General features: G+C 66.3%; 36 protein-coding genes and 3 tRNA genes. 18 read left to right on the top strand and 21 right to left on the bottom strand.

From position 1 onward, the window contains the following. Positions 1–80 precede the first annotated feature (80 nt). The 3 genes from VHL31_RS18710 to VHL31_RS18700 are packed head-to-tail and all read right to left on the bottom strand — an operon-like array spanning position 81 to position 1959. Positions 81–878: an HpcH/HpaI aldolase family protein gene (locus VHL31_RS18710; protein ID WP_329662759.1), complete on the bottom strand. Its 798-nt coding sequence runs from the start codon at positions 876–878 to the stop codon at positions 81–83. Further along, a complete protein-coding gene (locus tag VHL31_RS18705; protein WP_329662758.1) occupies positions 875–1201 on the bottom strand; it encodes a putative quinol monooxygenase in 327 nt (108 codons plus the stop codon). The genes VHL31_RS18710 and VHL31_RS18705 overlap by 4 nt, the downstream gene beginning before the upstream one ends. Beyond that, positions 1198–1959, bottom strand: coding sequence for an FCD domain-containing protein (locus tag VHL31_RS18700; protein ID WP_329662757.1), 762 nt, complete (start codon positions 1957–1959; stop codon positions 1198–1200). The genes VHL31_RS18705 and VHL31_RS18700 overlap by 4 nt, the downstream gene beginning before the upstream one ends. Positions 1960–2127: 168 nt before the next feature. Between VHL31_RS18700 and VHL31_RS18695 the strand changes: the two genes are divergently transcribed. Continuing rightward, positions 2128–3477 (top strand): NtaA/DmoA family FMN-dependent monooxygenase, encoded by a 1350-nt coding sequence (locus VHL31_RS18695; RefSeq protein WP_329662756.1) that lies wholly within the window; start codon positions 2128–2130, stop codon positions 3475–3477. On the opposite strand, the gene VHL31_RS18690 is transcribed toward VHL31_RS18695, so the two are convergent. The 6 genes from VHL31_RS18690 to VHL31_RS18665 all read right to left on the bottom strand — a co-directional run bounded on the left by VHL31_RS18690 (position 3474) and on the right by VHL31_RS18665 (position 10209). Further along, positions 3474–5009 carry a cryptochrome/photolyase family protein gene (locus VHL31_RS18690; protein ID WP_329662755.1) on the bottom strand — a complete coding sequence of 512 codons (1536 nt, stop codon included), beginning with the start codon at positions 5007–5009 and terminating at the stop codon, positions 3474–3476. The genes VHL31_RS18695 and VHL31_RS18690 overlap by 4 nt on opposite strands. 75 nt (positions 5010–5084) lie before the next feature. Continuing rightward, positions 5085–5405, bottom strand: a complete 321-nt coding sequence (locus tag VHL31_RS18685; RefSeq protein WP_329662754.1) for an MliC family protein — start codon at positions 5403–5405, stop codon at positions 5085–5087. Continuing rightward, on the bottom strand, positions 5402–6322 hold the full coding sequence (locus tag VHL31_RS18680; protein ID WP_329662753.1) for an SMP-30/gluconolactonase/LRE family protein: 921 nt from the start codon (positions 6320–6322) through the stop codon (positions 5402–5404). The genes VHL31_RS18685 and VHL31_RS18680 overlap by 4 nt, the downstream gene beginning before the upstream one ends. A gap of 105 nt (positions 6323–6427) precedes the next feature. Then, on the bottom strand, positions 6428–8035 hold the full coding sequence (locus VHL31_RS18675) for a sulfatase-like hydrolase/transferase (RefSeq protein ID WP_329662752.1): 1608 nt from the start codon (positions 8033–8035) through the stop codon (positions 6428–6430). A gap of 311 nt (positions 8036–8346) precedes the next feature. Further along, a complete protein-coding gene (locus VHL31_RS18670) occupies positions 8347–9369 on the bottom strand; it encodes a Gfo/Idh/MocA family oxidoreductase (RefSeq protein WP_329662751.1) in 1023 nt (340 codons plus the stop codon). Positions 9370–9381: 12 nt separating this feature from the next. Further along, positions 9382–10209 carry a phosphogluconate dehydrogenase C-terminal domain-containing protein gene (locus VHL31_RS18665; protein WP_329662750.1) on the bottom strand — a complete coding sequence of 276 codons (828 nt, stop codon included), beginning with the start codon at positions 10207–10209 and terminating at the stop codon, positions 9382–9384. Positions 10210–10417: 208 nt separating this feature from the next. On the opposite strand from VHL31_RS18665, the gene VHL31_RS18660 reads away from it, so the two are divergent. The 4 genes from VHL31_RS18660 to VHL31_RS18645 all read left to right on the top strand — a co-directional run bounded on the left by VHL31_RS18660 (position 10418) and on the right by VHL31_RS18645 (position 15217). Beyond that, entirely contained in the window at positions 10418–11902 is a 1485-nt protein-coding gene (locus VHL31_RS18660) for an amino acid permease (protein WP_329662749.1), read from the top strand. Between the two features lie 62 nt (positions 11903–11964). Beyond that, positions 11965–12759, top strand: a complete 795-nt coding sequence (locus VHL31_RS18655; protein ID WP_329662748.1) for a 2-keto-4-pentenoate hydratase — start codon at positions 11965–11967, stop codon at positions 12757–12759. 32 nt (positions 12760–12791) lie between these two features. Beyond that, on the top strand, positions 12792–14009 hold the full coding sequence (locus VHL31_RS18650; protein WP_329662747.1) for an MFS transporter: 1218 nt from the start codon (positions 12792–12794) through the stop codon (positions 14007–14009). An 86-nt stretch (positions 14010–14095) separates the two neighbouring features. Further along, positions 14096–15217 carry a TRAP transporter substrate-binding protein gene (locus VHL31_RS18645; protein ID WP_329662746.1) on the top strand — a complete coding sequence of 374 codons (1122 nt, stop codon included), beginning with the start codon at positions 14096–14098 and terminating at the stop codon, positions 15215–15217. A 68-nt stretch (positions 15218–15285) separates the two neighbouring features. On the opposite strand, the gene VHL31_RS18640 is transcribed toward VHL31_RS18645, so the two are convergent. Further along, complete coding sequence (locus tag VHL31_RS18640; protein ID WP_329662745.1) at positions 15286–17055, bottom strand: TRAP transporter large permease subunit; 1770 nt, start codon at positions 17053–17055, stop codon at positions 15286–15288. A gap of 27 nt (positions 17056–17082) precedes the next feature. After that, complete coding sequence (locus VHL31_RS18635; protein WP_329662760.1) at positions 17083–17643, bottom strand: TRAP transporter small permease subunit; 561 nt, start codon at positions 17641–17643, stop codon at positions 17083–17085. Positions 17644–17789: 146 nt separating this feature from the next. Here VHL31_RS18635 and VHL31_RS18630 point away from each other — a divergent pair, with 146 nt between their 5' ends. After that, positions 17790–18176 (top strand): hypothetical protein, encoded by a 387-nt coding sequence (locus VHL31_RS18630; protein WP_329662744.1) that lies wholly within the window; start codon positions 17790–17792, stop codon positions 18174–18176. Positions 18177–18194: 18 nt separating this feature from the next. Here VHL31_RS18630 and VHL31_RS18625 read toward each other — a convergent pair whose 3' ends face one another. Next, positions 18195–19139, bottom strand: coding sequence for a 2-hydroxyacid dehydrogenase (locus VHL31_RS18625; protein WP_329662743.1), 945 nt, complete (start codon positions 19137–19139; stop codon positions 18195–18197). 122 nt (positions 19140–19261) lie between these two features. Here VHL31_RS18625 and VHL31_RS18620 point away from each other — a divergent pair, with 122 nt between their 5' ends. Together VHL31_RS18620 and VHL31_RS18615 are read left to right on the top strand one after the other, a co-directional pair. Then, positions 19262–20857, top strand: a complete 1596-nt coding sequence (locus tag VHL31_RS18620) for an NAD(P)/FAD-dependent oxidoreductase (RefSeq protein ID WP_329662742.1) — start codon at positions 19262–19264, stop codon at positions 20855–20857. A 33-nt stretch (positions 20858–20890) separates the two neighbouring features. Next, a complete protein-coding gene (locus tag VHL31_RS18615) occupies positions 20891–22378 on the top strand; it encodes an AAA family ATPase (RefSeq protein WP_329662741.1) in 1488 nt (495 codons plus the stop codon). Here VHL31_RS18615 and VHL31_RS18610 read toward each other — a convergent pair. The 3 genes from VHL31_RS18610 to VHL31_RS18600 form a co-directional block, all read right to left on the bottom strand. Further along, positions 22362–22652: an ETC complex I subunit gene (locus tag VHL31_RS18610; RefSeq protein ID WP_329662740.1), complete on the bottom strand. Its 291-nt coding sequence runs from the start codon at positions 22650–22652 to the stop codon at positions 22362–22364. The two genes, VHL31_RS18615 and VHL31_RS18610, sit on opposite strands and share 17 nt — an antisense overlap. 64 nt (positions 22653–22716) lie before the next feature. After that, complete coding sequence (locus tag VHL31_RS18605; protein WP_329662739.1) at positions 22717–23328, bottom strand: NUDIX domain-containing protein; 612 nt, start codon at positions 23326–23328, stop codon at positions 22717–22719. After that, positions 23325–24917 carry a DEAD/DEAH box helicase gene (locus VHL31_RS18600; RefSeq protein WP_329662738.1) on the bottom strand — a complete coding sequence of 531 codons (1593 nt, stop codon included), beginning with the start codon at positions 24915–24917 and terminating at the stop codon, positions 23325–23327. The genes VHL31_RS18605 and VHL31_RS18600 overlap by 4 nt, the downstream gene beginning before the upstream one ends. 158 nt (positions 24918–25075) lie before the next feature. Between VHL31_RS18600 and VHL31_RS18595 the strand changes: the two genes are divergently transcribed. Beyond that, positions 25076–25765, top strand: coding sequence for an alpha/beta fold hydrolase (locus tag VHL31_RS18595; protein ID WP_329662737.1), 690 nt, complete (start codon positions 25076–25078; stop codon positions 25763–25765). Between the two features lie 130 nt (positions 25766–25895). Here VHL31_RS18595 and parE read toward each other — a convergent pair whose 3' ends face one another. From parE to VHL31_RS18575, 4 genes are all read right to left on the bottom strand, one after another. Continuing rightward, positions 25896–27866: a DNA topoisomerase IV subunit B gene (gene parE / locus VHL31_RS18590; RefSeq protein WP_329662736.1), complete on the bottom strand. Its 1971-nt coding sequence runs from the start codon at positions 27864–27866 to the stop codon at positions 25896–25898. A 112-nt stretch (positions 27867–27978) separates the two neighbouring features. Then, a complete protein-coding gene (locus VHL31_RS18585; RefSeq protein ID WP_329662735.1) occupies positions 27979–29385 on the bottom strand; it encodes a glutamine synthetase beta-grasp domain-containing protein in 1407 nt (468 codons plus the stop codon). Positions 29386–29515: 130 nt separating this feature from the next. Continuing rightward, positions 29516–30943: a type I glutamate--ammonia ligase gene (gene glnA, locus VHL31_RS18580; protein WP_329662734.1), complete on the bottom strand. Its 1428-nt coding sequence runs from the start codon at positions 30941–30943 to the stop codon at positions 29516–29518. 462 nt (positions 30944–31405) lie between these two features. Then, entirely contained in the window at positions 31406–32452 is a 1047-nt protein-coding gene (locus VHL31_RS18575) for a glutamine synthetase beta-grasp domain-containing protein (protein WP_329662733.1), read from the bottom strand. A gap of 400 nt (positions 32453–32852) precedes the next feature. Here VHL31_RS18575 and VHL31_RS18570 point away from each other — a divergent pair, with 400 nt between their 5' ends. Further along, entirely contained in the window at positions 32853–33059 is a 207-nt protein-coding gene (locus VHL31_RS18570) for a DUF2735 domain-containing protein (RefSeq protein WP_329662732.1), read from the top strand. Between the two features lie 300 nt (positions 33060–33359). On the opposite strand, the gene VHL31_RS18565 is transcribed toward VHL31_RS18570, so the two are convergent. After that, entirely contained in the window at positions 33360–33698 is a 339-nt protein-coding gene (locus VHL31_RS18565) for a P-II family nitrogen regulator (RefSeq protein WP_159710069.1), read from the bottom strand. 263 nt (positions 33699–33961) lie between these two features. Here VHL31_RS18565 and VHL31_RS18560 point away from each other — a divergent pair. The 7 genes from VHL31_RS18560 (at position 33962) to VHL31_RS18530 (ending at position 40561) form a co-directional block, all read left to right on the top strand. Then, a tRNA-His gene (locus VHL31_RS18560) sits at positions 33962–34037 on the top strand. A 180-nt stretch (positions 34038–34217) separates the two neighbouring features. Next, positions 34218–35483, top strand: a complete 1266-nt coding sequence (locus VHL31_RS18555) for an imelysin family protein (protein WP_329662731.1) — start codon at positions 34218–34220, stop codon at positions 35481–35483. A gap of 28 nt (positions 35484–35511) precedes the next feature. Then, positions 35512–36942, top strand: coding sequence for a multicopper oxidase family protein (locus tag VHL31_RS18550; RefSeq protein WP_329662730.1), 1431 nt, complete (start codon positions 35512–35514; stop codon positions 36940–36942). A 13-nt stretch (positions 36943–36955) separates the two neighbouring features. Then, a complete protein-coding gene (locus VHL31_RS18545; RefSeq protein WP_329662729.1) occupies positions 36956–38065 on the top strand; it encodes a di-heme oxidoredictase family protein in 1110 nt (369 codons plus the stop codon). Positions 38066–38069: 4 nt separating this feature from the next. Next, positions 38070–39035, top strand: a complete 966-nt coding sequence (locus VHL31_RS18540; protein ID WP_329662728.1) for an imelysin family protein — start codon at positions 38070–38072, stop codon at positions 39033–39035. Position 39036: 1 nt separating this feature from the next. Next, the gene (locus VHL31_RS18535) at positions 39037–40155 is read left to right on the top strand and encodes a DUF1513 domain-containing protein (protein WP_329662727.1); all 1119 of its coding nucleotides are present in this window, start codon (positions 39037–39039) and stop codon (positions 40153–40155) included. Between the two features lie 64 nt (positions 40156–40219). After that, complete coding sequence (locus VHL31_RS18530) at positions 40220–40561, top strand: winged helix-turn-helix domain-containing protein (RefSeq protein ID WP_329662726.1); 342 nt, start codon at positions 40220–40222, stop codon at positions 40559–40561. 8 nt (positions 40562–40569) lie between these two features. Here VHL31_RS18530 and VHL31_RS18525 read toward each other — a convergent pair. Continuing rightward, positions 40570–40644, bottom strand: a tRNA-Gly gene (locus VHL31_RS18525). A gap of 136 nt (positions 40645–40780) precedes the next feature. On the opposite strand from VHL31_RS18525, the gene VHL31_RS18520 reads away from it, so the two are divergent. After that, positions 40781–40856, top strand: a tRNA-Lys gene (locus VHL31_RS18520). Positions 40857–40920: the final 64 nt, after the last annotated feature.

The following is a 40920-nucleotide window of genomic DNA, read 5'->3' as shown; positions in this document are numbered from 1 at the left end:
CAGGTCGAAGTCGGGGTAGGTGGGCGCGCCGTCCGGCTTCCTGAAGTCCGACGACAACGCGACCCTGAACTTGCCTGCCATCACTTGCCTCCCTTGGTCGCCTCGGCGCACCCCGCCCGCAGCCCGTCGATGCCGGCCTTCAATGCCGCCTGGTAGGTCCAGACATCGCCGGAATAGCAGAGGAAGTCGAAGCCCTTGCCGCGATACTCCACCCCCGTCGCCACGTCCGGCACGAGCCGCCCCAGCCGCTTGCCGTGCTTGCGGCAGGCCTGTGCCACCGTCTCGATCGCATCCAGGAATGTCTTGGACTGGAACTGGCCGGGCTCGCCCAGCGAACAGGACAGGTCGAAATGGCCGACCCACAGGCAGTCGATCCCGTCCGTGCCGGCAATCGCATCGGCGTTGGCGACACCTTCCTTGGTCTCGATCTGCGCGAACACAGCCGAGCGCTCGTTCTGCGCCGCCAGCTTCGCCAGCACCTCGCCGCCCTTGTAGGCATCGTGCGCGATGCCGAGTGCTACGCCGCGGTTGCCCTTGGGCACATACTTCACGCTGTCGACGATGAAGCGTGCCTCCTCCGGCGTGGACACCATCGGCAGCATGATGCCCTCCGCCCCCATGTCGAGCGCGCGGGCGATGTGCTGGTACTCGCGCGACGGCACCCGGACGATAGTAGGCAGTCTGGCCGCCTCGAAATAGCGGATCGCCGCCTTGACGGTCTCGAAGCCGAAGCCGGAATGCTCGCAGTCGAACAGGACGAAATCGCAGCCGGCATTCTTCAGGATGTGGCCGATGCCTGGCGTGGCGAACTCGACGATGAAGTGGCCGAACTTGGGCTCGGTCGATCCGGACATCTCACGCAGGGAAGGTCCGCTCATCGGGCGGCCCCGCCTGCCGGCTTGGCGTTCTCCTTGAGGTCCAGGAGGTGCACGGTCGAACTGGCGATCAAGGGTCCCGATCCTTCCTTGAAGGTGAGGTAGTGCGGCGTGGTGACGTGGTAGTCGAACGCGGCACGGTCGTCGTAGATCTCGTAGAGGACGATGCGCTCCGGATCCTCGGGCGTCGTTGCGATGTCGAAGCGTCGGCAGCCCGGCTCGTCCGTCACCGAGGCATGGGCATTGGCGGCGATCAGCGGTTCGAAGGCGGCAGCGCTTCCGGGTTTGAGCCGGAACTCCACCAGCACCACCAGCCCGTCGCTCATCTCTTCTTTCCCTTCTTGTCGGTGTGCCAGTAGAGGTCCGCGACCTCGGCCAGGTGGTCCGCCATGGCACGCGCCGCCGCGTCCTCGTCATGGGCCGCCACGGCCTGGTAGATCCGCTCATGCGCCGCATAGGCGACCTCGAAGGCACGCTTGCTCGTGAGCGTCACGCGCCGCTGCTCGGTCAGCCAGCCTACCAGCGCGTCGTGAAGCGCGGTGAAGATCGGGTTCCGCGGGATCTCCGCCAGGAGGAAGTGAAAGGCTACATCGGTGCGTGCGAAGGCGACCGGGTCCCCCAGCTGCGCCCGGTTGTCGTCCAGCGCCGCCTTGAGCGCCTGGATCTGCGCCGGTGTCGCCAGCTCCGCCGCTTGCCGCGCGATCGCCGTCTCGAACAGCGCCCGGGCACCTTGGAAGTGCCGGACGTTCTCCGGGTCGGCCAGCATGCGGCGTACCGGCAGCGTCATCTGCGCCACCACGTCGGCGGCATTGGGCGAGGCGACCCGTGCCCGCTCGCCATTGCGCCGCTCGATCAGCCCGCGCTGCTGCAACGACAGGAGCGCCTCGCGCACCGCCGGGCGCCCGACGCCATAGCGCGACATCAGCTCCCGCTCGGACGGCAGGCTCTCGCCCGGCGCCACGGCACCCGCCGTGATCGCCGCCTCGATCCGGGCGGCCACCTCCTCGTGCAGCCGCCGCGTCCGGATCGGCGATCCGTGCAGTGTCTCGTCCTCGCGCGTAGTGTCGGCGACCGGCCCGCTCACCACGTTCTACCTCCCTTGAGGCCAGCTTCGGCTCCCTTCGGGGTCATGCCGGCTCGGCCTCTTCGTTGGTATGATTGTGAGCCTGTCATACCAGCATCGTCAACCTCTTGACGATGCGGCCCGGGAAGGTTCGGGTGCGCCCCGTACCCAGACGAGGAGAGCGCCCCCATGGCGAAGCGCATGAATCTCGGCTTCGACGTGTCCTACATCGCCATGGACGGCCGCTGGCGGATGCCCGGCTCCTGGCCGGGCGGGCTGAGCTTTCCCGACGTGGAGATGTACGAGGACATCGCAAGGCTTTGCGAGCGCGGCTGCTTCGACATGGTGTTCTCCGGGGAGGGCACCGGCATTCCCAGCACCTGGAAGGACTCGATCGACACGGCGGTCGAGTGGGGCATGACATTTCCCCGCCAGGACCTGAACCCGCTCATGGTCGCGATGTCCCGGGTCACCAAGCATGTCGGCTACGGCATCACCTATGCGTCGACCTTCATGCATCCCTACTACATCGCGCGGCTCATGAACTCGCTCGACCACATCACGAACGGCCGCATGGCGCTGAACGTGGTCACCTCCACCCGGCTGGCCGACGCCCAGAATTTCGGCTTCGACCAGTTGATGGAGCACGGCGCCCGCTACGACCGGATGGACGAGTTCATCGACGTCTGCCTCAAGCTCTGGGACAGCGTCGCCCCCGATGCGATGATCTGGGACCGGGAAACCGGCCGTGTCGCCGATCCCACGAAGGTCCGCCCGATCGACCATGTCGGCCGCTTCTTCAAGGTAAAGGGTCCCCTCAACACGCCGCCCTCGCCACAAGGACGCCCGGTGCTGGTCCAGGCCGGCGGCTCGCCGCGCGGGCTCAAGACCGCTGCCGGCTTCGTCGATATCGCGTTTGGCGAGAACATGGCCGTTCATGCCCAGGTGAAGCAGCGCGCCGCCCTGGACGACGCCCTCCGCGCGCACGGCCGCGATCCCGGAACGGTCGGCATCATGTGGCAAAAGCCGCTCGTGGTCGCCGAGACGGGTGCCGAGGCCAGGCGCCGCAGGGAAGGGCTCCTGACCATGTTCCCGCCCGAAGGCGTGGGCGTCTACCTTTCCCACAATTCCGGCTTCGACTTCTCCAAGATCCCAGAGCGCTTCACGCTGAAGGAACTGAACGACCAGATCGCGGCGACCCAGGCGACACCAGCCGGCCCCGTCGCCATCATGTCCCACAAATATGGCGCCACCACCGAGATGACCCGCGACGAGTTCTTCCGCGAGGCCATGCGCTATGCCAGCCATTACGACCTGACCTTCGCCGGCGACGGCAAGGAGGTCGCCGACCACCTGGAGGAAGTCTTCGAGGCCACCGGCAGCCGCGGCGGCTTCATGATCGGCCACCCGATCTCCATGCCAGGGGACCTCCAGGACATGGTCGCCTACCTGATCCCCGAGCTGCAGCGCCGCGGCCGTCACCGCACCGCGTACCGCGGTCGGACCCTGCGCGAGACGATGAAGGACGTGGACGACTAGGGATCGCTGCGGAGGCTGCCAAGGAACCGCGCCGCGTCCATCTGGATCGCCACGGTCCGCGCCGTGCTCATCCTGTCCAGCGACCGGTAGGCCAGTTGCAGGCGCGGATTGTTCTTCAGCCTGGTCCGGTGGGACAGCAGGAAGTTCCAGTAGAGATAGTTGAACGGGCAGGCCTTCGGGCCGCTCTTCGCCTTCACGTCGTAGCGGCACGACCGGCAATAGTCGGACATCCGGTCGACATAGGCGCCGCCGGCCGCATACGGCTTGCTGCCGAGATAGCCGCCATCGGCGAACAGGATCATGCCGCTGACATTGGGCAGTTCGACCCACTCATACGCGTCGGCATAGACCACGAGGTACCACTCGTTGACCTGGCGGGGATCGAGCCCCGCCAGGAGAGCGAAATTGCCCAGCACCATCAGCCGCTGGATGTGGTGGGCGTAGGCGCTCTCTTTCGTCTCGGCGATGCACTGCCGAAGGCAGTTCATGTCGGTTTCGCCGCTCCAGTAGAACCAGGGCAGCGGCCGGGTCGCCGCCAGAAAGTTCAGGGCCGCGTAGCCCGGCATCTTCAGCCAGTAGATCCCGCGGACATATTCCCGCCAGCCCAGGATCTGGCGGATGAAGCCCTCTACGGCGTTCAGCGGCGCCTGCCCATGCCAGTAGCGCTGCTCGGCCGCCCGCACGACCTCCAAAGGATCGAGCAGGCCGCAGTTCAGGTAGAAGCTGAGATGCGCATGGTACATCCATGGCTGCCCCTGCATCATGTTGTCCTGGAAGTCGCCGAACAACGGCAGGCGTTGCTCCAGGAAGTCCGCCAGCACCTGCAGCGCCTGGTCGCGCGTCACGGCGAAACGGAACGGCAGGAGGTCGCCGAAATGCCCGCCGAAGCGGCTGCGGACGAGGTCGATGACCTCGAGCGTCGTGGCATCGGGCTCGATCATGGTCGGCGGGGGGATCAGCAGGCCGCCATCGGCCAGCGCCTTGCGGTTCTCGACATCGTAGTTCCAGCGTCCGCCTTCCGGCTGGTCGCCTGCCATCAGGACCCGGTGCTTGCGCCGCATCTCGCGGTAGAAGAACTCCATCCGCAGGACGCGCCGCCCGGCTGCCCAGGCTTGGAACTCCTCGATCCCGCAAAGGAAGCGGTCGTCCTTGCGGATCTCGACCGGGACGCCCAGCCGCTCCGGCCATGTCGCCATGTCCGCCAGGACCCGGTGCTCGCCCGGCATGGTGACCACGACCTTCCCGGCCGGGAAGGCGGCCAGCGCCCGCTCGACCTCGCCGCGGAACGAGCCGCTGTTGCCGGGTTCGTCCAGCCGCACGTAGCGCACCCGGCAACCGGTTTCAGCGAGCGCTGCCGCAAAGTGGCGCATCGCCGAGAACAGGAAGGCGATCTTCTTCTGGTGGTGGCGGACATAGGTCGCCTCTTCCTGCACCTCGCACATCAGCACGAGGTCCTCGGCCAAAGCGAGGCCGGAGAGGCTGGAGATGCGCTGGCTCAGCTGGTCGCCCAGGACGAGCCGGAGGACGGCCATGCCGATGTGCCCGGAAGCGTCAGCGGGTCCAGCCGGGCAGGGCGGCCCGGCTGGCGGAAGGTGGGGTCCCGGCGCCTATGGCCGGATGATGCAGTCCGTCGTGCCGTCGACCGTCTGGAAGGTGGCTTCGCTGCCCTCCATCCAGAACTCGTCGGCCGACTGTTTGTACTTGGCCCCGCGCTCGGACATCACGCTGTGCAGGACGACGTCCTTGCCCTCCGTGATGATGTGGACGTCGGACAGTCCTTCATAGGTCGCGCGCAGGACCTTGCCGTTGTCGCAGTCATAGGTGACCGTGGTCCCGGACGGCGGCACGTGCCGGTTCGGGCCCTCGATCTTGCCGCCGCAGGCAGCCAGCGCCAGCGTGCCGGCCACCGCGAGAACGGCTGGCCTCATGGGACCTGCGCCCCCGTCACCGAGACATGCACCGCGTAGAGCGAGGTGGTCCCGCAGATATAGAGCCGGTTCTTCTTGAACCCGCCAAAGGTGACGTTCGCCACGACTTCCGGCACCAGGATCTTGCCGAGCAGCTGGCCGCTCGGCGCAAAGCAATGGACGCCGTCGCCGGCCGAGCTCCAGACCCGTCCGTCCGTGTCCAGGCGGAACCCGTCGAACAGCCCGGCATCGCATTCGGCGAACACGCGCGAGTTGGACAGCTTGCCGTCCCCGCTCACGTCGAACGCCCGGATGTGGCGCGGACCCTCGGGATCGTGCGACGCGCCGGTGTCCGCGACGTAGAGGATCTTCTCGTCCGGCGAGAAGGCGATCCCGTTCGGCTTCACGAAGTCGGTGGCCACGGCCTCCAGCTTGTTGGACGAGGGATCGAAGCGGAACACATGGCATCCGCCATATTCCGGCTCCGCCTTCCAGCCTTCGAGATCCGACAGGATCCCGTAGGACGGGTCGGTGAACCAGATCGTGCCGTCCGACTTCACCACCACGTCATTCGGCGAGTTCAGCTTCTTGCCGTTGTAGCTGTCGGCGATGACCGTAATCCTGCCGTCGAGCTCGGTGCGCGTGACCCTTCTCGCGCCATGCTCGCACGACACGAGCCGGCCCTGCAGGTCGCGAGTATGCCCGTTCGTGTTGTTGGCGGGCTGACGGTAGACCGAGATGGTGCCTTCCAAACCGGTGAAGTCCGGCACGAAGCGCATGATCCGGTCGTTCGGAATGTCCGAGAACAGGAGGAAGTTGCCGTCCCGGAAGAAGACCGGGCCTTCGGCCCAGGCAGCGCCCGTCCAGAGCTTCCTGACCCGCGCGTTGCCGCTGATCAGATGGCCGAAGCTCTTGTCGAGCACGAGATACTCGCTCACTACGTCAACCTCCCCGTCGTCTTCGGACGGATGCTAGTCGGGTTCGGGGCGATGGGGAATCCGGAAAGGGAGCCGGCCACCTGCCGGCCGGCAGGTGGCGCGTCGTCAGGATCCCGAGCTCGGTTCCGTCGCGGAGGGCTGCGGCACGAGTTCCCGGTCCAGCGGCTGCAGCCGCCATTTCTGGGCATGTTCCAGCCTGGCGGTCAGGCGCGCCCGCTGGGTCGCCTGCTCCAGCGTCGGCCGGTAGCCGGGCCGGGCGAGGTTGTTCGTCTCCAGCGGGTCCTTGAGGAGGTCGTACATCTCCCATTGGTCCGGCACGTTGCCGTCGCCGTCATAATAGCGGGCGAGCTTCCAGCGTCCCTCGCGAATCGAGACGATCCGGTTGGGCGGGGCCACCAGCTGGGCGACGTTCTGCCCGGCGCGGATGTCGTCATAGGTGAACAGCACATGGTCCTGCGGTGCCGGCCCATGGGGATGGCGCAGGAGGTGCGAGTAGTCGACGCCTTCCCAGATGCGCCGCTGGATGGCGCCGGCGAAGCCCGCCATGGTCGGCAGGAAGTCGACATGGCTGACCAGGGCCTCGCTGCGCAGCGGCTTGGGGTAGAGCCGCGGGTTCGAGTAGACGAGCGGTACGCGCAGCGCCTCCTCGTAGAAGTTGAACATCTTCTGCCGCATGCCGCCATGGGCCAAGCCCATCTCGCCATGGTCGGAGGTGCGGATCACCAGCGTGTCGTCGACCAAGCCCTCCTTGTGCAGGACCTCCATCATGCGCAGCAGGTAGGCGTCCACGCGCTTGAGCAGGTTGCCGTAGAAGTTCAGGTAGGCGAGACGCTGCTCCTTGTTCCTCAGGACGCCGATGCCCGCCGCCAGGGCTACCAGCAACTGCCGCTGGGCCGTGGGCTTGGTCCTCAGATCCTCGTCCCAGGTCTTGGGCAGCTCGATGTCGCCCTCCAGCCACTTCTCCGAATGGTAGCCGCCTTCCTGCCAGGTGCGCGGGTAGGAGAGCACGTCGTGCGGGTTGACCAGTGAGACGACCAGGAAGAAGGGCTGCCGGTGCCTGGCCCGATCGCGCAGGTAGTCGAGCACGCCCTCCTGCTCGGCGCCCCGGTCGGTCTGGCCGGTCATGTAGCGATGGTCGTTATTGGCGTAGCCGCCGCCGAACTGGGTGAGGTCCTGGTTCTCGCCCGCATCGGGCGCCGTCCAGCGCTGGAAACCGTAGATGCCGACGTCGCGCGGCCGCCAGGCCAGCTCGGCTTCCTCCTCCGTCTGCGGGTTGGAGAGCGGCTTCGAGATGTGCCACTTGCCCTTGTAGACGACCTCGTAGCCGACCTTTTCCATGACGGTCGCGAGGTTCGGCACGTTGCGGGGCAGCACGTGCTCCATGTTGGAATAGTCGGTGCCGAAGGTGAGGGTGTCGGTCACCTGGTGCTGGGCCGGATAGAGCCCGGTGAACAGGCTGGCGCGGCTGGGCGAGCACATGCAGGACGAGCAGAACGCCCGGTCGAAGGTCAGGCCGTTGCGCTGGAGGAGCTGCAGGCCTGGCAGGTTCTCCTTCGCCCAGCCCGGCGGGAAATGCTGGATCGCCCGCTCCTGGTCGGTGATGAACAGGATGACGTTCATCGGGCGGTCCCGGTGCGACGCCTGGCTGGTGCCCATGGTCATGATCGCCGGTGCAGCCACCGAGGCTGTCCGCAAGACATCGCGACGCTTCATGCTTCCCTCGCCTGGAGCGTCTTCTCCTTCCCCGGCGGCGGGTCGAGCGCTCCTCCATGGAAGCACTGACCCGTTCTAATACAGCCGTCAAGCTGTCAATTTTAACTAATTGCTACAGATCCGGCGAGTAACGACCGCCGTTCCCAGCCAGCCCGCCAGTAAACCCGCAACGACTCACATCATTGTCCCGGATATGTCATACTGTCCGATCGTGGCGACCGGATGGCGGACGGGTGCCGTGCGCGTGTTGTTTTGCATGAACGAACCCGAGGACCCATGCTGATTCAGAGGCTTGCATGAATCTGGGATCGTCAGCCGCGGACGTCGACGACCGTTCCTCGACCGGCGCTCTCATAGGCGGCCTCGACCAGCCTCAGCGTCTTCAGATCGTCCCGCCCCGAGGTCTGCGGCTCCCGGCCGCTCCGCAGGCAGTCGACCCAGTGCTGCTGGATCGCCCGCACGCTCTCCTGGATGTTGTGCCAGGGCCGCTGCGCCCAGGGCAGCAGGATAGGCGACGCGTCCACGACCTGGGTGCCGCCCTGGCCATGCACCGTCAGCTGGTAGCCCTCGGTGAGCCGGATCGAGCCCTCGTCGCCGTCGACCTCCATCAGCGTCTGCGGGAACGGCTCCACCGCCAGCCTGGTCGCATAGGAGCAGTCAACGATGCTGGTGGCGTCGCCATGCCCGAGCAGCATGGTCGCGACGTCCTCGCCCTTGATCCGTGGGTTGATGCGCATGGTGCGGCAGGCGAGGGAGGTGGCGTCGCCCATGATGAACCGGGCAATGTCCAGGATATGGATGCCCAGGTCCTCGATGATGAAGCGCTGGCCCTGGGCCAAGTAGGGCTGCCCCGAGAACACGTCGAAGCCGGAGCGGAACGAGAACCGGCCGAAGAAGGGTCTGCCGATCAGGCCCTTGTCGATCTGCGCGCGGACCAGCTGGATCGGCGTCTGCCAGCGAAAGTTCTCATGCACCATCAAGGGCGGGCCTGCCGCCTCGCAGGCCCGCACCATCGCCTCCGCGTCCCCCATCGAGAGCGCGAACGGCTTTTGGCAGATCACCGCCAGGCCGCGCGACGCCGCCATCTCGACCAGCATCCGGTGGGTGGGCGCCGTGGTCGCGATGTCCACGAAGTCGAGCTGTTCGCCTGCCAGCATCTGGCCGGCATCCTGGTAGCGCTTGGCAATGCCGAACCGCTCGCCGGTAGCGTCGAGCCGGCCCCGGTCCCGGTCGCAGATCGCGACGATGTCCACGCCCTCGATGTCCGCCCAGCCATGCATCTGGTTCTGCGCGAAGAACCCGCAGCCGATCAGCGCTCCCCGGATGGTCGCCATGGGCCGGCTCCCTCAGGTGATCCGCCGGATGCTTTCCATGATCTCCTCGGGCTCGAACACGCGCTTCCAGTCGTCCTTCATCAGTGCTGGCTTGCCGAACTGGATCGCCTTGTTGCAGGCGTCCGAGAACACGCCATCCACTTCCTTGAAGATCACCGAGCCCAGCACGTTCATGTGGCCGAGCAGGAAGTCGCGGGCCGCCTCGGCCGGCACGCCGCGCGCGACCGCCTCGTCCATGGCCTCGCGCATGACGTCCAGCAAGGTGGCGCAGACCGTCTCGGACAGGCCGGGCTCCAGGATCGCCATCTGCTCGACCGTCACCCGGTGCGAGCGCATCACCGGCTTCCAGATCGTCCGCGCGACCTGCTCGCCGACCGCATAATGCTCTTCGGGCCCCTGCATCAGCGCGTTGACGATGTGCTGCTTGGCCGCGACGCCCCCGAAATGGTCGCGCTGGGCGGCCGGATCGGTCTCGTCGTTGAAGATCGGGGGATGGCAGGGATGGGTGACGAAGTAGGTGATGTCGTCCCGCTTGGGCAGGTGGCCGGCATGCGGTGCGGCGGCATCCAGGATGATGACAATCGTCCCGGGCGCCAGCTTGTCCACGATGCCGCCCGCGACCTTGCCGATCAGCGTGTCCGGTACGGCCAGGATGACGACATCCGCGCCAGTCAGCGCCTTCTCCGGCTCTACAGCCCCGACATCCAGCTCGTCCCGCAGCCTTGCCTTGCCGGCCTCGCTGACCTCGACATGGCGCACGTCGTAGGCGGAGCCGACCAGGTTGCGTCCGAGACGCATGCCCATCTTCCCGCCGGCACCGAATAGCGCGATCGATGTCATTCGCTCTGACCTTCCATGACCATCAGGTTTCCAGGCCGCGGGATCTATGGTGCGGTGACATGGCAAGTCAATCGTGCCGTCCGGTGAAGGCCGAGAAGCCCCTTGTGCCAAATCGGCAGCACTCGGGTGTTCCCGCGCAACAGGCTGGCTTCCCTTCCGCCGAGGTGCGCTGCACTGTCGGTGCCTGATGGTTCGTTGGGGGGACATCATGGCGAAAGAAGCCGATAAGTCCGGCGTGCGATATGTCGATGTCGATCAAGGCTATTTCGACAAACGGACACTGCGCCGCTATGCGGGTGTCTGGTCGCTCTGGGCCCTGGGCGTAGGTGCGGTGATCTCCGGTCACTATTCCGGCTGGAACCTGGGCCTGGCAATCGGAGGCTGGGGCGGCCTCCTGGTGGCGACCTTGCTGATCATGGTGATGTATCTGGGTCTCACCTACAGCATTGCCGAGATGAGCCCGGCACTGCCGCACACGGGCGGCGCCTATTCGTTCGCCCGTACCGCCCTGGGACCGTGGGCAGGCTTTGCCACCGGTCTTTCCGAGAACGTCGAGTACGTGCTCACCCCGGCCGTGATCGTGTTCTTCATCGGCTCCTACATGACCGGCATCTTCGAGACGCCGGCGTCATTCCAGCCGATCTGGTGGATCGCCTTCTATGCGCTCTTCCTCTGGCTGAACATCGTGGGCGTGGAGCTGTCGTTCCGGGTCACGCTGATCGTGACGCTCGCCGCCCTGGCCGTCCTCATCATCTTCTGGATCGCCGCGTTCCCGTCGATCGACTTCAATCGCTGGGCGCTCAACATCGGCCCGGACGGGGCCGAGCTTCCCGAGGGCAACGGCCCCTTCCTGCCGCACGGCCTCGTCGGTGCGCTGGCAGCCATGCCCTTTGCCGTCTGGCTGTTCCTGGCGATCGAGCAGTTGCCCCTGGCAGCAGAAGAGAGCCATGATCCCAAGCGCGACATGCCCAAGGGCATCCTGGCCGGCATCTTCACCCTGATCGTCTCGGCGTTCATGATCCTCTGGCTGAACCCCTCCGTGGCCGGCGTGGGTTCGTTCGCGCTCGGCAGCTCAGGCGAGCCGCTTTTGGACGGTTTCCGCGCCCTGTTCGGGTCGGACATCGCCAAGATCCTGGCGCTCGTCGCGGTGATCGGCCTGATCGCCAGTTTCCACACGATCATCTTCGCCAAGGGCCGCCAGATCTATTCTTTGTCGCGCGCCGGCTACTTCCCTCGCGCGCTCTCGGTGACCCATGGCACACGCAAGACCCCGCACGTCGCGATGCTGACGGGCGCCATCGTGGCCCTGCTGGTGATGATGGTGGTTTGGTTCGGCGTGGGCGAGGAACGGGGTGCTGCCATCATCGGCGGCACGCTGCTCAACATGGCGGTGTTCGGCGCGATGTTTTCCTACATCATGCAGGCTTTGTCCTTCATCTACCTGCGCAAGAAGCTGCCGAACATCGAGCGCCCGTTCCGCAGCCCACTGGGCGTGCCGGGTGCTTGGCTGACCGTGATCATCGCCGCCGTCACCATCTGCTTTCAGCTGTCCGACCCGGTCTATCGCGTGGGCGTGATCGCGGTGGCCGTCTGGTTCGTGATCGGCATCCTCTACTTCCTTCTCTACGCCCGCCACCGCATGGTCCTCTCGCCGGAGGAGCAGTTTGCGATGGGGCATCGAAGCGCGCATTGATCCGTGGCGGGAGACCTTCGGGTCCCCCGCCACGGATCATGATGGACAGGCGGGACCCACCAATGGACGAGGCATTGATCCGATCAGCGGCCGAGCATGTTTCGGCCACGCGCCTTGGCCAAGGGCGCCTCGGGCCTCTTCCCGGTCTGGCGGCAGCCGATCTGGACGCCGCCTATCGCATCCAGCAACGCTCGAACGTCCGCCTGTCCGACAGCCTTGGACCCGTCACCGGCTATAAGATCGGAGCCACTGCGCTGCACATGCAGCGTTATCTCGGGGTGGCCGAACCGGTCTTCGGCGAGATCTTCGCGACAACGCTGCTCGCTCATCCCGCGCGTCTCCAACTGGGCCGCTTCACACGGCTCGGTATTGAGACGGAGATCGCGGTCACGCTCGCGCGGGATCTTCGCCCGGACGATGCCCCCTTCGAGCGTGCGGGGCTCGCCCGGTGCGTGGCGTCGGTGCATGCGGCCATCGAGCTGGTGGACGACCGCTATGCCGACTTCTCGGCCGTCGGCGCCGCCACCCTGGCCGCCGACAATTTCTTCGGCACCGGGCTCGTCCTGGGGACGGCGCATGGGCTTGCGGAAATCGGCCCACTGGACCAGCTGGCCGCCCGCACGATCCTGGACGGAGAGGAGGTCGGAGCCGGCCGCAGCGATGCGCTGCTCGGTCATCCGCTCGACGCGCTGGCCTGGTTTGCGAACCGCCGCGCACGTCTCGGGCTGGCTGTGCCGAACGGCTCGGTGGTCACGCTCGGATCCATCACGCCGGTGTTCTGGCTGGACCGCCCCATGGCCGTGCGCATCGAGATCGAGCATCTGGGTGCGGTGGACGTGGACGTCACGGGGGCGTAACCGGAGCGCCCGTGTTCAAAGGAATCTCCAGGATGCAGACGCGCAGCAAGGCCGCGGCCGACCAACTCGCGTTTGTGGTCGGCTGCGGCTGCCTGGTTGCGATGCTGACCTTCGGCGCCCGGGCAGGCTTCGGCCTGTTCCTCGAGCCGATGTCGCGGGACGTAGGCTTCGGCCGTGAGGAGTTTTCTGTCGCCATCGGCGTTCAGAACATTTTGTGGGGGATCGGCCAGCCGATCGCCGGCGCCCTGGCGGACCGGTTCGGGACGCGCAAGGTGCTGATCGGCGGCTCGCTGATCTACGCACTCGGCTTTGCGATGATGGCCCAGGCGGCCACGCCCTTCATGCTCTACCTCAGCACCGGCGTGCTGATCGGCATCGGCGGTGCAGGGGCAAGCTTCGCGCTCATTATGGCGGCGGTCGGCCGGATGGTGCCTGATGCCCGCCGTTCCTGGGCGCTTGGGATTGTCGTCGCCTCGAGTTCGCTCGGCCAGTTCCTGATCAGTCCGCTCTCCCAGGCCGCAATCCTGGCCTATGGCTGGCAAACCGCGCTGCTGCTCCTGGCCGGCCTGGTCCTGCTCGTCATCCCGCTGGCCACACCCTATGCGCACAAGGCCGCCACGGCTCCGGCGCCAGGCGAGACGCTCGGCCGTGCCCTCAAGGATGCCGCGCGTCACCGGAGCTATTGGCTGCTGACGGCCGGGTTTTTCGTGTGTGGCTTCCACGTAGCCTTCATCCAGACCCATCTGCCGGCCTACGTGATGGATTCAGGCGTTGCTCCCTGGGTCGGCGGCTGGGCCATCGCTTTGGTGGGTCTAGGCAACATCGTCGGCAGCTACACGGCCGGCGTTCTGGGCGGGAAGATGCCCAAGCGGTGGATCCTGTCGTTCATCTATGTTGGCCGCGCCGTGATCATCGCCATCTATGTGGCGTTTCCGCCGACTGCGACGACCACCCTCGTCTTCGCCCTCGTGATGGGCCTGCTCTGGCTTTCGACGGTGCCTCCAACGTCCGGTCTGGTCGCCGTCATGTTCGGCCCGCGCTACATGGGCACGCTGTTCGGGATCGTGTTCCTGAGCCACCAGGTAGGCGCCCTGATCGGCGTGTGGATGGGTGGCTGGTGGTTCGACCAGACCGGCAGCTACGGGCTTGTGTGGATCGTCATGATCCTGCTCGGCATCCTCGCCGCGCTGGTCCACCTGCCGATCGTCGAGACGCCGGCGCGGGCAGCTAAACCGCTGGCAACGACCTGATCCCGAAGTTCATATGAGCGCGGCCGTTGCTACTCGTGTACCCGGCGCTAAAACTTGATCCAGGCTTAGCAAGGGAGGTCCGCCTGATGGCGACCAAGAAGATTGACCGACGTGGCATCGTAGCCGGTGCCGGGTTGGCCACCGCTGGCATCGCCGCTGCAGCGTCGAGCTTTCCGAAACCGGCGGTTGCGCAGAACACACCGGAGCTGAAGTGGCGGCTCACCTCGAGCTTTCCCAAGTCGCTCGACACGATCTATGGCGCGGCCGAGGTCTTCGCTAACGCATTGCAGGCGGCGACGGATGGGAAGTTCCAGGTCCAGGTATTCGCAGCCGGTGAAATCGTCCCGGGCCTCCAGGCCGCGGATGCCGTCACCAACGACACCGTCGAGATGTGCCACACCTGCTCGTACTATTATTTCGGCAAGGACCCGACCTTCGCCTTCGGTACGGCCGTGCCGTTCGGCTTGAACAGCCGCCAGCAGAACGCCTGGATGTATGATGGCGGCGGCATCGACTTGATGAACGAGTTCTACGCTCCCTACAACTTCGTGGGCCTGCCCGGCGGAAACACCGGCTGCCAGATGGGAGGCTGGTTCCGCAATGAGGTGAAGACGGTCGCCGACATCGAAGGCCTGAAGATGCGTATCGCCGGCATCGCAGGCCAGGTGCTCGCCAAGCTGGGCGCGGTGCCGCAGCAGATCGCCGGCGGCGACATCTACCCTGCCCTGGAGAAGGGCACGATCGATGCCGCCGAGTGGGTCGGTCCTTACGACGACGAGAAGCTCGGTTTCTACAAGGTTGCTAAGTACTACTACTATCCCGGCTGGTGGGAAGGCGGCCCGATGCTGCACTTCTTCATCAACAAGGCGAAGTGGGAGCAACTGCCGGAAAGCTACAAGGCCGCAGTCACCAGTGCTGCAGCTCTTGCCAACGTCGTGACTCAGGCCCGCTACGACGCCCGGAACCCGAAGGCGCTCAGGACGCTCGTGGCCAATGGCGCCCAACTCCGCCCGTACAGCCCTGAAATCATGCAGGCCTGCTGGCAGGCAGCACAGCAGGTCTATGCCGAGATCAGCGAGAAGAACCCGGCGTTCAAGAAGGTGTACGACGCGATGAACGCCTTCAAGAACGAAGAGTATTTGTGGTTCCAGGTCGCCGAGTACGCATTCGACACGTTCCAGATTCGCGCGCGCTCGCAGAAGAGCTGAACAGCGCCAGCTAGATCTGTCCTGAAGACTGGGTCGACCATGTCGACCCAGCCATTCCTTTAGATGTTCTAGTTGGCAGGCGCTTGCAGATCAGCCGGAGGCTGCAAGTCGACAGGCGGTGCCAGATCCGCTGGCGGCGCAAGGTCGGAGGGAGGCGCCAAGTCTGCCGGTGGGGCTAGCCCATCCAGCCCCTCCGGGGTACCGAAGTCGAACGCCGGCTGGTCGCCATCAAGCCCAGGAATGTCGAGCTGCTGGATCGACTCCGGATCGATGCCGGTACCGGCTCCTTTGTAGTGCATGACCATGTCGGGGAACAGGATGACCATGGCGACCATGATGCATTGGATCACCACGAAGGGCACGGCGCCCCAGTAGATCTGGGCTGTTGTCACCGGCTCCATCCGCCGTCCCGTCAGCTTGTCGAGATAGGGACGCTTCGGTGCGACGGATCGAAGGAAGAACAGAGCGAATCCAAATGGCGGGTGCATGAAACTGGTCTGCATGTTGACGGCCAGGATGATGCCAAACCAGACCAGGTCGATTCCAAGCGCTTCGGCGGCTGGCCCCAGCAGGGGCACAATGATGAAGGCGAGCTCGAAGAAGTCGAGAAAGAAGGCCAGGATGAAGACCAGGAGGTTGACCACGATCAGAAAGCCGATCACGCCGCCCGGCAGCGAGACCAGCAGTTCCTCGACCCACTTATGGCCGTCGACCCCGTAAAAGGTCAGCGAGAACACGCGGGCACCGACAAGGATGAAGATCACGAAGGCCGAGAGCTTTGCCGTCGAGTCCAGGGCCTGCTTGAGCAGACCTAGCCCCAGGCGTCGCTTTGACCAGGCCAGGATCAACGCGCCCGCGGCGCCCATCGCACCGCCCTCGGTCGGTGTGGCAATGCCCATGAAGATCGTGCCCAGCACCAGGAATACCAGCGCCAGGGGCGGGATGAGCACGAAGACGACCTGGGCCGCCAGGCGCGAGAGCAGGCGCAGGTTCAGGTAGTAGTCGACCAGGGCTGCGGCGTAGGCGAACAGCACGCCGACCGCGATCCCGACGATATCCGCTCCCTGCTCGAGGTAGGGCGCGACCAGGAGGTCCGCTGCGTAACCGACAGCCGCAGCGATCACCAGGAGGGCCAGGAGCGAGCGCGTGCCGCGTGTGCCGTCGGCTTCCTTGATCGTCATCGCCTCGTCCGGCAGGGCCGGCGCAGACTTGGGAAAGACGATCGTCATCGCCAGGATGTAGAGCGCGTAGAAGAGCGACAGGACGAGGCCCGGAATGAACGCGGCCGTGTACATGTCGCCTACCGAACGGCCGAGCTGGTCGGCCATCACGATCAGCACGAGGGATGGCGGGATGATCTGGGCGAGCGTGCCGGATGCCGCGATGACACCGCTGGCCACCCGGCGGTCATAGCCGTAGCGCAGCATGATCGGTAGCGAGATCAATCCCATGGAAATGACGGACGCGGCCACGACGCCGGTGGTGGCCGCCAGGAGCGCTCCCACGAAGATCACCGCATAGGCGAGGCCACCGCGGATCTTGCCGAACAGTTGGCCGATCGTGTCGAGCAGATCCTCCGCCATGCCTGACCGCTCCAGGATCAGGCCCATAAAAGTGAAGAACGGGATCGCGAGCAGGGTATCGTTGTAGATGATCCCATAGACCCTTTCCGGCATCGCCTGCAGGAAGTTGGTCGGAAAGAGACCGAGCTCGATGCCGATGATCGCGAAGACGAGGCCATTGGCGGCCAGGGCGAATGCTACCGGGTATCCCAGGAGCAGGAACACCACCAGCGACCCGAACATGATCGGCGCCATGTTGTGGATCAGGAAATCCATGGCAGTAAGCTTTCGTGGCGCTGGACGTCAGACGGGTTCTGGTTCTCTGGTGCCGACCGGCTCGGTGTCGTGCCGGTCATGCGGGTCCGGGATCAGGCCGCGCATCACCGCGATCCGCTTGATGATCTCGGAAATGCCCTGGATGAACAGCAGCAGGAAGCCCGCTGGCACCAGGAACTTGGCCGGCCATTGCGGCAGGCCCCCCGAGTTGAACGACTGCTCGTCGCCAAGATAGGAGCGCATGAAGAACGGCCAGCCGTCGACGATCATGAGCAGGGTGAAGGGAAGCAGGAAGAGCCCATGGCCCAGCAGCTCGATCCAGTTCCGCACCTTTCTGGGAAAGCGGGCATTCAGGATGTCGATCCGAATATGCTCGTTCATCAGGAGCGTGTACGCCGCGCAGAACATGAAGACGCACCCGAACAGCTGCCATTGCATTTCGAGCCAAAGGTTCGAGCTGACGTCGAAGGCTTTGCGGATGATCGCGTTGACCGTCGAGATCACCACGGCCAGCAGGATGAGCCACATCGCCGTGCGCCCGATCAGCATGTTGAGCCGGTCGATCGCGCGACTTAGCGCGAGGAGCATGTCCACGCTGTTGCCTCCCTGGCTGCCTGCTGCTGCGCTGCCGAACGGATTGTATGGATACGATGTGCGCAGCGCCGCGCGACATTGGCTGCCTGAGAGCTTTGCATCAAGCCCAAGCCTGAGGCGGGCAATGCAGCGATTCGGCGATGAGTAGGCGCCTGGTGCTGCTGGGTTGCCTGGTCCTGATCGGCTGGGCGGCGGCGATGGCTTCTATGCTGAGTGCTGCACAGTTGCCCCCGTCCAGCAGCGGTCGGGCGACCGTGGCCTTTCCACCCGACTGGCCCCGGGAGTCGATCCTGAGCGCGACGCTGAACGCAGGTGCTCGCCCGATCCGGGATACGTGGTTGCCCGGCGTTACTCAGGTCAGCTTGGACGATCTCGGTTCGGTGGAGCGCCTGAAGGCCCTCGGGGCTTGGCTTGTCCTGCCGCCGGTGCCGTTCGAGGGGCTGGGGCTGGGCGGGTGCTCGTGGATGACGCCCGATGCCGATGCTGCGCCACCGCAAATCGCCAAGTTGCGCGCAGGACCGCTTTGAGCAGCATCGTCTTGATGCTCATGAGAACGGCCAGGGCGTAAGGAGCGGACGACCCGCATAGAAGGCGTCGAGATTGTCGACCACCAGTTGCGCCATCGCGTCGCGCGTCTCACGGCTGGCGGAGCCGATATGCGGAGTGAGAACGACGTTCTCCAGATCCAGCAGCGGTGCCGGCACGTTCGGCTCATCGGCGAAGACGTCGAGACCGGCACCGGCAAGCCTGCCGCCGACCAGGGCACCGACCAATGCAGTCTCGTCGACCACCGAGCCGCGGCTGATATTGACGAGGTAGCTGCTCGGACCGAGCGCATCGATCACCTCCCTGCTGACGAGACCGCGCGTGGCGGGCCCGCCGGGGCAGGCGATCATGAGGATGTCAATGGCGGCAGCCATGGCCGCCAAGTCAGGAAAGCGCTGCCATTGGACGTCCGGCTGATCATGGCGACCATGCCAGACAACCGTCATTCCGTGCGCCTCTGCCCTCGTTGCGATCGCCTTACCGATCCGCCCGAGCCCGAGGATGCCCATCGTCTTGCCGCCGATCCTGGTAGACAGGGGCAGTGGACCATGTTGCCAGTCGCCACGCCGGACGTAGCGGTCGCCCGCCGTGATGCCACGGAGCGTGCTGATCGTCAGGCCGATCGCGATGTCGGCCACATCCTCGGTCAGGACGTCCGGCGTGTTGCTCACGGCGATCCCGCGGGCCTGACAGTAGGGCAGGTCGATCCCGTCCACGCCCACGCCAAAGCAGGCGACCATCCCGAGCCGGGGAAGGCGGTCCATCAGGGCAGCACCGCAGATAATCTCGCCGGATGTGATGACGGCGGTCACGTCGGCGGCAACGTCACGCAGCATGGCCTCACGATCGTCAGCCAAGTCCAGGCGGTGACAGACATATTGCTCGTCCAACTGGGCGGTTTGCCGGGGCAGCAGCCCACGCAGCATCAAGATCTCTGGCTTCAATACGACCTCCCATTGGAACGCTTGGCGAAGCTAGCCGTATGCCTGCCGAGGGAGAAGGGCCGCCGCTTGCGCGTTGCCCGGAGCGAACGCGTCGGCTGAAATGGCGCCAGACGGAGAACGATATGACTGCATCGAGCTATGACGCCATCATCCTTGGCGCCGGCCATAACGGCCTCGTCGCAGGTACGTACCTTGCGAAGGCAGGCAAAAGGGTCCTCGTGCTGGAGCGACGCCACGTCATCGGCGGGGCCGCCGTGACGGAGGAGTTCGTTCCGGGCTTCCGCGGCTCGATCTTCTCCTACGTCATGTCGATCCTGCATCCCAAGATCATCCGCGAGCTGGAGCTTGCCCGGTTCGGCCTGACGGTCCTGCCGGCCAACGACCTGTTCTGCCCGCTATATGGCGAAGACTACATCGTCTTCTCCGACGACGTACGGAAGACCCAGGCGAGCTTCGCGCGCTTCTCCAAGAAGGATGCGGAGATCTACCCGGAATTCGACAAGTGGCTGATGGAGGCAGTGAACGTCGTCCGGCAGATGCTGTTCGAGACGCCGATCGACATCACCCGAACCGATCTGCAGGGGATGCGCGAGACAGCCGGCTTTGTCTGGCGGCACCGGAAGATCGGCCGCAAGTTCTACCGGGTCCTCGACCTGATGACGATGTCCGCCTACGACCTCCTGTCCGAGTGGTTCGAGAGCGACTACGTCAAGGCCGTCCTGGCCTATTATGCTTCGATTGGCACCTTTGCGGGCCCGAAATCGCCGGGGTCCGCCTACGTCCTCATGCACCACGTGATGGGCGAGCATGAAGGTGCGGGTGGATGGGGTTTCGTGCGGGGCGGGATGGGCGCGATCACGCAGGCAATCGCCCAGTCCGGGAGCCGTTTCGGCCTGGAGATCAAGACCGAGCGGCCGATCGAGCGGGTGCTTGTGGAAGGCAGCAGGGCGGTCGGCGTCGTCACTACGAACGGGGAGGAATATCGCGCGCCGGTCGTCGTCTCGAACCTGAACGCGAAGACACTGTTCACGCAGCTGGTCGAGCGGAAGGAGCTACCGCTCGAATTCATGCGGGAGATCGAGGGCTACCGGACCTTCAGCACCGCGTTCAAGATGAACGTTGCCTGTCACCATCCGCCACAATATCGCTCCTTCCGAAAGGAAGACGTGGGCTTCGACTATCCGACCTATGTCCATGTTGCGCCGGATATCGACTATCTGGAGCGGGCCTACGACGACGCGAAATATGGCTGGTACTCTGCCAAGCCGTTCGTCACGCCCGTGGTCCCGACGATCCGCGACGACACGCTTGGACCGCCTGGCAAGCATGTCGTGAACCTGTTTGGCGGCCACGCACCCTACCAGCTGAAGGGCGGCGACTGGGCAACCGAGAAGCCGAACTTCGTGAAGAACGTGCTGGCCACGATGGACGAGTTCGCACCCGGCTGGTCCTCGGAGATCATCGACATGCAGGTCCTGCTGGCCCCCGACATCGAGGAGGTCGTTGCCCTGCCGCAGGGCCATATCTTCCAGGGCGAACTCGCTCCGGACCAGATTTTCTTCAAGCGGCCGGGCGTAGGCGCTGCCGACTATCGTACGCCGATTCAGGGGCTCTATCTGTGCGGCAGTTCCTCCCATCCCGGCGGCGGCGTGTCTGGCATTCCCGGCCACAACGCCGCACGTGAGATCTTGAAGGACCTGAAGGGAAGGCGTGGCTAGGCCTGCGGCATCCACGTCGAGGGGAGCAGGAAGGTGAACGACGTCGTAGCGTTCCTTGAAGCGGGCGGCTCGGGCGAACCGGTCGAACGGGTAGACACGCACGGCGCCCACGTCTTCCTCGGCCGGAGGCGCGCCTGGAAGATGAAGCGCCCGGTCAAGTTCCGCTTCCTCGATTTCTCGAGCCTGAAGCAGCGCGAGCAGATCATCCGTACCGAACTGGATCTCAACCGGCGTACAGCACCTGCAATCTATCGGGCTGTGATGCCGGTCGTGCGGCGAGCGGACGGCAGGCTTGAGGTAGACGGCGAGGGGGAGCCGGTCGAATGGCTGCTCGAGATGGAACGTTTCGACCGGGACGACCAACTGGACCGGATGGCAGACAGGGGCCTTCTTCCGGTCGAGGTGATCGAGAAGCTCGCGCGCAACGTTGCGCGGTTTCATCGAGAAGCCGCGGTCGTCGCAGATGGCGGCGGCTTCCAGGGGCTGGCCGAGGTCGTGGAGGGCAATTCGGCCGACCTGATGGACCTTTGTCCCCATATCCTAGAACGGACTTCCGTCGAAAAGCTGGACCGCTTCTCGCAGGAACATCTCCGCCGACACTGCGACCTACTGGAGCGCCGGCGCGCAGAGGGAAAGGTCCGCCACTGCCACGGCGATCTGCATCTGGGCAATGTCGTTCTGCTGCAGGGCGAGCCCACACCGTTCGATTGCCTGGAGTTCGATGCCGGTCTTGCCAGCGTGGACGTAATTTACGACCTGGCGTTCTTGATCATGGACCTGCTGCATCGCGGGCTGCCGGGCCACGCCCATCGCGCACTGCAGGGCTGGCTGGAAGTGAGCGAGGACGACGAGGCCGTGGCGCTGCTGCCGCTCTGCCTGGCAACGCGGGCGGCCGTGCGTGCGAAGATCGAGGGCTTGCAGGGGCATGGCGAGGCTGCGCGCGCCTATCTGGCACTAGCACTGCGGTCGTTCGAGGAGCGGCCGGCGGTCCTGGTGGCGCTCGGTGGTGTGAGCGGTACCGGCAAGACCTCGCTCGCCCGCGGCCTGGCGCCCGACCTCGGACCCTTGCCGGGTGCCGTCATCCTGCGCTCCGATGTCATCCGCAAGCGCATGCACGGGATCGAGCCCGAACAGAAGCTGGCGCAATCCGCCTATAGCCCGGAGGTCAGCGAGCAGGTGTTCCGCAGGATCAGCGAACGTGCCACCGGGCTCCTGGCGAGCGGGCACGCCGCCATTGCCGATGCCGTGTATGGCGAGCCCGATCAGCGCCAAGCGATCGAGACGGCGGCGGCCCAAGCAGGCAAGCGGTTCCTCGGCCTCTGGCTTACCGCACCTCGCGAGGTGCTTGCAGGGCGCATCGGCCGCCGCCGCAACGACGCGTCGGATGCGACCACAGACGTGCTCGACCGCCAACTGGCGGCAATCAACAGGGATCAGATCACATGGAAGGAGATCGACGCCTCCGGCGACCAGGAGGCGACGCTCGCCAATGCGCGGGAGGCGCTCAGAAGCGGCGGATGAAGTTGTCCGCGTAGGACTTCGGCTTGACGATCCGCTTGTGCGGGTCGTCGACCTGATAGGTCAGCCCGTTGCGCTCGGCATAGGCGATGGCCGCTTCCTTGGTCTCGAACTTCAGCGAGATCTGCTGCGTGGTATCGTCGGATCCGACCCAGCCGATCAGCCGGTCCGGATCCTTGCGCGAACGCGGCTCCATCTCCAGCAGCCAGAAGCGGGTCTTGGCCCGCCCTGACTGGATGGCGGTCCTGGCGGGCTGAAAGATACGGGCGTCCGGCATGGTCATTGGTCCACAGGCAGGTACTGGTCGTCTATCCGGGCCGATGCGACCTCCGCAAGCGTCATCAGCCGGCGCCCACCTGCTGCCGGTAACGGTCGCGCCGTAGAGCCAGGGCCTGCAGCCCGACCAGGGCGGTCACGCCGAGGATCCGCCGATTCTCCAGGCCCGCCATCGCCTGGTCAAAGGAGAGGATGTGGGTGAGGATGTCCTCGCTCTCCTGTTGGAGGCCGAACACCGATCCTTCGGCCGGCAGGTCGGCCAGCCCGATGAAGGTGTGGACGCGCTCGGTCGTACAGCCTGGCGAGGAGAGGAACACGCCGACCTCTTCCAACTGCCACAGGTTCAGGCCGGCCTCCTCCATCGTCTCCCGGCGCGCGGTCTCTTCAAGACCGTCATCGCCATCGACCATGCCGGCCACCGCCTCCAGCACCCATGGTCCCTCGGGATGCTCCATGGCGCCCGTGCGAAACTGTTCGACGAGCAGGACGCGGTCGTGGCGCGGATCGTAGGGGAGGACTGCCACGGCACGCCGCTGGAACCAGAGTTCACGCGCGCACTCGACCTCGCCGCCGGAGAAGCACTCGTGGCGGATCTTCAGTGCCTCGGCCCGGAAGAAGCCCCGCCAGACCTCCCGACGCTCCAGGACCTCGAAGCGTCGCTTGTCCTGCCCCGTCACTCGTCGTCCGCTGGCTTGACCGTCTTTGGCACCTTGATGCGCATGAAGGCCGGCAGGGCATCGCCAAAGCCAAGCACCGGCTCCTCGCGCGGATCCTGGCGGCTACGCCCGGCCTCAGCCTGGACCGGGCGGCGGGCCTCCCCGCTTGCCTGCTCCCTTGCCGGCTCCTGATAGGTCGCATCAGCCAGATCGGGCTGCGGATCGTCCGTGCCGACCAGCGGAGCCTCGACGGGTGCCGGTCGCGCGGTGCGACGGCGGCGGGCCGGCTTCTCGCCGCCCTCGACACCATCCGGCGTCGCGACGTCCTCGCTCTTCGGCGTCCTTTTCCGGCGCAGCGCCGGCTCCTCCGGCTTGCGGGCTTCCTTCCTGGCACGCTGCGGCTTCTCGGCATCGGCTGTCTTGCCGCCAGCGACGGCCGCCGCAATCGGTCCCTCGCCCGGGCCGCTGCTGCCCCCGACTTCCAGCGCCGGGATCTCGCGGCCGACCAATCCGGTGATGGCCGCCAGGTATTTCAGCTCCTCGGAGGTGACGAAGGTGAAGGCGCGGCCCTTGCGGCCGGCACGCCCCGTCCGTCCGATGCGGTGGACATAGTCGTCCGGGTGGGTCGGCACGTCGAAATTGATGACGACCGGCATGTCGGAAACGTCCAGGCCGCGTGCGGCCACGTCGGTGGCCACCAGGAAGTCGACATCCCCGCGCTTGAACGCATCCAGCGTCGCCTGGCGCTGGGACTGGTCGAGATCACCGTGGATGTCGCTGGCATTGAGGCGGCGGCGTTTCAGTGTCTTGTTGAGTTCCGAAACCGACTTCTTGCGGTTGGAAAAGATGATGGCCTTGTCGATGTCCTGGTCGCGGATCAGGCGCACGAGCGTGTCGACCTTCTCGCGCGGCGAGCACATCACCACGACGTCGTCGATATTGGTCGCCGTCGTCGCCGGGCGCGCCACCTCGACGACCGCGGGGTCGCGCATGAAGCGGTCGGCCAGGCTACGGACTTCCTTCGGCATGGTCGCCGAGAACAGGAGGGTCTGCTGGCGAGCCGGCAAAAGGGAAATGATCCGCTCCACGTCCGGGATGAACCCCATGTCGAGCATGCGGTCGGCCTCGTCGATCACCATGATCTGCACGCCGCCCAGCAGCATGCGGCCGCGCTCGAACCAGTCCAGCATCCGGCCGGGCGTGGCAATCAGGACGTCCACGCCCTTCTCAAGCTGCTTCTCCTGGTCGCCCATGCCCACGCCGCCGATCAGCAGGACATGGGTCAGCTTCAGGTATTTGCCGTAGGTCTCGAAGTTCTTGGCCGTCTGCGTCGCCAGCTCACGGGTCGGCGACAGGATCAGCGAACGCGGCATCCGCGCCCGGCCACGCCCCGACGCGAGCTTCTCGATCATGGGCAGCGTGAAGGACGCCGTCTTCCCGGTACCGGTCTGGGCGATGCCCAGCACGTCCCGCCCAGCCAGCACGACCGGAATGGCGGCAGCCTGAATGGGGGTGGGTGTCGTGTAGCCGGAATCTTCGATCGAGCGGAGAATCTCTTCCCGGAGCCCCAGCGCTGCAAAGGCGGGGCTCGAAGGGGCGGTTTCGGTCAAGGCAGCAGAGCCGATCAAACAGTTGAGACTGCGCCGTTTCATTAAGACTTTCCATTGGAAAGTCAACGCGAACGGGTCGCTTGACCCGCCCTCGCAGTCCTGAGATGCGGTCACGGAGGATCGCCGACAGGACAAGCGGTCGACAAGGAACATCTAAAGTGACGACAATCGTCTTGGTTCCCGGGCTTTTGTGCAGTCCACGACTTTGGCAGGCACAAGTCGAGGCTTTGTCGGCGGAGCATCAGGTCATCATCTTCGATCATCGACGTGATGCCGATTATGGTGCGATGGCGGAACGGCTCCTGTCGGAAGTCCAGGGTCCATTCGCCCTGGTGGGGCTGTCGATGGGCGGCTATCTGGCGCAGGAGGTCGTGGCGCGTGCACCTGAGCGGGTCGAGCGGCTGGCCCTGACCTGCACCCGGGCGGAGCCGGACACCGAGGAAGGGCGGCAGCGGCGCATGGCGCAGGTCGCGCAGGCCGAGGCTGGTGCCTTCGCGACGGTCGCGGCCGGCCTCGGCCTTGGGTGGCTGGCACCGGATCATCGGACGCCTGCCATGCTGACCGTGCTGGCTGACATGGCCGCGTGGACGGGTGTGGAAGCTTTTCGCCGACAGCAGGAGGCGATCGCTGCGCGCCGGGACATGCGACCGGGCCTTCCAAGCATCAACTGCCCGACCCTCGTGCTGTGCGGGCGGCTGGACCAGATCACCTTGCCGGCCGGCCACATGGCCATGGCCGAGGCGATTCCGGGTGCGGACCTAGTCATCCTCGGCGGTTGCGGCCACCTGGCGCCGCTCGAGCGGCCGCAAGCGGTGACGGACGCCCTGCGCAGCTGGCTCGCCCGCTAGTCAAGTCATTGAACGGCAACGATCCCTCGGGTTCGTTCATGCAAAAATCATGGTGTCGTCACCGGTCCCCCAAGCCTTGGCAGGGCAACGGGGGATCATCGCATGAACCGGCCCGCGGGGGCAACGGCAGCTAGACGTCCAGTTCCGCCACCGACGTGGCATTCTCCTGGATGAAGGCCAGCCGAAGCTCTGGCTTGCGTCCCATCAGCTCCTCGACCAGCTGACTCGTCGTCTTGTTCTCGAGGTCGGCCAGTCCCACCCGGACCATCCGCCGCTTGGACGGGTCCATGGTGGTCTCCTTGAGCTGGCTCGGGTTCATCTCGCCCAGGCCCTTGAACCGGCCAATCTCCACGTTCTTCTTGTTCTTGAAGGTCGTGGCCAGGACCCGCGCCTTGTCCTTGTCGTCGCGCGCATAGGCGATCTTTCCGCCATGCGAGAGGCGATAGAGGGGCGGCTGCGCCAGGTAGAGATGACCCTGCTCGATGAGCTTGATCATCTCGCGGTAAAAGAAGGTCATCAGCAACGCGGCGATATGGGCGCCGTCGACATCGGCGTCCGTCATGATGACGACCTTGTCGTAGCGCAGGTCGTCCGAGCGAAAATGCTTGCCCGAGCCGCAGCCGAGCGCCGTAACGAGGTCGATCAGTTCCTTGTTCTGGGCGAGCTTGTCGGCCGTGGCGGAGGCGACATTCAGGATCTTGCCGCGCAGGGGCAGGATTGCCTGAGTATCGCGATTGCGTGCTTGCTTGGCCGAGCCGCCGGCACTGTCGCCTTCGACCAGGAAGATCTCGGTGCCGTCGCGGCCTTCCCGCGCGCAGTCCGCCAGCTTGCCGGGCAGACGGAGCTTGCGGGTCTCGCTCTTGCGCTGGACGTCCTTCTGCTTCTTGCGGGCCAGGCGCTCGTCGGCCCGGTCGAAGACATGGTCCAGCAGGCGGCTGGCGGCGGCGGGATGGGAGGCCAGCCAGGTCTCGAACCGGTCCTTCAGCCGGTTCTCGATCGGCCGGGTGATCTGTGCCGAGACCAGCCGCTCCTTGGTCTGGCCCTGGAACTGCGGCTGCGGGATGAAGGCGGAAAGCATCAGGACGGCACTGCCCTGCACGTCCTCGGCAACCAGGTTCGCCGCGCGCTTGGCAGCACCGATCCGCTCGGCATGGGCCTTCATGCCCTTCAGCAGGGCGCCACGCAGGCCCTGCTCATGGGTGCCGCCCAAAGGCGTGGGGATCGTGTTGCAGTAGAACCCCTCATAGCCCTCCTCGTCGAGAGGCCAGGCCACCGCCCACTCGATCCGTCCGGCCGCTTCCGGCAGGTCGGCTTCGCCCGCGAACGCATCGTCCACCACACGCTCGCGGCCTTCCAGCTGAGCCGCAAGAAAATCGGCCAGGCCGTTCGGGAAGTGGAAGTTCTCGCTGGCGGGTGTCTTGCCGCCGTTGACCAGCTCGGGCGCACAGGACCAGCGAATCTCCACGCCCTTGAAGAGGTAGGCCTTGCTGCGGGCCATGCGGTGCAGAGATGCCGGCGAGAAGGCGACGTCGGCGCCGAAGATCTCGGCGTCCGGCGTGAAGGTCACGGTGGTGCCCCGCCGGTTCGGCGCGTTGCCGACCGTTTCGATGGCACCTTGTGGCGTGCCGCGCGAATAAATCTGCCGGTACAGCTTGCGGTCGCGGGCGACCTCGACGATCAGCTCCGAGGCCAGCGCATTGACCACCGACACGCCGACGCCGTGCAGGCCGCCGGAGGTCTGGTAGGCCTTGTTCGAGAACTTGCCGCCGGAATGCAGGGTCGTGAGGATCACCTCGAGCGCCGACTTGTCCGGGAACTTCGGGTGCGGATCGATCGGGATGCCGCGGCCGTTGTCGCGGACCGTCACGCGGGTGGCGCTCTCCAGCACCAGCTCGATCCGGTCGGCATGGCCTGCCACCGCCTCGTCCATGGCGTTGTCGAGGACCTCGGCTACCAGATGGTGCAGCGCCCGCTCGTCGGTGCCGCCGATATACATGCCGGGCCGCCGGCGAACCGGCTCCAGGCCTTCCAGAACCTCGATGTCATGCGCGGTATAGTCACCGCGCCCGTCGGTGGTCCTCTGCTCGAACAGGTCGCTCATGCTCGCTTCCGGCCGCCCCGTCTCGCGGGTGGCCTCCATACTCTCGTCGTCATTGCCGGCTTGGTGGGTGCTAGAAGCTTGGCCGCGGCGCCCACGTCAAGGAGATGGCGCTTCAGTTCGACCAGTACAATCGGAGCTCCGCGGGATGGGGAATGGCAGCGATCTCGTCGGCCTCGGCGCGCTTGAGCGCCAGATAGGTGTCGATCAGCGTGCCGCAGAAGCAATCGCCAGCCGTCAGCACCTCGCGGCCGCGGTCGAGATCGTCCAGCGCCTGGTCGAGCGAGCGCGGCAGGTGCCTCAGCGCATGCTCCTCGGCCGGCAGGTCGTAGAGGTTGCGATCGAGCGGATCGTCCGGCTCCAGCTTGCGGGCGACGCCGTGCAGGCCGGCCAGCAGCATCGCCGAGATCGACAGATAGGGGCAGGCGAGGGGATCGGGAAACCGCAGTTCCAGCCGCTTCTGCTCAGGCCGGGAGGTCAGCGGAATGCGCACGGCGGCGGTGCGGTTGTTGGCGGCATAGGCCAGCACGGTCGGCACCTCCTCGCCCGGGCGCAGGCGCCGGTAGGAGTTGGTCGACGGGTTGGTGAACGCGGCCAGCATGGGGGCATGGGCGAGGATGCCCGCCATGAACGACAGGCAGAGTGGGCTGAGGTCGGCATAGGCAGAGCCGTGGAACAGGGCCCGGCCCGCGGCGTAGGCGGCCACCGACATCACCAGGTCGACGCCGTGCTCGTCGCGTGACGGCTTCGGCACGAAGGTGGCGCTCTTGCCGTAGCCGGCCGCCACGTTCTGGACGACGTAGCGGGCGATCTGCAGCCGGTCCGCGGCCACCAGGGCCGGGGCCGGCGGCAGGATCAGCACGTGCTGGCACGCTCCCCGGCCATGGCCATGGGTGACGCCCGGGATGCCGCACCCGGCCAGGATGGTCGCGATCTCGCTGCGCAGGTCGGAGAAATGGTCGGGTGGCGGGATGACGAACGCCGCGCGCCGCGCTGCCGGTCGATGGCCGGGATTGCCGCCTTGATAGGCCTGGCCGGACGCCGCAGGCGCCTCCATGGCGGTCAGCCGGTGCCCGACGCGGTAGGCCTCCTGGTCGAACTGGACATCGTCGAACAGCGAGAAGCCCAGCTCCATGCCGATGCTGACCTGGTCGGCGCCCAGGCCGCGCTGCACGTGCTGCAACGTCCGCTCCAGCGTGCCGCGGGGGCAGGCGTCGTAATAGTGGCTCGTGCCGGCTTCGACGGCGGAACAGAACACGACCTTCGTCGGCTGGGCCGCGAACGGATCCACGAAGGAGGATGCCGCATCGGGGCGGAGCACCGGATCGGGCTCGGTGGGCGCGTGCCAGCCGGGCACGGCCGAACCGTCGATCATGAAGCCGTCGGTGAACAGGGAACGGTTCAGCACGCCGGTCTCGATCGAGATCTGGCGAACATGGCCGGCCGTGTCGGTAAAGCGCAGGTGGCAGATCCGGATGCGCTGGTCGGCGATGGTCTGGATCAGTGAATCGACGTCGGACAAGGGATCGGTCTCCCGGCGCGCACCCTGATCATGCCGCCGAAGCTTCGCTGCCGTCCGAGTAGCCGTTCGCGCGAAAAAGAAAAGGGGCGGCCCGTCGGGGCCGCCCCTGCCATGCATGAACCGATGGGGCTCAGCAGTCGTAGTAGAGCACGAACTCATAAGGATGCGGGCGCAGCGCCATCGCATCGACCTCGGTGGTCTTCTTCATCGCGATGTAGTTGTCGATGAAGTCCTTGGAGAAGACCTCGCCCTGCAGCAGGAACTCGTGGTCGTTCGCGAGCGCTTCCAAAGACGCTGCGAGCGAACCCGGCACGGTCGGGATGTGGGCGAGTTCTTCGGGCGGCAGGTCGTAGATGTTCTTGTCGGTAGCCTCGCCCGGGTCGATCTTGTTCCGGATGCCGTCCAGGCCTGCCATCAGCATGGCTGAGAAGGCCAGGTACGGGTTGCAGGACGGGTCGGGGCAGCGGAACTCGACGCGCTTGGCCTTGGGGCTGTTCGAGTACATCGGGATCCGGCAGGCCGCCGAACGGTTGCGGGCCGACCAGGCCAGGTTCACCGGCGCCTCGTAGCCCGGCACCAGGCGGCGATAGGAATTGGTGGTCGGTGCGGCAAAGGCGAGGATCGCCGGGGCGTGCTTGAGCAGGCCGCCGATGTACCACTTGCACATGTCCGACAGGCCGTACTCCTTGTCGCCCGCGAACAAGGGCTTTCCTTCGGCCCAGATCGACTGGTGGCAATGCATGCCGGAGCCGTTGTCGCCGTAGAGAGGCTTGGGCATGAACGTCGCGGTCTTGCCGGCCTTCACCGCCTCGTTCTTGACGACGTATTTGTACTTCATCTGATGGTCGGCCATCGCCAGCAGCGTATCGAACTTCATGTCGATCTCGCACTGGCCGGCCGTCGCCACCTCGTGATGCTGACATTCGACGGTCAGGCCGATGTCGATCATGGTCAGCGCCATCCGGGCGCGCAGGTCCTGCAGCGTGTCGGTCGGCGCGCAGGGGAAGTAGCCTTCCTTCGGCCGGATCTTGTAGCCGAGGTTCGGACCCTCATCCTTGCGCATGTTCCACCAACCCTCGACGCTGTCGACCGAGTAGCTGCCGGAATGGATGTCCTGGCCGTAGCGGACGTCGTCAAAGACGAAGAACTCGGCCTCGGGGCCGAAGAACGCCTTGTCGCCGATGCCGGTCGACTTCAGGTAGGCCTCGGCCTTCTTGGCGATGCCGCGCGGGTCGCGGCTGTAGAACTCGCCGGTCACCGGGTCGACGACGTCGGCGATCATGACGAGCGTCTTGTGCTCGTAGAACGGGTCGATGAAGGCGGTGGTGGGGTCGGGCATCAGCAGCATGTCCGACGATTCGATCGTCTTGAAGCCGCGGACGGAGGAGCCGTCGAAGCCGAGCCCTTCCTCGATCTGGTCCTGCTCGAAGATCTGCGCGGGGTAGCTGATATGCTGCCAAGTTCCCGGAACGTCCGTCAGACGGACGTCGATCATCTGGATGCCATGTTCCTTGATGGCCGTCATGACATCCGCGGACGTCTTGCAACCCAGCGTCATCTCAGTCGCCTTCCTCACCCCCCGGGGTGATCGTTGGTTTCCATCTAGCCCCGACCGTCCAGTCGCTGCCTGGACGATCACCGAACTGGACCCCTGGCCGCCCGGCCGACGGGATGTTGGTCGCCGGGCGTTCCCGATCGACTGCCATCGTTCCCATGGCGGCGACGGGACTTGTCGTTCCCGTTTGCCCGCCCCGGGGCCGATCCTGCTTCCGATGGCGCCCAGGAGCTCGTCTACGGCTCGCGTGCGGGCCTTTCTAGGCACCGCCTTCAAGTTTGAGAAGGCGTTCTCGTCAGGTGCCAAGTCGCGGGCAAGGGCTGACAAGTCGAGCGGGACGGCGCCAGGGCTGCCCGCGCACCTCCACGCAATCAAGCATGAGGCAGCGCGCTGGCGCCGCCTCATGATCGTGGGGGAGTGGCTGTCGGCAGGGAGAGGCTGCCCGCCGCCAGATTCCCGCCCAGGTCAGGCCGCGGCCGAGATCCCGACCTGCGCGCCGGTCGGCACCGAGGCGATCGTCTTCAGGACCTGCGAGGCGATCTGGTAGGGGTCGCCTTGCGAATTCGGGCGGCGATCCTCGAGATAGCCCTTGTAGCCGTTGCGCACGAAGCTGTGCGGCACCCGGATCGAGGCGCCGCGGTCGGCCACGCCGTAGGAGAAGGTATGGATCGACGCGGTCTCGTGCTTGCCGGTCAGCCGCATGTGGTTGTCCGGGCCATAGACCGCGATGTGGTCCTCGCGGGCCGTTTCGAAGGCCGCCATCAGCTTCTCGAAATACTCCTTGCCGCCGACCTCGCGCATGTAGGCGGTTGAGAAGTTGCAATGCATGCCCGAGCCGTTCCAGTCGGTGTCGCCGAGCGGCTTGCAATGGAACTCGATGTCGATGCCGTACTTCTCGGTCTGGCGCAGGAGCAGGTAGCGCGCCATCCACATCTCGTCGGCGGCACGGCGCGAGCCCTTGCCGAAGATCTGGAACTCCCACTGGCCCTTGGCCACCTCGGCGTTGATGCCTTCATGGTTGATGCCGGCGGCCAGGCAGATGTCGAGATGCTCCTCGACGATCTTGCGCGCGATGTCGCCGACATTCTTGTAGCCGACGCCCGTGTAGTAGGGGCCCTGCGGTGCCGGGTAGCCCTGCTCGGGGAAGCCCAGCGGGCGGCCGTTCTTGTAGAAGAAATATTCCTGCTCGAAACCGAACCAGGCGCCCTCGTCGTCCAGGATCGTGGACCGCTTGTTGGACGGGTGCGGGGTCTCGCCGTCCGGCATCATCACTTCGCAGAGCACCAGCACGCCGTTCGTGCGCACCGGGTCGGGGAAGACGCGGACCGGCTTGAGGACGCAATCGGAGCTGTGGCCCTCGGCCTGCATGGTCGAGCTTCCGTCGAAGCCCCAGAGCGGCAGCTCGTCCAGTGACGGGAACGAGTCGAACTCCTTGATCTGCGTCTTGCCGCGCAGGTTCGGGACGGGCGTGTAGCCGTCGAGCCAGATATATTCGAGCTTATACTTCGTCACTTTGGGCCTCTCATTAGGCATGATGACATGAAGCGTGGCGCGTTCCCGATGCGTGCCCAGCCACGCATCGCGCGTCCGGCCGCCCACGGCTGCGGGAGAAGATGCATTTTATGTGCCAGCCAGCCGGGCGGACGGCGGGCAGGTGATGCCGCCATGGGCAGCCGGGGCGCAGAGCCTGCCGCCAAGTCGTGCAACTCGGTGGTCCGAGAAACGTTCTGATCTGATCGAAGCACTGCCCAAAGCAGCGGCGACTGCGTTTCGAAGCAGCATGAAAGCAAAAGTGATTAAAATAAGAGCAGCAACTGATTTTGAAACAGGCACATTGCGCAAATCACGTGCAATACCGACATGACACGGTTATGATCATGCCCGCATCCAGCGGCGGATGGAGCAACAACCCATGACTTCGAGTTCTTCTGACGGTACGGCCAGGATCTACCAGTTCCCCGCCCGGGCACGGGCACCGGTGTCGTCCGGCGACCAGCGGCGCAACGACAACCAGTCGGTCGTCGACCTTGCGATGATCCGCCTGCCCAAGATCGCGCTGGGCGGGTGCTGGTATCACGACGAGGCGGTCCAGGAAGCGGAGCGCAACCAGAAGCGCTGACGCATCGATCGCGGAGCCGCATCTTCAAGCGGATCGGACCTGGTCAGGAGCCGTGGCGGCCGCAAAGGCCAGCCGAGCCTGGAAAGCCAGGCGGTCCTTCCGATCCCCGTGGCGCGCCAAGCGCCAGGCCTGCTGCGTGACGAGACGTAGCCATTTGCCTACGCCGTCGTCCCGGGCCTTCAGGCAAAGCCTCGGATGCGTCCAGCGCGGGGACCGCTCGTGGGTCTTGCGCGATGTGCATGAAAAAGGCGGCAGCATGGCTGCCGCCCCGGCTTCATGGAAGCAGCGGCCGTCGAGCGGTCAGAGGGCGTCGTTGCCGCGCTCGCCGGTACGGATGCGCACCGCATCCTCTACCGAATAGACGAAGATCTTGCCGTCGCCGATCCGGTCGGTCTTGGCGGCCTGCTGAATGGCCTCGACCGCCCGCTCGGCCAGCTGGTCGTCCACCACGACCTCGATCTTCACCTTGGGCAGGAAGTCCACGACATATTCAGCGCCGCGATAGAGCTCGGTATGGCCCTTCTGGCGGCCGAAGCCCTTCACCTCGGTCACGGTCATGCCCTTCAGGCCGATCTCCTGGAGGGCTTCCTTGACCTCATCCAGCTTGAACGGCTTGATGACGGCTTCGATCTTCTTCATTGCGCGTCTTACTCCAGGACGAACGGTCGTAGCGCAAACTTGACCGTACCGATGTTTGCCCGCGTAGCTATGCACAGCGCGTGCCAGCTTCGGTGAGGTGGAGGTCTCCGCTCCCACAAAATGCGAGCGTCGGGCCGGTTGCACAAAAATGAGGCGACGTTGCGCAGATTAGCGGCACAACGCTCCGAAGTCGTGCATTTCCAGCCGTCGCTCCCGTCCCGCTTGACGAATGGCTCGCTCCCAGGCATTGAGCCGCGCGGATGGCGGGCGTAGCTCAGTCGGTAGAGCGCTAGGTTGTGGTCCTGGATGTCGCCGGTTCGAGTCCGGTCGCTCGCCCCACCCCCCACAGATCGATGTTGATGCGTTCGACCTGCCGTTGAACGGGTCACGCATAGAATAGTTCTAATTAAAACGATTGTGGGGATCGTGTTGTCAGCGTCGGATCAGAAGAATACGGCTTCCCTCGGAATAATGCCGTAGCGGCGCCAGACTGGCGCCAGATGAATCCGAGGGTGCCCGATGCGTCGTCCGGTAGTGCTGTTGATCACGGCGGCCTCCATGGCCTTGGCCGCCCAGGCCCGTGCCGTCGAGCCAGATGAAGTGGTCGCCACCTATGCCGAAATCGGCGCGGCCATGTACGCGGATTCGCTGGCCTCGGCCCAAGCGCTCGACCGGGCTGTCGACGCCTTCCTGAGCGCACCGTCCAAGGAAGCGCACGAGGCGGTCAAGGCGGCCTGGAAGGCGGCGCGCGTACCCTATCAGCAGACGGAGGCCCTGCGCTTCGGCAATCCCCTGGTCGACGAGTGGGAGGGCCGGGTGAATGCCTGGCCGCTGGACGAGGGGCTGATCGATTATGTCGACATGTCCTATGGCGACAGCTCCGAGGAGAACCCGCTCTACACCCTGAACGTGGTGGCATCGCCGCAGCTTCGCGTCGGCAAGGATGTGGTGGACGCCTCCGAGATCACCCCCGACCTCCTGAGCGACCAACTGCAGGAGGCGCTCGACGTCGAGACCAACGTCGCGATCGGCTATCACGCCGTCGAGTTCCTCCTTTGGGGACAGGACCTGAACGGAACAGGCCCCGGTGCCGGCATGCGTCCATGGACGGATTACAGCCTGGAGCAGTGCACGGGCGGCCATTGCGAACGTCGGCGCGCCTATTTGTCGGCGGCGACCGATCTGCTGGTGACGGACCTCCAGGAGATGGCGGACGCCTGGAAGCCCGGTGGCGCCGCACGCAAGGACCTGACGTCGGTCGCCCCTGAAGCCGGGATCGGCCGGATCCTGACCGGCATCGGCTCCTTGTCCTATGGCGAACTGGCCGGCGAGCGGATGAAGCTGGGCCTCCTGCTGAACGATCCGGAAGAGGAGCATGACTGCTTTTCCGACAACACCCACAACTCGCACTACTACGACCAGGTCGGCATGACCGCGCTTTGGAGCGGAAGCTACCAGCGCCTGGACGGCAGCGTGGTGCAGGGGCCGTCGGTGCAGGCGCTGGCAGCGGAAAAGGCGCCGGACCTTGCCCAGAAGGTGACGGGCCTGATGGATGACACCACGGCCAAGCTCGGTGCCATCCGCGAGGCTGCCGAATCCGGCCGCATGGCCTACGACCAGATGCTGGCGGCCGACAATGCCGAGGGCAACGGGATGTTGCAGGCGGCGGTCGACGCGCTGGTGGCCCAGACGCGCGGCGTCGAGGAGGTCGTAGCGGCGCTCGGCGTAGCGATCACGGTCGAGGGATCGGACAGCCTGGACGATCCTGCGGCCGTGGCACCCTGAGGATTGGGCGATAGCGGAGGACCAACCGATGCGCATCGCCAGGCGTGGCCTTTTGGCCGGCGCTGCGGCATTCGCGGCCGGCAGCATGACGGCGGCGACGCCTGTCCGGTCGACACCGGTGGCCGCTGCCTTGTGCGAGACCGGCCGGACCGTCGAGCGGCACCTCGTGGCCGCCCAGCGCCCGCACCGGATCGGCGGGGCCGAGGGGCCAGTCGTCCAGGCCTGGACCTTCGGCGACGAGGCGCTGCCGATCGTCCGGCTGCGTCGCGGCGATGAGCTGCATGCGCACGTCGAGAACCGGCTGGACCAGCATATCTCCGTCCATTGGCACGGCATCCGGGTGCCGAACGCGATGGACGGCGTGTCCTATCTCACCCAGCCGCCGATCCGGCCGGGCGACAGCTTCGACTACGCCTTCACGCCGCCCGACACCGGCACGTTCTTCTTTCACACGCACTGCAACACGATCGAGCAGCTTGGGCGTGGCCTGGCCGGCGTGCTGATCGTGGAAGGCGACGAAACAGTCCCGTTCGACGCGGAGCTGGTCTGCGTGCTCCGCGACTGGCGGGTGGACGAGCAGGGCAGGTTTACCCCGTTCACCAGCGCCACCGCGGCGGCCAAGGCCGGTACGTTCGGCAGGCTCCGGACCGTGAACGACCAGGTCGTGCCGGTGATGGACGTGCCGGCCGGCGGCGACGTGCGGGTCCGCCTCCTCAACGTCGACCCGACCCGAATCGCCGAACTGGGGGTGGAAGGTGCGGACGCCGCCGCCATCGCGGTCGACGGCAATGGGCTGCCGCCGCTCCCCCTCGAGACCTGGCGGCTCGGCCCCGCCATGCGGCTGGATCTCGCCATGCGCGCCCCTGGGCTTGGCGAGGAAGCCGTCCTGTTCGACTATTTCGCTGCCGAACCTATCCCGCTGGCCAGGTTTCGCGGCGTCGGCCCTGGCATCGACCGGGGCAGGTTCGACCCGCAGCCCCTCATCCTGTCGGACTTTCCAGCGCCCGATCCGTGGACTGCAGAGAAGCTCAGGCTGACCTTCCAGGCGACGGCAGTGGCAAGCGACCTCGTGCTGCCGGACGGCCAGATCCTGCGCTATGCGGATGGAATGTGCCTGTCGGGCTCGACGCACTGGGCAATCAACCGGCAGAGCTGGCCCGAAGCCGGGCACGAGCGCCTGCCGCCGGCCCTGTTCGATCTCCAGCGGGGCCGCAGCTACGAGATCGAGCTGGTGAACGCCACGCAGAACCAGCACCCGATCCACCTGCACGGGGTGACGTTCCAGGTGCTGGATCCGCGTCAGGGGACAGCCGGGCAGCGTGCCGACACGGTGCTGCTCGGTCCTCGCGACCGGGTGCGCATCGCATTTGTGGCGGATGCGCCGGGCGACTGGATGCTGCACTGCCACGTCATTGAGCACCAGGAGACCGGGATGATGGGCTATTTCCGAGTTGCCTGAGGGACGGCGGCGCGTGGCGACGGCACGCATGGCCGCCCTTGCTGCCTGCGTGCTGGTGATGGCCGCAAGTGCCTCCCTGGCGGCACGAAGTCTGGACGTGGCAGTCGGCAAGGCGCTGTTCGAGCGGATCTGGACGGTTGCCGGCGCCTCCAACCAGGCGAGCGACGGGCTTGGGCCGCTCTTCAACGCCCGCGCCTGCGCCAGCTGTCACCCCGGCGGCGGTGGCGGCCAGCTGCCGGGCGAGGGCGGTTCCGGATCGGCTGGCCTCGTCCTGCGGTTGCCCGCGCACTCCCCGCTCGGCCGGCAACTGCAGACCCAGGCGGTGCCGGGCCAGCGGGTCGAGGGCGAGCTGGAGCTGGCATGGCGCACGGAGACGCGGCGCCTGGCGGACGGAACGGTCGTGGAACTGCGCGCGCCGGCATGGCGGGTGACGCAGGATGGTGCCGGGATGGCCCATGGCTCGCTGCGGCTGGCCCCCGACCTTGCCGGGCTGGGCTGGGTGGAGGCGGCCCTGCGAGGCAGCGGCTTGCGCCCCTTCGGCCTGAAGGGCAGCCATGCCAGCCTGAAGGCGCAAGTCGAGGAAGCGCTGCTGCTCGATCTGGGCCTGTCGACGACGGCACGGCCGGAGGCCTGGGGCGACTGCACGGCGGCGCAGGCCGAATGCCGGGCGGCACCGCAAGGGGCCGAGCAGGAGGCGGAGCTGTCGGACGAGGTGGTGGACGCGCTGGCCAGCTATGTGCGGGCCCTGCCGCCACCGCCGCCGCTGGCACCACCGGATCCGCAAGGCCTGGCCCGCTTCGACGCTGCCGGCTGTGCGGCCTGCCACCAGCCGCAGGCAGGCGGGCTCGCCGCCTATTCGGACTTCCGCTCGCATGACCTGGGAGATGGGCTGGCCGACGACGATCCGGACGATCCGGACCGGAAGCGCTGGCGCACCACGCCGCTCTGGGGGCTGGGGACCCGCCTGCAGAACAATTTGCCGTTACTGCACGACGGAAGGGCGCGCGACGCCATGGAAGCCATCTTGTGGCACGGCGGCGAGGCGAGCATGTCCGTCGCAAACGTCACGTCCATGCCGGCGGCGGACCGCGACCGGCTCCTCGACTTCCTGAAAGGTCTCTGATCCGATGCGCCTTCTGGGCCTGGCCACCGGGATCCTGCTCGTCACCGCGTCGTTGGCCGAAGCGGACTTGGCGGAGCGCGGCAACCAGGCGGTGGAAGCCTGGAGCCAGGCGGCCGCTACTTTTAATGGCGCCACGGCCACGGCCTGCCCGCCGCCGCCGGCGACACCGGATCCGGCTGCCCTGGCTACGGCCAGGAGCGCCTTTCGCGACCTCGCGATCCGCTGGCAGCAGGCACGGCCCTGGCTGGTCGGCCCGGCGGCGTCGCGCGACCTGCCGAGCCAGGTCTGGTTCTGGCCGGACCCGCATGGTTCGGCCACCCGGCAGATCGGCAAGGCACTGGCGAGCGGCGAACCGCAGGGCCTGGCGTCGACCGGGCTGGGCCTGGCAGAGATCGTGCTGTTTGACGACGATCCCTTGTCGCCTGTCCGCTGCGCCATGCTGCGGGAGGTGGGGCGGACCCAGGCGGCGCTGGGCCAGGAGACCGCGTCCACCTTCACCACCACCCGGCTCTCGGCCACCGACCGCCAGCGGCTCCTGTTCGTGTCGATGCGCGACAGCCTGGACCGGATCTCGCAGGAGAAGATCGACCGCCCGCTCGGCCTGGACATCCAGACGGCCCGCGGCCAGCGCGCCGAAGCCTGGCGCAGCGGCCTGTCGCTCGACCTGATCGGCGCATCGCTGGATGCGGTGGAGGGGATCTACCTTCCGCCGGACGGCGTGGCGACGCGCCTGGCCGACAGCGAGGTCAGGCCGCAGCTGGACCGGATACTGCGCGACCAGTTCGCCCGCACTCGGAGGGCGCTGGCAGACGTCGCGATGCCGCTCGACCAGGCCGTGAGCGATCCGGCTGGACGGGCGCAGGTGGAGGCGCTGCTGCACGAGGTCCAGCAATGGCGGCTTTTGGTGGTGGAGCGGCTGGCACCGGCCATCGGCGAGACACTCGGGTTCAACGCGCTGGATGGCGACTGACATGAAGCTCGCGCGCCGACCGCTTTTGAACATGCTGGCGGGCCTGCCGTTCGTCGATCCCGTGCTGGCCATGGCGGCGGCGACCGAGCATGGCGGGGTCACGCCGCGATGGCTGGGCTGCCGTACCGAGCCTGTCGGCGGCGACGGTGCGGCCGGGCTTGCCCCGGACGGCAACAGCCCGTTCGGCATTCACCTGCCGGCACGCGGCCACAGCTTCGCGGTCCATCCGAGCGAGGACCTGGCGGTCGTGTTCGCAAGGCGTCCCGGCGTCTTCGCCGTGGCCTTCGCAACAGCGACGGGCGAGCGCATGGCGGTGTTCGAGACCGAGCAGGGCCGTCACTTCGCCGGCCACGGCACGTTCACGCCGGACGGACGCCTGCTGCTCGCGGTGGAGAACCGGTTCGACGGCAAAGACGGCGCACTCGGGGTCTACGATGTCCTGGACGGGTTCAGGAAGCTCGCGGAGCTGCCGGCCTACGGCATCGGCCCGCACGACGTGACGGTCATGCCGGACAACAAGACCCTGGCGGTGGCCGTGGGCGGCATCCTGAGCCATCCGCAGAGCAAGCGCCTGAAGCTGAACCTGGACACGATGCGTCCCTCGCTGGCGCTCATGGAGATGGAATCGGGGCGGCTCATCGAGCAGTTCCCGCTGGAAGGGGACCTGCACCAGCTCTCGCTGCGCCATCTGTCGGTGAATGCGCAGGGCCGCATCGCCTGCGCCTGCCAATTCCAGGGCGATCCCCTGGCCGAGGTGCCGCTCGTGGCGATCATGGACGGCAGCGGCTTCCGGCTGGCCGACGAGTTGAGGCCACGGGCGGCTGAGCTGCGCCAGTATACCGGCAGCATCGCCTTCGACACGAGCGGCCAATGGCTGGCGGTGTCCTGCCCGCGAGCCGACCGCATCCTGATCCTGGACGGCGAGGGGGCCATCCGCCACGAGGTCCCGTTGCCGGATGGCTGCGGCATCGCCGCGGAAGGATCGGCCGGCCGCTTCATCGCCAGCAGCGGTACCGGGCGTCTGATCGAGATCGACGCGCCGAGCGGGCGGACGAACGACCTGGCCCAGGCACGCGTGGCTTGGGACAACCATCTGGTCCCCATGCACGCCCGCGGCTGAACGCCGGCCATTCGCACCGTCGCGTCCTGCGTGCAGGATGAGCGCGCGGCGGGAGGGCCATGGCATGCAGGTGTCGATCAGCGTCCGGATTGATTTTGTCGGTGGGCGCCGGTTGGGTCCCGGCAAGGTCAGGCTGCTGGAGGCGATCGGCGAGACCGGCTCGATCAGTGCGGCCGGGCGCGCGCTCGGCATGTCCTACAAGCGCGCCTGGTCGCTGATCGACGAGTTGAACCGGATGTTCACCGACCCGCTGGTCGCCTCCCGCCATGGTGGCGCGCAAGGCGGCGGTGCCGAGCTGACGCCGTTCGGGCGTTCGGTGGTGGCGGCCTACCGCCGGGTCGAAGGGGAGGCGTCGCGCTCGGCCGCGGACATGATGGCCATGGTGGCGGCGAGACTGGCGACATGAGGGGAGCTTGGAGCGGGTGAAGGGAATTGAACCCTCGACACGTAGCTTGGGAAGCTACTGCTCTACCACTGAGCTACACCCGCGCCTGGGCCTCGATAGCCGCGCCTGACATTCTACGCAACGGTCTCGCAACGCTGCCTTGCCGATCCCCTACCGCTTTCGTGGCGCCGGGGTGTTGACGCCCGCCGCGCCTTCCCCTATCTCCGCGCCACCGCCGGTGGGTGTATAGCTCAGTTGGTAGAGCAGCTGACTCTTAATCAGCGGGTCCACAGTTCGAGTCTGTGTACACCCACCAAACCGGCCTTTCTATGCGAAGGCTTAGCGGGTTCCTCAGGTGATGGTGCCTCCTGACGTTTAGG

Origin of the sequence: Geminicoccus sp. (assembly GCF_036263595.1) — a bacterium.
In the GTDB taxonomy this organism is placed as follows: Bacteria; Pseudomonadota; Alphaproteobacteria; order Geminicoccales; family Geminicoccaceae; genus Geminicoccus.
This window is presented reverse-complemented; position numbering and strand designations above follow the sequence as displayed.

What these genes read in the sequence shown, in the direction of transcription:
- VHL31_RS18710 (WP_329662759.1), bottom strand. Translation starts at nt 878, where the DNA reads ATGAGCGGACCTTCCCTGCGTGAGATGTCCGGATCGACCGAGCCCAAG.
- VHL31_RS18705 (WP_329662758.1), bottom strand. Translation starts at nt 1,201, where the DNA reads ATGAGCGACGGGCTGGTGGTGCTGGTGGAGTTCCGGCTCAAACCCGGA.
- VHL31_RS18695 (WP_329662756.1), top strand. Translation starts at nt 2,128, where the DNA reads ATGGCGAAGCGCATGAATCTCGGCTTCGACGTGTCCTACATCGCCATG.
- VHL31_RS18690 (WP_329662755.1), bottom strand. Translation starts at nt 5,009, where the DNA reads ATGGCCGTCCTCCGGCTCGTCCTGGGCGACCAGCTGAGCCAGCGCATC.
- VHL31_RS18685 (WP_329662754.1), bottom strand. Translation starts at nt 5,405, where the DNA reads ATGAGGCCAGCCGTTCTCGCGGTGGCCGGCACGCTGGCGCTGGCTGCC.
- VHL31_RS18675 (WP_329662752.1), bottom strand. Translation starts at nt 8,035, where the DNA reads ATGAAGCGTCGCGATGTCTTGCGGACAGCCTCGGTGGCTGCACCGGCG.
- VHL31_RS18670 (WP_329662751.1), bottom strand. Translation starts at nt 9,369, where the DNA reads ATGGCGACCATCCGGGGAGCGCTGATCGGCTGCGGGTTCTTCGCGCAG.
- VHL31_RS18665 (WP_329662750.1), bottom strand. Translation starts at nt 10,209, where the DNA reads ATGACATCGATCGCGCTATTCGGTGCCGGCGGGAAGATGGGCATGCGT.
- VHL31_RS18660 (WP_329662749.1), top strand. Translation starts at nt 10,418, where the DNA reads ATGGCGAAAGAAGCCGATAAGTCCGGCGTGCGATATGTCGATGTCGAT.
- VHL31_RS18655 (WP_329662748.1), top strand. Translation starts at nt 11,965, where the DNA reads ATGGACGAGGCATTGATCCGATCAGCGGCCGAGCATGTTTCGGCCACG.
- VHL31_RS18650 (WP_329662747.1), top strand. Translation starts at nt 12,792, where the DNA reads ATGCAGACGCGCAGCAAGGCCGCGGCCGACCAACTCGCGTTTGTGGTC.
- VHL31_RS18645 (WP_329662746.1), top strand. Translation starts at nt 14,096, where the DNA reads ATGGCGACCAAGAAGATTGACCGACGTGGCATCGTAGCCGGTGCCGGG.
- VHL31_RS18640 (WP_329662745.1), bottom strand. Translation starts at nt 17,055, where the DNA reads ATGGATTTCCTGATCCACAACATGGCGCCGATCATGTTCGGGTCGCTG.
- VHL31_RS18635 (WP_329662760.1), bottom strand. Translation starts at nt 17,643, where the DNA reads ATGCTCCTCGCGCTAAGTCGCGCGATCGACCGGCTCAACATGCTGATC.
- VHL31_RS18630 (WP_329662744.1), top strand. Translation starts at nt 17,790, where the DNA reads ATGAGTAGGCGCCTGGTGCTGCTGGGTTGCCTGGTCCTGATCGGCTGG.
- VHL31_RS18620 (WP_329662742.1), top strand. Translation starts at nt 19,262, where the DNA reads ATGACTGCATCGAGCTATGACGCCATCATCCTTGGCGCCGGCCATAAC.
- VHL31_RS18610 (WP_329662740.1), bottom strand. Translation starts at nt 22,652, where the DNA reads ATGCCGGACGCCCGTATCTTTCAGCCCGCCAGGACCGCCATCCAGTCA.
- parE (WP_329662736.1), bottom strand. Translation starts at nt 27,866, where the DNA reads ATGAGCGACCTGTTCGAGCAGAGGACCACCGACGGGCGCGGTGACTAT.
- glnA (WP_329662734.1), bottom strand. Translation starts at nt 30,943, where the DNA reads ATGACGCTGGGTTGCAAGACGTCCGCGGATGTCATGACGGCCATCAAG.
- VHL31_RS18570 (WP_329662732.1), top strand. Translation starts at nt 32,853, where the DNA reads ATGACTTCGAGTTCTTCTGACGGTACGGCCAGGATCTACCAGTTCCCC.
- VHL31_RS18565 (WP_159710069.1), bottom strand. Translation starts at nt 33,698, where the DNA reads ATGAAGAAGATCGAAGCCGTCATCAAGCCGTTCAAGCTGGATGAGGTC.
- VHL31_RS18555 (WP_329662731.1), top strand. Translation starts at nt 34,218, where the DNA reads ATGCGTCGTCCGGTAGTGCTGTTGATCACGGCGGCCTCCATGGCCTTG.
- VHL31_RS18550 (WP_329662730.1), top strand. Translation starts at nt 35,512, where the DNA reads ATGCGCATCGCCAGGCGTGGCCTTTTGGCCGGCGCTGCGGCATTCGCG.
- VHL31_RS18540 (WP_329662728.1), top strand. Translation starts at nt 38,070, where the DNA reads ATGCGCCTTCTGGGCCTGGCCACCGGGATCCTGCTCGTCACCGCGTCG.
- VHL31_RS18535 (WP_329662727.1), top strand. Translation starts at nt 39,037, where the DNA reads ATGAAGCTCGCGCGCCGACCGCTTTTGAACATGCTGGCGGGCCTGCCG.
- VHL31_RS18530 (WP_329662726.1), top strand. Translation starts at nt 40,220, where the DNA reads ATGCAGGTGTCGATCAGCGTCCGGATTGATTTTGTCGGTGGGCGCCGG.